39 protein-coding genes, 1 tRNA gene and 2 pseudogenes (1 of these 42 only partly in view) are annotated in these 57,671 nt (G+C 45.5%); 6 read left to right on the forward strand and 36 right to left on the reverse strand.

Annotated features, from left to right (window positions below; translation table 11 throughout):
- Positions 1-239: 239 nt before the first annotated feature.
- Both DW182_RS08420 and DW182_RS08425 read right to left on the reverse strand, forming a co-directional pair.
- Positions 240-791, reverse strand: a complete 552-nt coding sequence (locus DW182_RS08420; protein ID WP_118295274.1) for a Hint domain-containing protein — start codon at positions 789-791, stop codon at positions 240-242.
- A gap of 481 nt (positions 792-1,272) precedes the next feature.
- A complete protein-coding gene (locus tag DW182_RS08425) occupies positions 1,273-1,710 on the reverse strand; it encodes a DUF6078 family protein (RefSeq protein ID WP_118295275.1) in 438 nt (145 codons plus the stop codon).
- A gap of 418 nt (positions 1,711-2,128) precedes the next feature.
- On the opposite strand from DW182_RS08425, the gene pflB reads away from it, so the two are divergent.
- Both pflB and pflA read left to right on the forward strand, forming a co-directional pair.
- Entirely contained in the window at positions 2,129-4,357 is a 2,229-nt protein-coding gene (gene pflB, locus DW182_RS08430; protein ID WP_115503009.1) for a formate C-acetyltransferase, read from the forward strand.
- 1 nt (position 4,358) lies between these two features.
- Positions 4,359-5,084: a pyruvate formate-lyase-activating protein gene (gene pflA, locus DW182_RS08435; protein WP_044533337.1), complete on the forward strand. Its 726-nt coding sequence runs from the start codon at positions 4,359-4,361 to the stop codon at positions 5,082-5,084.
- A gap of 138 nt (positions 5,085-5,222) precedes the next feature.
- Here pflA and DW182_RS08440 read toward each other — a convergent pair whose 3' ends face one another.
- Positions 5,223-6,506 carry a porin family protein gene (locus tag DW182_RS08440; protein WP_044533336.1) on the reverse strand — a complete coding sequence of 428 codons (1,284 nt, stop codon included), beginning with the start codon at positions 6,504-6,506 and terminating at the stop codon, positions 5,223-5,225.
- A gap of 12 nt (positions 6,507-6,518) precedes the next feature.
- Positions 6,519-7,067: an RNA polymerase sigma factor gene (locus DW182_RS08445; protein ID WP_007665348.1), complete on the reverse strand. Its 549-nt coding sequence runs from the start codon at positions 7,065-7,067 to the stop codon at positions 6,519-6,521.
- 176 nt (positions 7,068-7,243) lie between these two features.
- Between DW182_RS08445 and DW182_RS08450 the strand changes: the two genes are divergently transcribed.
- Positions 7,244-7,942 carry a NigD-like protein gene (locus DW182_RS08450; RefSeq protein ID WP_115503010.1) on the forward strand — a complete coding sequence of 233 codons (699 nt, stop codon included), beginning with the start codon at positions 7,244-7,246 and terminating at the stop codon, positions 7,940-7,942.
- 118 nt (positions 7,943-8,060) lie between these two features.
- Here the strand turns inward: DW182_RS08450 and DW182_RS08455 are convergent, their stop codons facing one another.
- The 5 genes from DW182_RS08455 to DW182_RS08475 all read right to left on the reverse strand — a co-directional run bounded on the left by DW182_RS08455 (position 8,061) and on the right by DW182_RS08475 (position 13,038).
- The gene (locus DW182_RS08455) at positions 8,061-8,741 is read right to left on the reverse strand and encodes an MIP family channel protein (protein WP_115502912.1); all 681 of its coding nucleotides are present in this window, start codon (positions 8,739-8,741) and stop codon (positions 8,061-8,063) included.
- A 110-nt stretch (positions 8,742-8,851) separates the two neighbouring features.
- The gene (locus DW182_RS08460) at positions 8,852-9,868 is read right to left on the reverse strand and encodes a zinc-binding alcohol dehydrogenase family protein (protein WP_115502913.1); all 1,017 of its coding nucleotides are present in this window, start codon (positions 9,866-9,868) and stop codon (positions 8,852-8,854) included.
- Between the two features lie 23 nt (positions 9,869-9,891).
- A complete protein-coding gene (fucP, locus tag DW182_RS08465) occupies positions 9,892-11,151 on the reverse strand; it encodes an L-fucose:H+ symporter permease (RefSeq protein WP_118295276.1) in 1,260 nt (419 codons plus the stop codon).
- Between the two features lie 15 nt (positions 11,152-11,166).
- Positions 11,167-12,090, reverse strand: a complete 924-nt coding sequence (locus tag DW182_RS08470; protein WP_044533334.1) for an amidohydrolase — start codon at positions 12,088-12,090, stop codon at positions 11,167-11,169.
- Positions 12,091-12,105: 15 nt separating this feature from the next.
- A complete protein-coding gene (locus DW182_RS08475) occupies positions 12,106-13,038 on the reverse strand; it encodes an aldo/keto reductase (protein ID WP_044533333.1) in 933 nt (310 codons plus the stop codon).
- 177 nt (positions 13,039-13,215) lie between these two features.
- Between DW182_RS08475 and DW182_RS08480 the strand changes: the two genes are divergently transcribed.
- Positions 13,216-14,232 (forward strand): LacI family DNA-binding transcriptional regulator, encoded by a 1,017-nt coding sequence (locus DW182_RS08480; protein WP_118295277.1) that lies wholly within the window; start codon positions 13,216-13,218, stop codon positions 14,230-14,232.
- Between the two features lie 19 nt (positions 14,233-14,251).
- On the opposite strand, the gene DW182_RS08485 is transcribed toward DW182_RS08480, so the two are convergent.
- From DW182_RS08485 to DW182_RS08500, 4 genes are all read right to left on the reverse strand, one after another.
- Positions 14,252-14,339 (reverse strand) — tRNA-Ser (locus DW182_RS08485).
- Between the two features lie 239 nt (positions 14,340-14,578).
- Positions 14,579-16,315 (reverse strand): fimbrial protein, encoded by a 1,737-nt coding sequence (locus tag DW182_RS08490; RefSeq protein WP_118295278.1) that lies wholly within the window; start codon positions 16,313-16,315, stop codon positions 14,579-14,581.
- A gap of 43 nt (positions 16,316-16,358) precedes the next feature.
- Positions 16,359-18,833, reverse strand: coding sequence for a fimbrial protein (locus DW182_RS08495; protein WP_118295279.1), 2,475 nt, complete (start codon positions 18,831-18,833; stop codon positions 16,359-16,361).
- A gap of 30 nt (positions 18,834-18,863) precedes the next feature.
- Positions 18,864-19,145: a hypothetical protein gene (locus DW182_RS08500; protein WP_118295280.1), complete on the reverse strand. Its 282-nt coding sequence runs from the start codon at positions 19,143-19,145 to the stop codon at positions 18,864-18,866.
- A gap of 838 nt (positions 19,146-19,983) precedes the next feature.
- On the opposite strand from DW182_RS08500, the pseudogene DW182_RS08505 reads away from it, so the two are divergent.
- Positions 19,984-20,646: pseudogene (locus DW182_RS08505) on the forward strand (ATP-binding protein); the annotation flags it as partial.
- Positions 20,647-21,419: 773 nt separating this feature from the next.
- Here DW182_RS08505 and DW182_RS08510 read toward each other — a convergent pair.
- The 20 genes and pseudogenes from DW182_RS08510 to DW182_RS08600 all read right to left on the reverse strand — a co-directional run bounded on the left by DW182_RS08510 (position 21,420) and on the right by DW182_RS08600 (position 48,317).
- Entirely contained in the window at positions 21,420-21,710 is a 291-nt protein-coding gene (locus tag DW182_RS08510; protein ID WP_032845411.1) for a helix-turn-helix domain-containing protein, read from the reverse strand.
- 3 nt (positions 21,711-21,713) lie between these two features.
- A complete protein-coding gene (locus DW182_RS08515) occupies positions 21,714-21,869 on the reverse strand; it encodes a helix-turn-helix domain-containing protein (protein WP_005831584.1) in 156 nt (51 codons plus the stop codon).
- Positions 21,870-22,247: 378 nt separating this feature from the next.
- Positions 22,248-22,971 (reverse strand): annotated as a pseudogene (locus tag DW182_RS08520) (DUF6047 family protein).
- Between the two features lie 57 nt (positions 22,972-23,028).
- On the reverse strand, positions 23,029-23,358 hold the full coding sequence (locus DW182_RS08525) for a hypothetical protein (protein WP_032845409.1): 330 nt from the start codon (positions 23,356-23,358) through the stop codon (positions 23,029-23,031).
- An 11-nt stretch (positions 23,359-23,369) separates the two neighbouring features.
- On the reverse strand, positions 23,370-24,086 hold the full coding sequence (locus tag DW182_RS08530; protein WP_005831594.1) for a DUF6047 family protein: 717 nt from the start codon (positions 24,084-24,086) through the stop codon (positions 23,370-23,372).
- The gene (locus tag DW182_RS22280; RefSeq protein WP_182422601.1) at positions 24,087-24,263 is read right to left on the reverse strand and encodes a hypothetical protein; all 177 of its coding nucleotides are present in this window, start codon (positions 24,261-24,263) and stop codon (positions 24,087-24,089) included.
- Between the two features lie 5 nt (positions 24,264-24,268).
- The gene (locus tag DW182_RS08535) at positions 24,269-25,303 is read right to left on the reverse strand and encodes a DUF6047 family protein (RefSeq protein WP_032854320.1); all 1,035 of its coding nucleotides are present in this window, start codon (positions 25,301-25,303) and stop codon (positions 24,269-24,271) included.
- 111 nt (positions 25,304-25,414) lie between these two features.
- A complete protein-coding gene (locus DW182_RS08540) occupies positions 25,415-25,618 on the reverse strand; it encodes a hypothetical protein (RefSeq protein ID WP_032845407.1) in 204 nt (67 codons plus the stop codon).
- A gap of 110 nt (positions 25,619-25,728) precedes the next feature.
- Positions 25,729-26,358 carry an RteC domain-containing protein gene (locus DW182_RS08545; protein ID WP_011965502.1) on the reverse strand — a complete coding sequence of 210 codons (630 nt, stop codon included), beginning with the start codon at positions 26,356-26,358 and terminating at the stop codon, positions 25,729-25,731.
- Between the two features lie 195 nt (positions 26,359-26,553).
- A complete protein-coding gene (locus tag DW182_RS08550; protein WP_032845406.1) occupies positions 26,554-27,852 on the reverse strand; it encodes a sigma-54 dependent transcriptional regulator in 1,299 nt (432 codons plus the stop codon).
- Positions 27,824-30,190 (reverse strand): hybrid sensor histidine kinase/response regulator, encoded by a 2,367-nt coding sequence (locus DW182_RS08555; RefSeq protein WP_032845418.1) that lies wholly within the window; start codon positions 30,188-30,190, stop codon positions 27,824-27,826. Before DW182_RS08555 ends, DW182_RS08550 begins: the two co-directional genes overlap by 29 nt.
- Positions 30,191-30,359: 169 nt before the next feature.
- Positions 30,360-31,175 (reverse strand): SDR family oxidoreductase, encoded by an 816-nt coding sequence (locus DW182_RS08560; RefSeq protein ID WP_011965499.1) that lies wholly within the window; start codon positions 31,173-31,175, stop codon positions 30,360-30,362.
- A gap of 43 nt (positions 31,176-31,218) precedes the next feature.
- Complete coding sequence (uxuA, locus tag DW182_RS08565; protein ID WP_005831612.1) at positions 31,219-32,406, reverse strand: mannonate dehydratase; 1,188 nt, start codon at positions 32,404-32,406, stop codon at positions 31,219-31,221.
- Between the two features lie 15 nt (positions 32,407-32,421).
- Positions 32,422-34,764 carry a glycosyl hydrolase 115 family protein gene (locus DW182_RS08570; protein WP_005831613.1) on the reverse strand — a complete coding sequence of 781 codons (2,343 nt, stop codon included), beginning with the start codon at positions 34,762-34,764 and terminating at the stop codon, positions 32,422-32,424.
- A 5-nt stretch (positions 34,765-34,769) separates the two neighbouring features.
- A complete protein-coding gene (locus DW182_RS08575) occupies positions 34,770-37,163 on the reverse strand; it encodes a sugar-binding domain-containing protein (protein ID WP_005831615.1) in 2,394 nt (797 codons plus the stop codon).
- 5 nt (positions 37,164-37,168) lie between these two features.
- Positions 37,169-38,695, reverse strand: a complete 1,527-nt coding sequence (locus DW182_RS08580) for a beta-glycosidase (RefSeq protein ID WP_005831617.1) — start codon at positions 38,693-38,695, stop codon at positions 37,169-37,171.
- Between the two features lie 76 nt (positions 38,696-38,771).
- Entirely contained in the window at positions 38,772-41,591 is a 2,820-nt protein-coding gene (locus DW182_RS08585; protein ID WP_158580795.1) for a family 43 glycosylhydrolase, read from the reverse strand.
- A gap of 384 nt (positions 41,592-41,975) precedes the next feature.
- On the reverse strand, positions 41,976-43,937 hold the full coding sequence (locus DW182_RS08590) for a RagB/SusD family nutrient uptake outer membrane protein (RefSeq protein ID WP_118029698.1): 1,962 nt from the start codon (positions 43,935-43,937) through the stop codon (positions 41,976-41,978).
- A gap of 13 nt (positions 43,938-43,950) precedes the next feature.
- The gene (locus DW182_RS08595) at positions 43,951-47,232 is read right to left on the reverse strand and encodes a SusC/RagA family TonB-linked outer membrane protein (protein ID WP_032845404.1); all 3,282 of its coding nucleotides are present in this window, start codon (positions 47,230-47,232) and stop codon (positions 43,951-43,953) included.
- A gap of 287 nt (positions 47,233-47,519) precedes the next feature.
- On the reverse strand, positions 47,520-48,317 hold the full coding sequence (locus DW182_RS08600; protein ID WP_005831625.1) for a DNA-binding domain-containing protein: 798 nt from the start codon (positions 48,315-48,317) through the stop codon (positions 47,520-47,522).
- A gap of 406 nt (positions 48,318-48,723) precedes the next feature.
- Between DW182_RS08600 and DW182_RS08605 the strand changes: the two genes are divergently transcribed.
- Entirely contained in the window at positions 48,724-52,791 is a 4,068-nt protein-coding gene (locus tag DW182_RS08605; protein ID WP_032845402.1) for a hybrid sensor histidine kinase/response regulator transcription factor, read from the forward strand.
- Between the two features lie 163 nt (positions 52,792-52,954).
- On the opposite strand, the gene DW182_RS08610 is transcribed toward DW182_RS08605, so the two are convergent.
- The 3 genes from DW182_RS08610 to DW182_RS08620 all read right to left on the reverse strand — a co-directional run.
- A complete protein-coding gene (locus tag DW182_RS08610) occupies positions 52,955-54,169 on the reverse strand; it encodes an IS256 family transposase (protein WP_005837038.1) in 1,215 nt (404 codons plus the stop codon).
- A 192-nt stretch (positions 54,170-54,361) separates the two neighbouring features.
- Positions 54,362-55,777: a glycoside hydrolase family 28 protein gene (locus DW182_RS08615; RefSeq protein WP_005831634.1), complete on the reverse strand. Its 1,416-nt coding sequence runs from the start codon at positions 55,775-55,777 to the stop codon at positions 54,362-54,364.
- A gap of 20 nt (positions 55,778-55,797) precedes the next feature.
- A protein-coding gene (locus tag DW182_RS08620; RefSeq protein ID WP_005831635.1) for a glycoside hydrolase family 2 TIM barrel-domain containing protein crosses the window boundary here: on the reverse strand, positions 55,798-57,671 show its 3' portion. It continues 463 nt past the right edge of the window; only the last 1,874 of its 2,337 coding nucleotides appear in the window; its start codon lies off the right edge, out of view; it ends in the stop codon at positions 55,798-55,800.

Here is a 57,671-nt window from a genome sequence, read left to right on the forward strand (position 1 = left end):
CGGTTTTCAAGACCGCCGCAATCGACCACTCTGCCACCTCTCCAAAACTCCTCTTTCAAGAAGTGCTTTTCTCTTAAAGCGGTGCAAATTTACAATTCTTTTTTGATATCACAAACATTTCTGCACAAAAAAACATCCTCTATGCCTAAATTAGTATATATACAAGAAGATTGACCGATGCAATGAAGCCTACACCATTACAAGTAAACAAAATCACTGCAAACTGAATCAGAAACAATTCATATATTTCCTCTCTCTTGTAATTTTCTAAATTCCTCTTTCAAGATATCAAGCTCATGTTGCGCCTCTTCTGAAACCGGGGGAGTGGGGACAGAACGCGGAATATTTTGCTGAGAATCGAAATCTCCCACCGCAATGCCGTTACCAAAGAGGAAACTTTCTTTTTCCAAGCACAGGTTATAAACCCTGTCGTTATACATTTCCGTGTAGAGGCTGTCTATTTCCTCAAAATTCCCGTCTGCAGTTTTCACTTTGTCGGTAACGAGCAGTGCCTTGACAGGTTGTACGCCACGTTGTCTCGTTTGAACCGGATGGTCAGATGTCAAACGTATCCGCTTGCCGCTTTGGGTGACCAGCACAACTACTTTTTCTTCTATTCCAGAAATGATATTCATCACCCGGACGTCCTCTCCCGATACGGACAATACTTTATCTCCGGCACGAATCGCATTAATTCGTTTCTCCTGCCCGTCCGCCATGCGGATAAGGGTTTCCTGAGCAAAACACCTGCTGTCCTGATTATTCTGCTCCTTTCTTTTTTCCGAGTTCATTTTTCTTACTTCTTTAAGTTTAACGAAGTCTCGTTATTCAACAATTTGCATGGCACATTCTCCCAATTCGGTGGAAGCGCTTCATATATTCTATGTCATTGTTGCGCACCTTCCAATCTCCAATATCTATCTGCAAACAAGAATAAGACGTTTACAAAAGTAAGAAAAAAGCATTGCTTTGCAAATTTCAATTGCTTTTATTGTCTAAATCATCACTACGATTAAATAAGTGTTATAAGTCAAGTGCCATCTCATGAAGGGGCATTCGCGTTCCCACGAAGAGACACAATCGTTCCCATTAGGAGATACGATAGTGTCCATTAGGAGAAACTGCAGTTCCCATTAGGAGAAACTATCGTTCCCAATTAAAGGACACAACAGTTTCTAAGCATAGAAACGTCAGTTCCCTACCCATAGGACACTGCAATACACTATTTACCAATAAGATAATAATAGGATATTACATCAGAAAAGGCACTTTTCACTCCCCCCAATTATAGCCATCCACGTAATCATCGAAATAATCATCCAACTGGAGTCCGCATTCCTTGGCCAAATGAATGATAAATTGTTGGTCGGCAGGTTTTATTAGCCAAGCGCCTCTACGGGCAAGGTAGTAGTTCTTGCGTCCGAAGTGAGAAATGAGCCGCCATCTGAATGTATCGGAGACACTGACTGTCAGAGAACCCAACAGCTGCGTGAAACCTTTAGCATAACGCATCGCCTTGTTCGGACGATAATATTCGCATTTTCCCTTCATGGCTTGCAGTTTTTGAGGAGTCAGGGTGGGCAGGAACGGATATTTTACGGGAGCATGCTCCAAGGCTATGTGGCGCAGACAGGTAGAAGCCTTAGGGCAATCGGCAGATGCACATAAGCCAAAACCATAAGGCACCTGCGAGTAATCGAATGTTTCCATATCGTGTTTATTAATAATTGACGGCAAAGGTAAACAGAATAAATCGGGAAAAAGAGGAAAAGATTGAAAAGATTGGAAAGGAACAAAAGCTGGAAGTGACAGTAAGTAGTTTGCCGTCACTTTTGTCAGCACTAAGAACATAGCTAATAATCAAGCAGATACGCCACACGAGTGACGGTAAAACATTTTGTCTACACTAATAACAGTCTATCTATCAACAAGATAATATAAAAGTGACGACAACCGCCATAAAAACAAACTTTCCAGTAAGTGATGAAAGTGGCATACCTAACAATAGTTATTTTATGCTGTTCAACATAAAAAAGGCATATATATCCATACCATTACGGAAATATTTCCGTAATTTTGCAGCTCCAAAAGGATAACATTACATTTACCCACTAACAAAATGAATATTATGGAATTGAACAAAACCTTTATTGACGGGCTTTGGAGCAAAGAAATCAATGTCAGTGATTTCGTTAGTAAAAACATCGCGCCTTACACTGGAGACGCATCCTTCCTGCAAGGACCTACCGAGCGCACGAAAAAAATCTGGGAACTTTGTCTGAAAGCACTCGAAGAGGAAAGAGCCAACAACGGCGTTCGTTCTCTCGATCCTCATACCGTATCTACCATTACTTCACATCAGGCCGGTTATATAGATAAGGAGAATGAACTTATCGTTGGCTTGCAGACGGATGAGCTGTTGAAACGTGCTATCAAGCCGTTCGGTGGCATCAACGTAGTGATGAAGGCTTGCCGCGAAAACGGCGTAGAAATAGATGATAAGGTAAAAGATATCTTTACCCATTATCGCAAGACACATAATGACGGCGTATTCGATGTATATACTGAAGAGATCCGCTCATTCCGTTCATTGGGTTTCCTCACCGGACTTCCCGATAACTATGCCCGCGGACGTATCATCGGTGATTACCGTCGTCTGGCACTTTACGGCATCGACCGCCTCATCGAAGCCAAAATGGAAGATTTACATAATCTGACCGGCCCGATGACTGATGACCGCATTCGCCTGCGTGAAGAAGTGGCAGAGCAGATCAAGGCTTTGAAAGATATTAAGATAATGGGCGAATATTACGGACTCGACCTCAGTCGTCCGGCTACTTCCGCACAGGAAGCCGTACAATGGGTGTACATGGCTTATCTGGCCGCTGTAAAAGAACAAGACGGTGCAGCCATGTCTCTGGGTAACGTTTCTTCGTTCCTCGACATCTTTATTGAATATGATCTGGCACACGGTAAAATAAATGAAACATTTGCCCAGGAGCTGATCGACCAGTTCGTTATCAAACTCCGCATGGTGCGCCATCTGCGTATGCAGTCATATAACGATATCTTTGCTGGAGACCCGACTTGGGTAACAGAAGCCATTGGCGGACGTTTCAACGACGGGCGTGTGAAGGTAACGAAGACTTCCTTCCGCTTCCTGCAAACACTGTATAACCTCGGTCCTTCTCCCGAACCGAACCTGACCATACTTTGGGGACCAGAACTCCCTGAAGGCTTCAAGGAATTCTGTGCACAAGTATCCGTAGATACCAGCTCCATCCAATACGAAAACGATAATCTGATGCGCGAAGTACGTAACTGCGATGATTACGGTATCGCCTGCTGCGTATCCTATCAGGCTATCGGTAAGCAAATTCAGTTCTTCGGCGCACGTGCCAACCTGGCAAAGGCCCTGCTGCTTGCCATCAACGGTGGACGTTGCGAAAACACCGGTACCGTCATGGTAAAAGGTATTCCTGTATTGACCGGTGAAACATTGAAGTTTGAGGAAGTTATGTCGAACTATAAGAAAGTGCTGACCGAAATTGCCCGTGTCTACAATGAGGCAATGAACATCATCCACTTCATGCATGATAAATATTATTACGAAAAGGCTCAGATGGCATTTATCGATACGAATCCACGCATTAATCTGGCTTATGGTGTAGCAGGTCTTTCCATTGCCATCGACTCACTGTCGGCCATCAAGAATGCAAAGGTTACAGCCCGTCGTAACGACATCGGCTTGACGGAAGGTTTTGATATCGACGGTACATTCCCATGTTTCGGTAACAATGACGACCGTGTAGACCACCTCGGTGTAGACTTGGTATATTATTTCAGCGAAGAACTGAAAAAATTGCCCGTTTACAAGAATGCTCGTCCTACCCTTTCATTGCTGACGATTACTTCTAATGTAATGTACGGTAAAAAAACAGGTGCTACTCCTGACGGACGTGCCAAGGGTGTAGCTTTCGCCCCGGGTGCTAACCCGATGCACGGACGCGATAAGAACGGTGCCATCGCCTCGTTGAGTTCCGTAGCCAAGTTGCGTTATCGTGACTCACAGGACGGTATCAGCAATACGTTCTCTATCGTTCCGAAATCTCTCGGCCCAACACCGGAAGACCGTGTTGAAAACCTAGTAACAATGATGGACGGTTACTTTACTAAAGGTGCACACCACCTGAACGTAAATGTGCTGAATCGTGAAATGCTGGAAGATGCCATGGAGCATCCGGAGAAGTATCCGCAACTCACAATTCGTGTTTCCGGCTATGCTGTGAACTTTGTGAAGCTGAGCCGCGAGCATCAGTTAGAGGTTATCAGCCGTAGTTTCCACGAAAGAATGTAATATGATAAACGTACACTCCTACGAAAGTATGGGAACATTCGACGGGCCGGGTCTCCGGCTCGTCGTTTTCCTGCAAGGCTGTCCGTTCCGCTGTTTGTATTGTGCCAACCCGGATACGATGGAGGCAAAAGGGGGTACACCTACCCCACCGAAAGAAATTCTGCAAATGGCTATCAGCCAGAAAGCCTTTTTCGGGAAAAAGGGTGGCATCACATTCTCGGGCGGTGAACCCACATTGCAGGCCGAAGTGCTTATACCCCTGTTCAAAGATTTGAAAGCAAACGGCATTCACATCTGCCTGGATACCAATGGCGGCATCCGGAATGAAAAAGTAGAAGAACTATTGAGCCTGACGGATTTAGTGCTGCTGGACCTCAAAGAATTCAATCCCGAACGCCATAAGAAGCTGACCGGATGCAGCAATACAAAAACTTTGCATACGGCTGCTTGGCTGGAGGAACAGAACCGACCTTTCTGGCTACGCTATGTATTAGTACCGGGATATAGTGATTTCGAGGAAGACATTCGCAGTTTAGGCGAACATCTCGGCCCATATAAAAGTATACAGCGAGTAGAAATTCTTCCTTATCATCGTCTGGGCGTGCACAAGTACGAAGCTATGGGATGGGATTACCAATTGAAAGAGGTAAAAGAAAACACTCCCGAACAACTGGAACGTGCAGAAAAGCTATTCAAGGAATACTTTGAAACGGTTATAGTAAACTAAAATAAAGGAGCGATAGGGCGATAAAGTGACAGAGTGGTAAGGTGATAGAGTGGTAGGGTGATAAAGTAGCTGCGCTGTATATCACAGAGCGTTATCTCACTATCACTTTATCACCCTATCACTCTTTATTCACACTGATTAGTAAGTCAGACGGATACCTGCCTGCAACGTAAAGTTCGTCGGATTTTCCTTTCGTATAGTCTCTATCGGAGAACCATCGTCAAAGAAATAGGAAACACCTGGCTCTACATATATTCCCACTCTATTACTAATATTATATTGAGCGCCTACCGCACCCATTACCGAAAGTTGCACAGGCTTCACTGTCTCCTTTTCACTTCCTACCTTACCATAAACGCACTTCTCTATTGCACCACCGGCAGATACATACACCGTGAAACGTTTATCATTAACGAAACTCCAGTTCGCACGCACCGGAATACCGATATAGTGCAGTTTCTGATCTGTCTTTTCCGAACTGTTTTCATAAGTTATCTCAGATGACAGCATCGTATAAGTCACACCGGTTTCCACCGAGAAGTTTTTCGGCAATGCTTTCCGCACCGATACACCGAAACTGAGCGGTTGCTTATGCTTGATATCCTTAACCTGACGCAAATTTTTCCGCAAATAAGGCACACCACCTTCAAAAACAAGTTCCTGGCCATCAGGAATATTCAGAATACCGTTAGATACATCCGGCAAGTCTAACTTATCACTAAACATCGGACCGGAGCTAGGATCGGCCTGCATATCATTTCCCATTGTATTCATGGCAAGTGCTCCTGTATTTCCAACAGACATACCAATCGCCCAACCTTTATTTTTCGTAGAAGATTTCTTTTCGGTCGGCAAATGCAGTTTGTCTCTGCTGGAAGGACGGTATACCTCGCGCTCCTTTCCTTTAGAAGTTGAAGAAGAGTTTGATGGAACGACATCGTCTCCATCCGCCTTTTCTGTGAGCACTTCAATGTCCTTTTCCTGTATCTGTGCACCCATTTCCGATATATTCTTTTCTGTTTCCAAATGTTGTGCCACAAGAGCTTGACGAGAGCTTTCCTGCTCAATCACCCTTCTGATAACAAACTCCGGTTCTTCTCCCTGCACATCCGGCTCTGCAGGTGCAGGCAGCGCATCAGGTATAGCTGCTAAAGCCGGTTCGGCCGCACGACGCACATCGTCCACTACCGGACTTTGCAGCAACCAAAGACTGACGGACGACACAGCCACCAGCGCAACCGCCGCAGCCGTCATCGCCCAACGGCGGAACAGAATCTTTTTCTTTGTCCCGACAACAGACATGGGTGCAGAAGTCGGCAACGCCTTCTCCAATCGCTCCCAGCCGGCATCAGGTAGCGGCTCGGAGTAATCATCCAACCGTTCCTTTATCTTTTTCAACCACAATTCATCATCTTTCATCATACGTCCTTTCCTTTAAGCATTGTTTTTCATCCACTCCCGCACTTTAGTAGCCAAAGTAGCTTTGGCACGCGTCAGCTGCGAAGCTGATGATTTCTCATTAATTCCCAGCATCTGGGCAATTTCCCTATGAGATTTATCTTCAAATATATACAAGTTGAATACGGTGCGATAACCAACAGGCAATTCACTGATAAACTGCATCAGCACCTTCTGAGGAATAGTATCCACTGTCGAAGCATCAGGTTCTTCGTACGTTTCGGGTACGTTATCCAATCCTTCCGACTGGTTTATTACATCATTCTTGCGCAAGTATTGCAGCGCCGTATTCACCATAACACGCTCCATCCACGCCCGCAAGGAACCATCACCCCGCCAAGTGAATTTATCAAAAGAATCGAAAAGTTTCAGGAAACCGTCGTGCATCAGGTCTTCTGCCGTTTCACGGTCACCCGCATAACGGAGGCACACGCTGAGCATTCGCCCAGCATAGCGCTCGTACAGTTCTTTCCTGGCAAGGTTATCCCCTTGCCTGCATCGTCCTGCCAGTTCCTGTTCTTCCATTCTTTCCTTTGACACGCGTTTACCTTATAAATGCAGCAAAGATAGAAATACTGCACGTAGCGAACAAGAAATTAATTCTTTTGTTTCTTTAACAGTCAGACGTGCAGTATTTCCCCTCATCACGCATTTCTAAAATACATGGGAAAAATAAGATTAACTCCAAAAACATGCAATTGATGAAAAAGCTGAGATTTTATTCGGTAATACTTCTGCTTACGTTTTTAGCAGTATCGATGTTACAGTCTTGTCTGAGTGATGCTGATGACACTTCTAATGGTACTCTTTTTACAATTGGTACCATAAAGGTTATTGAAGATAAGGAATACTATTTTAATCTGGATGACGGTGAAAAGATGTATCCCAGCGATACAACATATATACATAACTATACTGTGAATGACGACCAACGCGTCTTCATTCATTTTCTTCCATTGGAAGAAAGTATTCCGGGATATAAGTATAACGTAAAACTGATCCAAATAGAAGACATTCTGACAAAGGATATCATTCCGCTGACTGAGGAGACTGCCGACAGTATTGGTAATGACCGTATTAATGTCGTCGAGTTGTGGATTACAGGAAATTATCTAAACATAGAACATCAATTCTTCCACAACAATAATAGCAGTAAAAAACACATGTTGAATCTGGTCATCAATCAAACAGAGCAAGCATCTGCCTCGGAAGATGATTATCTCACATTGGAGTTCCGCCACAATGCTTATGATGATGAACCACGCACACTGGGTTGGGGAGTTGTGTCATTCAGATTGAAAGAGATAGCTAATCAACTGGCAGGAAAGAAGGGATTAAAAATTATCGTGAATACGATTTACGACGGAAAACAAACTTATACGGTGGACTTGAAAAAATAGCAGATCAAGTTAAACGAAAAGATATCGACCTAAACTATGACCTATTGAAGACGGAGAGGGTGCATTCCTAAAATGGAAGCACCCTCTTTTACATTCATCAAAACTTTAATCTAAAAGTTTATTTATCATTGCCAATAACTTTCCATACGATAGCACTAAGTACAGCTCCTACAAACGGAGCTACAATGAACAGCCATAACTGAGAAAGAGCTGCACCACCCTCGAATAAAGCAGGACCAATACTTCTTGCAGGATTTACCGAAGTTCCTGTAATCGGAATACATACAATGTGAACCAATACCAAGGACAAACCGATAGCCAGCCCTGCAAAGTTACCCGCACCTTTCTTTGAATCAGTAGTTCCCAGCACTACCAATACAAAAATAAAAGTGAATACCATCTCTGCAATAAAAGCTTGTAACATTTCTCCATCACCGAACCCATTGGAACCGGTTGCAGTAGGTCCGTCATGCCCACCAGTAGATACCAAAGCAAAAAGAATTGCAGAACCGAGAATAGCGCCAATCACTTGGAATATCATATACAGAGCGGCATCTTTGCCACCCATCCTACCCGACATGAATACGCCTAAAGTTATAGCAGGATTAATGTGACACCCGGAAATACCGCCTATGGTATAAGCCATAGCTACAACAGACAAACCAAAAGCAAACGCTACACCAAGTGTTCCTACACCAGCGCTCACTGCTCCCGCTGCGCTTCCGGCAAATACTGCACTACCACAGCCCATCAATACCAGAACCATCGTTCCTACCATTTCAGCAATGTACTTTTTCATAAGAATTAATCATTTATAAAATTAAACAATATTAATTATCAAGAACAAAGTAACAAAAAGCAATCACAAAAAACAAGCTATTGGAGATATAAACAAATAAAAAACTGTATTTATAACCGTACCAGGATGCGGAACACTTTACCCGGATTAGCTGCCCACTCCGTCATTGCTTCCAATGCATTTTCGGGCACTGCCACTTTCGTGATTAATTCTTCTACCGGACAAGTCCCCGCCTTCATATAGTTAATTACCGCACGGAAGTCAGCCGGCAATGCATTTCTGGAGCCTCGTATATCCAATTCTTTCTGAACAAAATATTTCGTTTGGAAAGCGACTTCACTCTTCGCATAACCAATGCAGACTACACGGCCGCAGAAAGCAACTTCATCTACAGCCATTACGTAAGTCACAGGACTACCGACAGCCTCAATCACAACATCAGCCCCAAAGCCTTTCGTAATCTCCTGTATCCGTCTATGTACATCTTCTGTTTTAGAGTTAACCGTATGAGAGGCTCCCATTCTCCGAGCCAACTCCAACTTCTCATCATCCAGATCCACAGCAATAACAACGGCACCTCTGAGAGCAGCACGTACAATAGCACCTATACCAATCATACCACACCCGATAACCATCACATATTCATTGTCAATCACCTGACCGCGTGAGACAGCATGAAATCCCACACTCATCGGCTCAATCAGAGCACAATCACGGGGAGAGATATCACCTGCCGGAATTATTTTAGTCCAAGGCAATACAGCATACTCACACATCACACCATTCCGCTGCACTCCCAATGTTTCATTATGTTCACAGGCATTGACACGACCATTACGGCACGAAGCACACTTACCACAATTAGTATATGGATTCAGAGTCACATTCATCCCTTTTTCGAAACCTGCCGGAACATCCGGACCTATTTCTTCAATTACCGCGCCCACTTCATGTCCCGGCACTACAGGTAATTTCACCATCGGGTTACGTCCCAGGAAGGTGTTCAAATCGGAACCACAAAAACCTACATATTTAATTCTCACCAACACCTCACCGGCACCAACCACCGGTTTTTCAAGTTCAACCACCTTCATTTCAGAGGGATTGACTATTTGAACTGCTTTCATTTTATATATTTGAAATTAATTGTTTAATCAATAACCTTATAACCTTTCCAGCCATAGTAGGCACAGAAAATAAAGCAAATCATCGGCACACAATAAGCTGCATAATAGATATGCTCATTGGCATGCATGAAATAAGCCGTCAGTTGAGGGAGACATGCATTGCCGACAATAGCCATCACGAGAAAAGCCGAACCACTTTTTGTCTGGTCGCCCAATCCCTTCAAAGCCAGAGAGAACTGTGTGGGATACATAATAGACATGAAGAAAGAGATAGCCAGCATAGCATATAATCCTACCATACCTCCCCAAACCATTACCACTCCGCACAAAAGAATATTCATTAAAGAATAAACCAATAACATATCCTGCGGACGGAACCTCACCATCAATCCTGTACCAATCCAGCGTCCTACAAGGAAAGCAAGCATATAAAGTCCGAAAAAAGTTGTTGCGGTTTCTTCCGGAAGTCCTGCATAAGAACAGCAATAGACAAGAAACAAACTGTTGATCGCTGTCTGTCCGCCATTATAAAAGAACTGCGCAATTACCCCCCAACGCAAGTGTGAATGTTTCAGCACACCAAAATCAATCAGCTTTTCTTTCTTTGCACCTGAAGAAGGAGTTTTACTTTCATCCCCTATCTGTGGCAATTTAGAAAATACGAATACCACAGCTATGATAATCAGCAATAAAGCCAGCATCAGATAAGGAAACTTCATGGCATCCGTCTCTACCTGTATATAAGCCTGCCAGCCACCCGGATAATCAACAGGCAATGTATCACGCGTATAATGCGTGCCGCTCAGAATCAGTTTACTCAGAAACATAGCAGAAATAAAGGCTCCGAGTCCGTTGAAAGATTGCGCCAGGTTCAGCCGTCGCGGTGCTGTTTCGGGCGCACCCAAAACGGTAACATACGGATTGGCAGCAGTCTCCAGGAAACACATACCGGTAGCAATGATAAAGAATATGCAGAGGTAGGCCCAATAGGCTTTCAGCATGGCAGCCGGGAAAAAGAGCAAGCCACCCAATGCCGCCAACAATAAACCGAAAATAATGCCTGCTTTGTAGCTATAACGCTTCATTAACATAGCTATCGGGATCGGAAAAATGAAGTAAGCAAGCCAATAAGCAGTTTCTGTAAATGACGCCTCAAAGGTGTTTAATTCACAAGTTTTCATCAACTGCCGTATCATTGTAGGAAGCAGATTACTGCTAATTGCCCAAAGAAAAAAAAGGCAGAAAACCAGGGCCAAAGGTATCGTATAAGTATTTTTTTTCATGGTATTATTATCTTCTTATTCAGACATGTTTTTGATATATGGCAATATGGGAAGATCTGTAAATCCATAGAACTTCCGGGCATTCCCTCCGAGGAATAACCTTTTCTCATCTTCCTGCAAATCGGGTGATTTCACTATAAAATCATACGACATCTTGTAAGTGATTGCGGTAATGGTACGCGGGTAATCCGATCCCCACATCAGCTTTTCCATCCCGACCAGTTCGGCAGCTTCCCGTATAGCTTTTACTGCTCCCCTAAAGGGATAGAATTCATCATTGAAAAGCCAGGTGATTCCTCCGGATTCAATCATCACATTGGGATGAAGGGCTAACCGTATCTGTTCTTTCCAATCCGGACGCGTCACCATTCCGAAATGCCCGATAGCAATTCTCAGCCGGGGACATTCCTGAATGACCTCCTGCATTTCGGGAATTTGCGTTGCTCCGTCCGCCAAGTCAATAGAAAGCATCACATCCCGTTCTTCCATATAATGGAACATCTGCATCATTTCTTCACTATTCAGCATCACCCGCCCTTCTCTAAGCAACAGGCGTTGAGCCGGAATCTTAATAGCTTTAAAGCCTCTTGCTATCAGTTCTTTTGCCTGTACCAGAAACCCGGGTTTACGAAACTCACACATTCCGCAAACAAAGAAACGGCCGGGATAACGGGAAACAACCTCTGCCAGATATTCATTCTGAATACCGTCTATAAATTCTTGCGTAATGACAGCAGCAGATACTTGTGCATAATCCATGTTCGACAGGAAAACTTCTGCACTGTTCACCCCGTCCACCATAAAGGGAGGAACCATCTGACGGATTTCTCCCATAAACAACGAGCGTCCGTTATCCAACGTACGAATGGGTAGATCATCTACCACTGTATCTTGCCGTAACCATAAATGGGCATGCGCATCAATTATTGTATAGTCCATATAGACAGCTATTTTTTAAGAGTTAGCCCAACTTACACGTTGCTGTTCTCCAATAATTTCCCGTACTTCATGTACCAATTCCCAGTCAATCGGTTCTTCTATAAAGGATACGTTCTTCTTTACATTCAGCGGATTAGCTGTACTGAACAAAGTGGTCGCAATTCGTGGATTACTTACAGAAAATTGCATAGCCAGTTTTTCTATAGGATAGTTCTTTGCCTTACAGTGTTCCATTGCTTTACGGCAAGCCTCCACCAGTGATTCAGGAGCCGGATGCCATTCAGGAACGCCACGCTCGCTCAATAATCCCATTGAAAGTGGAGAAGCGTTGATCACTCCTACTCCTTTCGACTCAAAATAATCAAGAAAATCAATCAGTTTATCATCGCACAAACAATAATGGCAGAAATTAAGAACCGATTCTACCGTACCACTCGGCGAGTGATCAATCACCCACTTCAGGTTTTCAAGTTGTAAGTCGGTGATCCCCACATGCCCAACAATACCCTTCTCGCGTAATCCGACTAATGCCGGTAATGTTTCATTTACAATCTGATTCAGATCGGCAAACTCAATATCATGTACATTTATCAAATCGATAAAGTCAATGTTCAGACGCTCCATACTCTCATACACACTCTCTACTGCGCGTTTTGCAGAATAATCCCAGGTATTGACCCCATCTTTTCCATAACGTCCCACTTTAGTAGAGAGATAGTATCGGTCACGCGGAACATCTTTTAAAGCCTTTCCTAAAACAGTTTCAGCTTTATAGTGCCCATAATAGGGAGAAACATCTATAAAATTCATGCCTGTTTCGATGGCAGTAAACACAGACTCAATTCCTTCTTTCTCTTTAATATCATGGAAAACTCCTCCCAAAGAAGAAGCCCCAAAGCTGAGAGATGACACTTTCATCCCTGTCTTTCCGATTTCATGGTATTGCATATCAATTAAATTTAAAAGTTTTTAGATACGGCAAAAATAGGGCAAGAATAATTTCAAGACAGCATGCAAGGTACAAAAACAACACGTAATGGTTTACGTAAAAAAAACATCCTTTCATACCATCTTTTATCAGAGAATATGCTTTCTTTGTAAGTGAATCTAATAGCAGACTTTAAAATGGAATACCAGAAACATACCTCACTTAAAGATCTCGCCAAAGCATTGGGCGTATCCATTCCCACTGTATCCAGGGCACTAAAAGACAGTCCGGAAATCAGCAGTGAACTTCGTACTAAAGTCAAAAAACTGGCCAAAGAGATGAATTACCGTCCCAATCCTTTTGCCATGAGTCTGCGAAAAAACACTCCGCGTATCATCGGAGTCGTTGTGCCGGATATCGTTACCCATTTCTTCGCATCCATCCTGAACGGAATAGAAAACATGGCAGTAGCCAACGGATATTTTGTTATTATTACCACTTCACATGAAGCATACGAATACGAGAAAAGGAATATCGAAAATCTGGTAAATATGCGGGTTGAGGGCATTATCGCCTGCCTGTCTCAGGAAACAAGAGACTATTCACATCTTGCCGCCTTGAAAGAGATTAATATGCCACTCATCCTGTTCGACCGTGTTTGCCTTACCGATCAGTTTTCGTCGGTAGTAGCAGATGGTGTACAATCCGCACAAATGGCCACCCAACATTTATTGGATACCGGCAGCAAGCGGGTAGCTTTTATCGGAGGAGCCAATCATTTGGATATCGTAACCAAACGAAAGCATGGCTACCTGGAAGCTCTGCGCGATAATCATATTCCTATCGAAAAAGAACTGGTAATCTGCCGGAAGATAGATTATGAGGAAGGCAAAATAGCTACGGAAACTTTATTATCTCTCCCCCAACCTCCTGATGCCATCCTTGCCATGAATGATACTTTAGCTTTTGCCGCCATAGAGGTTATTAAAGAACATAGACTTCGTATCCCCGAAGATATAGCCATCATCGGATATACCGATGAACAACATGCCAACTATGTAGAACCGAAATTATCAGCTGTATCACATCAGACTTATAAAATGGGAGAAACGGCTTGTCGCCTATTAATAGATCAAATCAAAGGGGATAAAACTGTCAGACAAATAACTATTCCGACAAATTTGCAGATAAGGGAAAGTAGTAGAAAGAAATAAAAAATAATTTCCCAACCTGCGGAGAGACGGGGATTCGAACCCCGGATACCCTTTAGGGGTATACACGCTTTCCAGGCGTGCCTCTTCAACCACTCGAGCACCTCTCCTTGTTCGGGGCGCGAAGATAGAGGAAGTTTTCGGAATAACAAAATTTCAAACCAACTTTATTTAGTAACGTTTAAAAAACAACTTGGTACATCAATGATAATTTGTCTCCTATTTTATGATCAGCTATTACTAAATTATTTTTCTCCTATTGGGAAAAAACATTTCTCCTATCGGAAAAATAAAACACCCATTTATACCAAGTTGTTTTTTAAGCGTTACTAAATAAAGTTGATACAATTTAATCTTCCACGACTTCACCATCGATGTTGCCTCCGGCTACGATAGGTACACCGTCAACATCATCTATTGTAATGGTATAGCATGTATTATGCTCAATTTTGCTGAATTCCATCTCGCTCAAGGGCTTTTTATAAATGGCATCGGCCGTCTTGTCACCGCTCTTTTGCGTGCCTTCCAGCAGGAGATACATGCCCTCGGTACTGCCGGTGCTATAGAGATAAAACAGTTGCGGATATAGCTTATAGCCCGCTTCCTCATTATTGCTCGCTTCCACTGTTCCTTCCAAATTGATGGGAGTTCCGGATGCGGCAGTGGATGCTATGACATAAGAAGAACTATTGGCACCTACCAAGGTGACCTTTTCGGGAGTGAATCCGCTTTCATCGTTCACCCTCAGGTCTATGCGGGCAGCTGCACGTTCAAGCACGGCTGATACCTGGGCTACATTATCAGTCCATCCTTCAGCGGTGATTTCCACTTCTTTAAACATCAGCAACGGACATTTCAGATTACCGGTAGCGTTGACGGCAAGCAAGGCTTTGAAGTCATCCTTTGTGGTATTTTCGGAAACTTCTGTCAAAGAAGTAGCTTGTTCGGCATTGGCTATGATGTATAGAGTCTTTCCGCCTGTTGTGGGCACATTTTTCAGGATGATTTTCTTTCCTTCATCTACATTTTCGGGTGTCCATTCTTCTGTCAATAGATTGGTATAAGCTTTCTCAAGGGTTCCTTCGGCACCAAAAAGATAGACAGACAAGTCGTTTACGGCGCATTCTTCCGGAAAGGCTGTAGCATAAGCAGAAGTTCCTGCTGTAGCAGAAATTTCCACTTCGATTGAATTTGCATCGGGAGAAACAACAGCACCTCCGGTTTCTTCGCCTTCTTCCCAATCTGTGACTTCCAGAGTAGCAACAATGGCACCATCTACTTCGTTCAATGTCACATTGTATTGAACGTTGCGGCGGAGGGGGTCATGCTTGCCGATAAAATCTGCTGTTTTCAGTGTAGGCACAGCGTGCTCTATACCGTCGATGGTTCCCTTCACGTCCAATGCGAGATTGCATTTGGCATTGGGACACTCGTATACATAGAATACAGAGTTGTAAGTATCATTCTCAGGATTTTCGGCAAAAGAGTTCACTGTCATTTCTTGCGTTTCCGATGCCTTCCAATAGCCCATGCTTTCGTCGGTATAGAAATGCGATGCAGACATGGCTCCTGACAACCGGGCTTCGGTCAACTTGAAGTCTGTCACTTCATTCACAATGTTGATGCGTGCCACCAGGCGGCGCATCTGGAAGTACATGGATGGATTCTGGGTAACGTTGGTCACCTTTGCCGTCTGTACCCCGCGCATTTGAAGGCAGCCTTCCTTAGCATTGTCATAAACGGTAGTTCGGCTCTTGAAGTCTTCGTAATCTTTCAATCCTTTCAAGTTATTCTTTTCGTTGGCAATGGCTTCTACGATGTAGCTTCCTTTGCCGGGGAAAGTGATGGTACCTCCTTCAATTTGGGTTTCCTGAGTGCTTACATACGCTTCTGTATCTTCATTGAATACGTAGAGTGTCACTTGACCCAAGAAAAGGTCGTTTACGGCACGAGTGTTTGTTCCTATATCAAAAGTCACCGCAACGCGGATTTCCTCACTGTTGCCCGTCTCGATGTTCTCCTTATCGGAACAACCGGAGAAGCCGAGAGCTAAAAGGGCGGAGAGGAAGAATATTTGTTTCTTCATAATGATTGCTTGTTTTTAATGATTACTTTACTATTACCTCGTATTACTTCTGTTGTAGATCGGGGTTGTCGGTCACACAACGGATAGCACAACAGTCCTGAGCATTTATAGGAAGGATTCCCAATACGGACTGACGATTTGAGAAAGGATATTGACCATTGGGGCTATTATTCGTTGTTTTTTGAGCATTCTTCACACGCGTATTATCTTGGAAAGTGAACGCCTCTTTCGCATCCGACATCCAGTAATAACCTTCATTATTGACGCTATAGTCTTTTATATAGTCATATGTTACAGTATAATAATAATTATTACTCTTTAATACATCTTCATGAGTTTCAGTACCGGGCATAGGGCGGGCAACAGGGAAATCGTCTACCTGAGGGCCATTCTGCACCTTATTAATATGATAGAAACCATGAATGAAACCATTTGCACCGAAATAACGAGTTACGACCTCATCACTAGCCCAGTCAACCCTTGATAACTCTTCTTTTGTAAAGTTGCCGGAAACTACAATGGCATCGATACGCAAGTAAGTCTTACTTGATATTGTTTCTGCCGACCAGCGAATTGCATAGCTACAATCACCATTAGTCCGAAGTTCGACATGATTATTGAGCACTGAAGCGAGAGAACTGCTACCACTGAACGGATCGACAGGTTTGATTTCAAGAAAATCAGCTTTGGTAGGCATACGCCAGTTGTCAGGACAAACGCTATTAGCGAATCCGCATTTTTCTGCACGTCCCTGCCAGGTTGAGCCACCATCACCAAAGGAGCTTGCCCAGTAGTCAGTACCGTTAGCATCCATAAAATACTTAGAAGGATTGTTCTTTATTTGCTCTATAGATGTATACCTTTGCGATTGATGATCATCACCATTATATAAACCTGTTCCTGTTTTATATGACTTATTATAAGTACCATAGCCATAAGTAACATTAAATGAATCGTAAGTACCCAATGCATCCTTATAATCCTTCCAACCGGTATTGCGCCCCCACTGATAGAGACTACCTTGTTCTGTGTACCCCGAAGCGAAATTACTTGTTTTACTATTCTTGTTGTAAACAAGATCTGTTTTCGCCCACTTTAGCAGCGGATTCTTACTATGATCCACCACTTCTTCCTTTCCTGCTTGCGTAAACGTAATTTGCACAAATTTATCCGTATCGTCTTTTTCTAACTTATTTACGGCTTTTATTGTTACGCTTTTGGCAGCATCCGTTTCATTAGCGGGAACAGTCAGTGTCCAGTAAGACTTTTCCCATAGGTATTCCGTTCTGGTGGAAGCAGGTTCCGCAATCGTCCAGCCATTAGGCAATTCGCCCCATGAAGTCACAGCTTCGATGTTGGCACTCCCTACATAGATTTTATAAATCTTGGCATCGTCAGCTGCCAATTCCACAGTTGCAGTCTTACTATCATCCGTAGGATATACAGCAGTGACAGTCGACTCAGCTGAGAGTTGTCTGTTAATTTCTTCTGTAGCTGTCATCTTCAATTCTTCACCTGCCAACAAATTTCCCGATGCCTCACCTGTGCTCCAGTCGCTAACGGTGATGGTTGCTTCTGCAGAATAGAATCCATCAATACGGGCAATCTGCACAGTATAGCGGTGGTTGCGCTCGATGGGAATGCCATCTGCATAGGTTTCATTCGTGAAAGGCACAGCGAAAGTAACCTCTTTCGTCACTTCACCTGCCTGCACGCTACCGCTGACTTCCACTTCCGTCACCACGCCTCCGGGCGTTTCATAAGGGTAAAGGAGCGAAGTGTAGGCGGTATTCCCATCTGCATCAGTGCTACCTTCGCCTACCGTTCCGGTAAGTTCCACAACGTCTTCACCGGTATACGGTGCATCGTTAGGGAAAAGATAGGAATTGGCACGACTTTTCATCTTAATATCTTTGACGGTGAATGTCAGCCCTGCTTGTGGCGCAACCACAAGGTCAATGCGGGCAGACACACGCTTCAGTTGCACGGTTTTCTGTATTGTAACATTGTTTGCCCCCTCGATCCACTCCGCCAGTTCGGCCTCCGCCGTCATGGTCAAGGGAGTAGCGGGATTTTCCTTCATCTCATTCATCAGCAGAGCTTTGAAGTCAGTTTCAGAAATACCGGTGCCTACATTGCCAAGTGCGGTTATACTTCCACCGTTGGCCACAAAATACACCTTCTTGGGACCACGCTTCGCAATGCCGGTCAAGGCTACGGTATGAGCAGGATCGTTCTCATTCCAAGTCAGATTGTTATAAATTTTCTCCAATTGATAACCGCTCTCTTCATTATTATCGAAGAGATAAGCACTGAGGCTTTCTACGTTAGATTCTCTGTCGGAAGCTATCTGCGTGCGCGTAGTTACACCGACGTCGGTGGTTTGTAAATTGACGGACAATGTGTTTCCGTCCGTTCGGAGTCCCGTCAAGACATCCGTTTCGTTGGAGCAAGCCGTTGCCAGGCAGACGGCCAATGCTCCAATCAGCATTCTGGAAATCTGTTTTTTTCTCATCATGTCGATTAGTTGTTTAAATAGTTGAATTTGTTACTCCCAAGGGACTACCTCAAAACTGGAACTGTACCCCTCTTCTACATTCACTGTGATTACTTCCACTGCTGGCGGAACATAGCTTTCAGATTCTTCTTTTTCCATAAATAAACTGAATTTGTAAGCCTTCCCAGTTCCTTTCGGGCTTGTGATTTGTTTAAACAACGAAGCGTGGAACTGCTGTGCCGTCTTCAGACTAAGAATGAACCGGAGTTCTTTCTTCATACAGTAAACGGTCAGCAGACCCACGCTTCTCAGCATGAGAATCAGCAGTGCCATTTCTATATGTGTTCGTTTTGAAAATTTCCTAGGTTTTCTTTAAACAAGAATAGAGCACAACGCTTCGATAAATATGGTTTTTAATCTTATTTTTTCTATTTTCCTCCTTTTTTATTTCGGTCTTCTTGCAGTTCCGGGGTGAGACCAACACTTTTTTGTTGACGTATAGATACAAAGAAGCGTGGAACTGCGTGTCATTTAACTATAAAGAAGGCCCTAGGAAGCCCGAACACAGCTTAAACGAACAGCAGACCCACGCCTTATAGACGTGAGAAATCCACTGTGCCATCATTTCGCTGTATTCATTTAGAAAATTTCCTAGGTTTTCTTTATAATACCGAAGACACAACGCTTCTATCAATTATATTAGTTGCAAACGCTATCGCAGTTTATTGTGAGACAAAATTACGAAATTATTTTGAATTATATCAGAGCCTGTTTAAATTTTGCATAAAAAGTTTTTTATTCAGCTTCTTTTGAGCTTCTTTTCGAATGGGTACGGACGACAAAGACAAATCGGATTCATAAAAAGCAGAATAATGAGACCAAGACCGTAGTTGGGTAGTATCTAAACCGTACCAGCTCCGTACCAAATCCAGTTAAAAGTACCTCTATCCGAAGAAACTACGGAGCAAATAGGGATTTGGTCCCTTTTGGGTAAGGCTCTGGTAAACACCTTTCATAGCAGATTATAATAAATAAAAACATCAACCTGTTTGTTTCCTGTAATTTAGGAAACTCATGTTTGTGCAAAAGTACAAATCATTCATTTATCAAAATAGCCCTGTATTAAATTTACAAATTCACTTTTTTGCAGTAAATTTGCAAAAAAGCAGATTCGATTACCCCTACTGACTACTATCCATTCTACATCCAGACATACGTGGAACGTGATGTACGCTTGATGCGGAATATTGGAGACTTAAGTAAATTCATTCGTTTTTTGAAACTGTGTGCAGGACGTATTGGACAACTCCTCAATGTTTCGTCGTTGGCCAATGAATGTGGAGTATCCGTAACCACAGCAACCTCATGGATTTCTATTTTGGAGGCAAGTTACATCCGCTATTTATTAAAACCTGATTATAACAACTATGCCAAGCGGTTGGTAAAAGCCCCAAAGCTCTATTTCTATGATACAGGATTAGCATGTTCACTGCTTGACATAAGAAACACAGACCAAACAGCTACTCATTTCCTTTGTGGAGGTTTATTTGAGAACCTTGTTATTAATGAATTTATCAAAAAAGCGTATAACAAAGGAGAAGAGCCCAATCTTTCATTTTGGAGAGATAGTATAGGCAATGAGGTTGACTTATTACGCACAGTAGAAGGCAACCAATATGCATACAAAATTAAATCAGGAGCCACATACTCTTCTGACTTTTTCAAAGGTATCTCTAAATGGGCAAAGCTATCGGGTGCAACGCCTGAACAATGTTTTGCCATTTACAATGGTGATAAAAATATGAGAACTTCGCAAGGGGAAGTTATTGCTTGAAAAATATATAATTGCCTATGAAACTAATCCAGTAAATTATTTTAATATTTGCTATGGCATTTTTTCAAGTTCTTCCTTGCATATTAATTACTGAAGATTAGAGTGATATATACTTTTTTTTATATTTTTGCAAGAAAAGATATTGGGAAGTAAATAAGAGTGAACCTGTACCAGATTTTTTATTCTCTGCTAAAGGACAAATGTATGGCTATCTATACCAATTGCCATTTCTTTTTATCGTATTACCCATAATATGCTTTACCCAGCTTCACGTCCTGTACTTTTGTTCATATACCTTGTTTTTTTATGTCCGTAACGATGGATTTATAACTTCCCACTGCAAAGGAACGATTAACAATTAGTTTATAAACGGACATCTAAGAGACAACGAGCAACAAATCAGTAACTTAACATTAAAATCGTTACTATTTTATTTCGCTCAATTTTCAGTAACGATTTAGCAACACTACTTTGTCCAAACGGGGTATTTTCTTGTCTTTTGCTTGTCTGCCGACAAAATAAAAAAGTCCCGTAAAACCTTGATTTTACGGGACTTGTCTTAGTTTTTCCACCATTTGTCTTTAGTGTTCAGCGGAGAGACAGGGAACGATTAACTTTCATCTCCCCTACTCATTATCAGCATCTTACCAAAAGACTCTACTCCTATGACACCGAATAATTCACCGCGTATATGCTGCAACTTTCTTCCTGTTACACTCTTACTTTTGCAAAAGTAGTAAAAAAGGGGCATAAATACAAATCAAACGCTTGATTTAACGAACATAACTTCTATAATTTTCTTCCAATAACAATTGCAATTTTGAAAGAGGATAAAGAAACTTACCACCTATGGCAGTATAAGCTATCCCCTTTTCATCACGCAACTTTTGCAAGGTTCTGCTCGATATATGCAACATGGCACATACTTGTTCACCAGTCATATAGACCTCATTGGCTACAGGAACAGGCAAATCCTGAATTGCAAAAATCTCCTTGGAGCATTTTTTGAGCATCTCCATCATCCTGATATACTCTTCTGACTGTTTTGTAATTACCCCATCCATATCCTATTTGCCTTTTTGAGTTAATATCCTAGCCAGATCACTTTCCTTGTACACATATTTTCCACCTATGAAAGAACACGGAATAATGCCATACTCCCTATAACTTTGCAAACTCCGCTTGGAGATATTCAGCACCAGACAGACTTCTTGGGCATCCATTCATTTTTCCTTTTCAACAGATCCAAATTTCTTTTTAACGGCTTCAATCTGTGTGGACAAATCTTCAACCTGCTGTTTTAACCGCAAATACGCATTTTTTTCAATTACAACTAATTCCATAACAAATCTGATTTATAATTTTACTATTTGTGAAGCAAAGTAAAGCACATTTCCATATCCGGAAAAGCCTCCGGAATCAAAGTCACCCATTGACGCACATTGTCCCCCAAAACATACCCAAAAGTATTATCATCCAATTTCTTTTCTCCATATTTACTCAAACCAAAAGCTTTCAGAAGCCCAATATAGAAGTGAAAGGCGCACCACTTACATCCGCCAGCAATACGCCTTCCACCCCTGCTTGTCTTCCGTTGTCCTCTACATCTTTATACCTTTACTGTTCCGTAAAACTTCTCTTTCCTTAGTCTCCACTTTCTGTCGTGTATTGGGGAAATACTCACGCAACAGCTTTCCGGCCAGTTTTCTCGCCTTCTCCTGCATTTCGTCATAAATGTTCCATCTGTTCCGGCCCAGCAGCTTGTTTTCAATCCTTTCAAATTTCTCATGAAAACTGAAATTATCCGGATACTCGTCTATCAGCCCGTCCATTGGATAACCCTTGTCCATAATATACAGCAATGTCATCCGGTCATAATTGTCCATGCTCCGGAGCAGGCCAAGCCCCTTTCTCATTATCCGTCAGCCGGGCATAATTCTTCCATGTGGGTGAAAGATCATACTCCTCTTTGTGCGTAACACTTTTCAAAGCCGATTTATCCAGATAGGCATCCGCCGGAATCTTTTCCAATGGCAGCAGGCTGTCATAACTATCATAACAGCGGTTTATTTTTCCTGCCATCAGCGAAGGCCATCCCCGAATTTCATATACCGTCAGCGACATGCCTTTAAAATCCGGTTCAAAGAAACGTTTCTCAATATTCGCCTCCATAAAGGCCCCGTATTGGTGGTTTCCCTCATAATTCCGGCTGAAAAGCAATACTCCCTTGTCCGTCTCAACACCCGTATAGAACTTATTCCCGTGCTTCAAATCATCCAGCATATCCGCCACCGCTACGGGTGACGACTTTATTTCCGTCCATATCTTCGGCGTGAGCAGGCGGGTATAAGTCTCATCCTTCGAAAACGGGTCTATTTCATTTCACAGGCAATACACCACTTCCGACAAGCGCTGGTATCTCTGCAATATGATTCCATGCTCGTCCATTGCCTTTTCCAGCCTTTTCAAGTAATCCTCATTGTCCCCTTCCTGCAATGGCGGCACGAGGCCCATATCGGGCACATTATAATACATCAGGCCCATAGCCGGCATTTCCCCGCTTTTCAATGCTTTCTCCACATCTTCCTGCATGAACTCCTGGTAACCCTCTTCTCCCGTACCCTTCATGCTGATATGCACGGGATTGAAAAATTTGTCCACAGTTATATATACGCTGCCGCCTTTTGTCGTTCCGTTCTGTTTATTCTCCATATATCAAAGAATTAAATGTTTATACTCTGTCCTTTCTTTTTAAATGGCATACTCGTCTTCACTTCCGTCTCCGGGAACCGTACATTATCCGGCCGTGTAACCAGCAGCGAGACAATCCGCTGCTGCTCCTTTGAGAGTGGCGCACGCATCAGTTGCAGGTTTCTCAGCCGGTTAAAGTTCCTCAGTGTGGGGGCCATATCGCACCGCTTCGTACAAATCCCGTATCGGAGTATATCCGGCGAAGTAGTCTTGCAGTCTCCGATTTCCGCCCGAAATTCCGCATCCAACGGTGCCACCTCATGGAATCTCAATTCCTCCGGCTTTCGTTTCCCGTCGAAAAAGTGTCCGGTCAAACCGTTCAGAAACTCTTCCAATGCCTTGTCCCCTTTGTCCGTTTTTCCCAGCAGCAACACCTTCTGTCCGTATTCCACTGCTGTGCAAGTAGGAAAAACGGCCAGTCCGTTCCTTATCACATCCCCGTCCATTCCGAAACGGTGCCCCAACCGCTTGTAGTCATCATTTTCCAATAAGGCCGTATGTTCCGCCGATGATGACAGTTGCACGATGCCCCTTTCCTCACAGAATGCCGCATCCCTCAATCTTACCACCCCCGAAGGATGAATCCTTTCCCGTTCCAATACCGGCATGAGTCGTTCCAGATAATCCGCATTATCCGTTCCGAGTATGGGGGGAATCAGACTTTTGTCTCTGAAATCGAAACGGAACATTCAGTAGTCGGGTACAAGTTCCCTGCTTGCGGTATGAAACCGTACGTTATTGCTGATATATCGGGAGAATCCTTCTTCTCCCTGTCCCCGCATACTTAAATAAACGGGGCGGTAAAAAGCATCCAGCGTCATATACAGGCTGCCGCTTTCCCCCGCTTGCATTTTCTTTTCTTCCATAAATCCTATATGATTAGTTGTTTCTTTTCCTTTTTATCGGGAGTAATGGAAGCAACATGCTTCGCTTGCCGCTGACTGTTATTCAGTGTCAGTGTCGGAATCTCTCGTATATGGTCTGCCCCGGAAGATTTACCCCTCTTTTGTTCTTGGGAATGTTGACAAGAGGTGGGGTGTATTCTTTCCGTTTTTTCCACCCGGTTGATACTTCCGCTCAACTTGAATTCTCCATCCGTTATATGAAACTCCGATTGCAAAATATCTCTTGCCATTGCTTTCGCTTCCATCTGCAAGGCTGCATAACCGAAATCATGTGATGACATCGGTGCCGATTGCCGTGCCTTGATGCTGTCACCCAGTTTTTCTGCCAAGTCCCTGAACTCATATTCGTAACTGAACGGATGAAAATAGTCCGCCACTACATGACCGGCATACCCGTTTTCCGAAATATAAAGCAGAGAGGCAACATCATAATTGCGTGGAGAAATGCCCAGATTGAAATCTTTGGTTAACCGGTCAAAGTTGTTGTAATCCGGTCTTAAGTCGTATTTATCCGTACAGACAGCACCTTCCAGCATTTCTTTTCCTGCCTGTTTCTCAGAAGTGAAGCTGAACTCCGATTTACGCAGTTGCGTATCGGCACTGCGCAAATCGCTTTTCGCCAGTTTGTCGATGCAGTTGTCCACCAGTTCCGCCACTTGTCGGGAAGGTGTCTCCATCTCATACATTTTCAATGTTTCCGTCCCTTTGGTCATATTGAAAAATCCGTCTGCCAGATGTTGCAGATAGCTGTTACGTGCTTTCATTCCTTTTTCGTTGTCCGAGAAGAACAGTACGCCCTCATCCGTCGCCACGGCATACACCCGCCCCTTTTCACCGGCCAGTCTTTCATTGTTCCAGCCTTTAGCCTCGTTATGCCGGATAAACTCTTTATATTGCTTGTCTTTTTGCAGTGCTGTGGATGATGCCCGGCGGCTGAACAGTTTCAACCCCGTTTTTAGCGTATAGGCCGCATCCCTCAAAGGAATCTGCCTTCCCGTCACTGCCTTATGTCTATGGATAGTCGGAACCAGAGTATGAAAATACCAGTTCGCCAGTTCTCCCCGTCGGGAAGGTATCTTCCCTTTATCTGCGAAATCCGCTTTTAGAATCGTTCAGCCGGGTAGGTAGCCCCGTTTGTCGAAGTTCCTCACCGCCTTCCCGATATAATCCTCATACGCTTTCAGTGTGGCATCACCCGTGCGTACATCCACCGGAGTATTCTTTTCGTCCAGTGTGATGAACACGCTGCCCGGTTCGGCCGCCTTGCCCGTAAGACGAACCAGCCAGCGCTTTGTCCAGTCATTCAATAGTCCCATAGCTTGATTTGTTTACTGAAGTTTTTGACTGCAAAGAAAACATTCCGGTCGTCAATCCACAACAAGACATGCTTGCAAGTCGCCCGTTGGCGGCTGTTGGCGGACAATCCTTACGCCAGCCGCTCGTCCAGCATCCTGATATAGCTTTTACGCAGGGAGTCGATGAAGGGCGTGGAATCCGTACAGCGGTCAAACACCTTGCCGCGTTTGGTATACAAGGCGTTTATCTTGATATTGAAGGCGTCCTCGAATACCCTGATGACATCCACAATGGTCAGTTTCTTTCCCTCCGCACAGTCCACCGATCCGGCTGCCATCAATGCGGCCACGAGTTCTATCAGGTCGCTGTCCGTACCGTTCCAGCGCAATGCGGATTTACGCTTGCAGCCCTGCGGGCGGATCTCCATTCCCATACCGGCATCATCTGTATAGTGACGCAAACACTCTTTCAGCATTTCTATCTCCGCATCCAGCAGGGAAAGAACCTTGTCGATGAACACGTCATAGAGCACGTGTCGTTTCTCCTTCAATACATCACTAGTCTGCCTCATGAAGGAAAGTTCTATTCTTGTGTAATTCAAGCGTCTTAATTGTCCTACCGTGTCCCCGTCCTGCGGCAAATTGGTAAGCAGCCCTACAAAATCATCATAGGCGGCAGGCAAATTTCCCGGCATAAGCTCCGAACCTTCCACGTAAGAGGTGAACATTCCGAACAGCGGTGTATTTGTCAATGTTCTCATGGTATTGATATTTAAAAATTAAAACTGTTTCTGTTTTATTGTCCGTTATCATAACCATAAGGGCAAGAGATGTGCCATACCGGAATGTGTGAAGCAATCTTTTGAAAACGTGAATGTTATAATATCAGTGTATGATTGTGTGTCCATGTCCATAATCTCCCGTCGGACACGGTGTGTCCAGAAATGTGGACAGTTTCAAATCAGGCCGTACTTTTTCAATTTCAGATAAAGCGTGCTCCGGGATATGCCCAGCAGCCGTGCGGCTGCTTTCCGGTCATTACCTGTGGTTTCCAGCGCCTTCTGTATCGCCTCCTGTTCCGTCCGCTCCATATCCAGTCTGTAATTGTTCGAGGGGGGGACATTCACTGGAAGGCTAATCTCCTTGAGAGTAATCCAGCCACCCTGCGCCAATACACATGCACGTCTCACCACATTTTTCAGCTCGCGGATATTGCCGGGCCACGGATAGGACACGAAAGCTTCCCTTACATCCCGGTCAAATCCCCTTATTTTCTTTTCCAATTCCTCATTCGCAAAAGAGAGGAAGAATCCGGCCAGCGGTATGATATCCTCCCGACAATCTATTAGAGGCGGGACATGGAGTGGGAACTCGTTCAGTCGGTGGAAAAGGTCCTCCCTGAACCGTCCCTGGCTTATCGCCAGTTCCAGAGCCTCGTTGGTAGCCGCCAACAGCCGGACATCCGCATGTATCTCCTCCGTTCCACCGACAAGTTTGTAGCGCTTCTCCTGCAGGGCACGCAACAGCTGCACTTGTGTCTCCATGTTCAGGTTGCCGACTTCATCCAGAAACAGTGTCCCGTGGTCGGCGGCGGCAAACACGCCGCTCTTGTTCTCCACCGCTCCGGTAAAAGCCCCCTTCTTATGCCCGAACAGTTCCGATGCGGCCAGTTCCCGTGGAAGGGCTCCGCAGTCCACTGCCACGAAAGTGGCGGCCGAACGCTTGCTGAAAGCGTGTATCTGCCGTGCCACCCATTCCTTGCCCGTACCTGACGCCCCGCGTATCAGCACGGAAAGGCTGTCCGCAGGAGCTACCAGACGCACCATCTCCTGAAGTCTTACAGCCGACGGGCTTTTGCAGACATAAAAAGCCTGTTCCTGCCTTGTTCTTTTCTTCTTGCGTTCCAGCAATTCGCGGATGACACCGAGCACCTCTTCTGTCTGCACGGGCTTGGGCAGATAATTGTCAGCCCCCTTCTTCACGGCTTCCACGGCACCGGGTATATCCCCGTACCCGGTCATGACAAGAAAGGGCATACGGTAGCCGTGCGCCCTCATCCATTCAAGCAGCTCCACGCCGTTGCAGTCACCCAGACGGAAATCCGAAAGGACCAGATCCACCCCGTTATTGCCCAGGAACTCCTTTGCGGCGTCCGCCGAAAGCACGTAACGGGCGTCCATGCCGTTTCGAGCCAGCCAGTTAGCGGTGGCGCGTGCGTATGTACGGTCATCCTCCACTATGAGTATTGTCTCCATTCATTTTCTCCTTTAATGTTACGGCCTTCCTTACAGCATTCTCTACAGCCCTGACCAACCTTCCGATCCGCTCGTCCGACATACCGGCCCATTTTTCAGGCGGCAGAGAGCCCATATATGCCAGTTCCTGCAGGGGGATGTCTATCCGTATCGTCTCCCATACGGGGACGGCCTTGTGTATGATATTTCCGAGTTTTTTATAATCGCCCGAACTGACCGCATCGCGTATGCCGGCAAGTCCGGCCTCCGTGTCCTCGATGAAAATATCCAGCAGCTCGTCCGCGTGTTCCTCGCCCTCCATGACGGATGTAAAGTCAGGACGTTCCACACCCCGTGTGGCCGCCATCAGTTCGTCCCCGGAGAAGGGTTTGTGCAGGCATCCGGCAAAACCGGCCTCCCTGAAACGGGCGGCATCGCTGTCGACACGGGCGGTCACGGCCAGTACGGGGAGCGTTCCGGACTGGCCGATGTTACTGTTGCGGAGCAATGCCAGCACACCATAACCGTCCGTATCGGACATCCTCATGTCGGTCAGGACAAGGTCATGCCGGTTCCTTCGCAATGTCGTGACCATCCCGTCGATGTCCGTGCAGCAGTCACATTCGATGCCGTGACGGAGATACATCCTTCGGACGGCATCCAGCTGCATCCGGTCGTCATCAATGTACAATACCCTGATATTGAGCGGGAGGCCGTCACCGGAGGCCGCATCCCGCATATCCGGCATGTCGGCCTCACCGAGGGGGAGTCGGACCTCGAAAGTGCTTCCACGTCCCGGCGTACTCTCCACACGGATGTCTCCCCCGAGCAGGGAGACCAGTCTTGAGGTGACTGCCAGCCCCAGCCCGAAGCCGCTGTCCGTGGGGGAGCCGGCCTGTTCAAAGTCGGAGAATATCAGCTGCTGCCGCTCCTTGTCTATACCTGTGCCAGTGTCCCTCACGAACAGCAGGAGCCTGCCGTTTCCGTACGAGGCCCCCACATGGATGTAACCGGTACGCGTGAACTTGACCGCGTTTGACAGCAGGTTGCCGAGAATCCGGACAAGCCGTCCGGAATCGCCCCTGACAAGCACATCACACGATTTTATTTCCGTTGTCAGTCCGAGCCCCTTCTTTTCAACGGAGGGAAGATAGACACGCACGGCATTCCCGATAGTCTGCCCCAGATGGAATACGGCATTCTCCGGCTGTTCCTTACCCTCTTCCAGCCTGTAGTAGTGCAGCAGGTTGTTGGCCAGTCCGATGACATGACGGGAGGCGTGCAGGATGTTGGCGGCGAACTCCCTTACAAGCCCGGCATCCTTCTCATGCTGCATCAGTTCCGCAAACTCGCAGACCGTACCGAGAGGCGCCCGCAGGTCATGGCTCACCGACAGCATCAGGTTACGGCGGGACACCAGCAGCTCTTCATTCCGGGAGCAGGCGGCCTCAAGTGTCATCCGGTACTTCTGCCTCTTTCTGATGTCGGCATGGATAAGAAGATAGAGCAGGATTATCAGAAGAACGGAAATGACGGCTATAGAAAGGATGATACGGAACGACTGCCTTCTCAATGCCGCCGTTTCTTCCATATCCTCCGTATATTGCATATCGGCTGCCCGTTCGAAATCATGTATCAGGCCGCTGATACGTGCGTCCAGTTCCCGGTTGCGGCACCGCAGGCTGTCCGAGCAGGCCTCCAGTCTTTTCCGGTAGTCAGCATACTGGCTGTACATGTCCTTTTGCAGCCGGATGAACTCTCCGTTTACGGAGGACTGTCTTTTTCGGTTCCGCATCTCCTTCTCCTTCCGATTGGCATAAGCGGACTTCTTGTTCCTGCCTCCTATAAGAACATTGAGAAGGCCCCGGCCTTTCTTTGCCGACGGTGTATCCGGCTGTCCGGCATCCCGCACCTGCCGCACGATTCCGGGAGCCTTTCTCAGAAGAAGGCTGTCCGCACGGGGAAAACCGGAAAGGGTGTTCGTCAACTCATACAGCAGCCGCTCCTTTTCCAGCAGGAGCATGGATACGGTGTCTATGGCCGGATGCTGTTCTGCCGCATAATAAGGTTTCAGTCCGTTCAAGGCGTCCAGAGCCGCCGCACAACTGTTCCCGCATTCACGGATATCCGCACTGTCCTGCATCAGCTGGAAATGGTCATGGAAGGAGAATTCCAGCAGTTTTTCAAAGGTCCGGTTGACGGCCTTCCTTCTCATATTGGCCGAATACTCCCTGGAATCCAGTTCCTCCATCTTCCCATGCTCCAGCCGGACAAGAAAAACCACAGCACAGAGCAATGCCAGCAGCAGAATGTATCCGCCGGCTATCTTCAACTGGAGTATGGAAAGAAAAGATCTCATCTTGGAATAGGCTAGTATCAATTAAAACAAATAACAATTGCGTGACACAATATTTGAAAATTAGTAGATAATATATGTACAGCTAAAAGTACGACCAACAAGCCGACATACACAACCGGGCAACAAATGAGTCACCCCATTATCACCCGGTCAGCCTCCATATCCCCCTTCACACTCCACTGTAAGCACTGAATCCGCCGTCAACAGGCAGTAATGCACCGGTTATAAAACTTGCCGCATCACTGCATAGGAACTGAACCGCACCGTTGAGTTCGGTAATGTCCCCAAAGCGTCCCATCGGGGTTTTGGCCAGTACCTTGCGGCTTCGTTCCGTCAAAGATCCGTCAGGATTAATTAATACCCTCCGGTTCTGGTCGCCGATAAAGAAACCGGGAGCGATGGCATTGACACGAATGCTGTCACCATATTTCAAAGCCATTTCAGAGGCAAGCCATTGGGTAAAATTAGCAACTGCAGATTTTGCAGCCGAATAGCCGGGTACACGGGTAATGGCACTATAAGCGGCCATCGAAGATACATTGACAATACAACCTTTCTTTTGTTCCGCCATCACTTTGCCGAAGACCATTGACGGATACACAGTACCGTTCATATTCAGGCCGGTCACCTTCTCCCAGCAGGCTATATCCATATCATAAAAGTGTTGCTCCGGTTCAAGTGTGGCTCCCGGCATATTACCCCCTGCAATATTCAGAAGTATATCAATCTTCCCCCATTGAGAAAGTACTTGTCCGGCCAGTTTTCCCAGGCTTGCCACATCAAGTACGTCGCCAACAACGCCAATCACCTCATTTCCATATTGTTTCAGTTCGGAAACCCGCTTGTCCAGTTGTTCCTGACGGATATCAACTGCAACGACTTTTGCACCCTGCCGCATAAAATGTTTTGCGATATTACCGCCTAAAACTCCACCGGCTCCAGTGATAACGGCTACTTTTCCTGCAATTCCAAATAATTCATTCATTTCAATCGGCATATAATTTAATCGGTATAATCCATATTACTATTTAAAATCTCATTCGCTGTTCCTGCAATTCATCCTGCACAACGGACATCATCCCTTCCACTTGCGCCAATGCCAGCATACGTCCATGAAACGAATATCCCGGATTGTATCCAAGTTTCTCATCCCCAAGCATCATGCGGCCATGATCCACCCGCATGGGCAAGCCGGGATTTGAGGATTCGAAGACACGAATCAGTTCTATCAGATGTCCCCGGCCGGACAGGTGCGAACTCTCTATGAAATCCCCACCGGACAAAGTCTCTGTGCTGCGAAGATGGACAAAGCGGGTACGACCGGCAAACCTGCGTGCCAGCCCACGGGTGTCATTGTGTACACCGGCACTGAGTGAACCGGCACAGAATGTCAGCCCATTGTGTGGATTGTCCACGGCATCCAGAATCCAGGCAATATCCTCCTCACAGGTCACGATACGGGGAAGTCCAAGCATCTGAAAGGGTGGGTCATCGGGATGCACGCACATGTCAATGCCATATTTCTCACACACCGGCATGACGGCTGCAAGAAAATAACGCATATTCTCGCGCAACATGCCCTTGTCCACACCTTCATAAAGGGATAGAAGCCTCCTGAAAACCGAAACGGGCTCAGTCTCCCCTTCCCGTATATTTCCATTCACAAAACCTTGTGTCTTCACAATGACCGTATCTATCAGCTCCAGTTCTTCCTCCCCAGTGATGCGGCTGCCTAATTTTTCCACCTCCATCAGTTCCTTTTCGGAATAATCCTTTTCCGCATGTTTCCTTTTCAGGATTTTCAAGTCGAAATAGGCAAAACGTGTTTTATTGAAATAAAGTGATGTGGTGCCGTCCGGCCAGGGATGGTTCAAGTCCGTACGAATCCAGTCAATGACCGGCATAAAGTTGTAGCACACAGTTTTGATGCCCGCCTTGCCGAGGTTGGTAAGGCTTTGTATATAGTTTGTTATCAACCGGTCTCTGTCAGGGCCTGCATACTTGATTGCCTCACATACAGGCAAACTTTCCACCACCGACCAGCGAAGTCCGGCAGATTCTATATACTCTTTCATTTCCTTGACAGTTTCCAAGGGCCAGACTTCACCGTTAGGTACATCGTGCAAAGCAGTAACAATCCCTTCTACTCCTATCTGACGCAACATGGTAAGTGTAATCTCATCTTTCTTGCCAAACCATCTCCATGTTTTTTCCATCCGTTCTATGCAATATTAAAGTGGATAAACCGATACTTGATCCAGTATGACACCTTCATCAAGAGCCTTTATCACAAGTTTGTTTAGTTTCTTTTTCCGGGCAGGCAAAGCCACTCTTCTTATCGCCTGATTCCTGAGTACATTCTCTTTCCATTCCTCACTGCGTCCTTTAGTCTCGTAATGGATAGGCAGAGTTTCCTCCTTATCCAATGCAATAGTGAAACGCAACTGTGTCCCCTCCACGGGATGGGAAGGCAACAAACGGACTTCTACCTCTACAGAATCAGACGGACAGTCTGGCAATTCAAATGTGACCTCTTTCTCCTTAGGAATGACAGCCGCCTTCCCTTCATATCCCAAACCTTCACAAGGGACGAAATCCCCCTTTGCACATTCTACCGCATTCCAACGACGGATTGCCGCACGCTCTTCTTTCATGGGTTTCATCGTGACAGAACGGTCTACCGGTTCGAATACAGGTAACCGACGCGGCTGGTGATCCATCATACGATGCCATTTCCCATTATTCCTTATACCTGTATTATATATGCGAGTCAATGAAACGATGCTGTCGTAGGCCGCATCACTCCGCCCCCAGTCGGCTTCGCCATGACGGGCAAGTTGGGCGTAGAGCATCTTCTTGTTCATCTCAGCAGCAGCCTGTACGGGATATTTCACCAGTTGGAAATAAACATCTTCACGTCCATCACATATTTGCGCAGACAGCCGTTCAGCCTCATCCGAAACAGTCTGATAATCCGACAACCGTTGCAGGATATACTCTTTACTCCACGGCATATCCTTCACAATGCGGTAATCATTCGTATGATATTCCTCCTCCCGTGTATTCCCCATGAATTCCGGTTTGCGGATATGGGCAAGACAATAATGTTCCTGCATGACAGGGAGCAGTTCTCGACCAACCTTTTCACCAAATTCCCGACAAAGAAAATTGCTCAAATGAGCAGAAACTCCTTCTTTATTCACTTCTTCTATATTCCATGCCATATCCAAAAACAACTCCGTCTGATATTCTATCGGCTTTATGTCACCCACATTCAAAATCCATATCTTACGCACATCATGGTCATACGCCTGCTTCATCTGTTGATAGAGCAGATACGGGCTGAATGTACCTAACCAAAGATAATCGTGCGGACGTCCCCAGTACGAGACATGATAATAGATGCCGTTACCGCCTTTACGGGCACGTTCTGCTTCCGTCGGAAAATGCTTGATATAGCCGTAATTGTCATCACACCACATCAACGCAATATCTTCGGGCACCTCCAATCCGGCATTGTACACATCAAGTACTTCCTTATAAGGAATAAACACCTGTGGCACCTTTGTCACATCTTTGTTGACATATTGCTGCAATAAACTCCGTTGGTCGGCAAACACACGTTCGAGTACACGCTTCTGTTCTTCCACCGTTCTGGCACCATTCATCGCACCATCATGCACACCTCGCATACCTACCGTATATAAAATCTCCTGCCCGTCAACCTCTTTCACACGTTCTTCCCAGAAGTTACGGACTGAAGTACTGTTGTTCACATAATCATACTCCCCTTTTCCTCGGCGGCTCCATTCACCGGCGGTGCTCGAAGCCATCGGTTCACAGTGTGACCCTCCGATGTAAATGCCGAATTTCTTTGCTACCTCACGATTGCCTTTTGTCAGGAAGAAAGGTTGCGTGCATTCGTGCATTGCCGGCCAATAAGTGTTGGCACGCAAGCGGAGCAGCAATTCAAAAATACGTTCGTTGGTTTTAGGACCGATGCGTCCCGGCTTGTACCAAGGCTCGTAATGCAAACTGCTCCACGGCATCAGCCCCCAGTCCTCATCGTTGATAAAGATACCCCTATACTCCACGGACGGAGCCTGTACATTCCGATAACCGGAAGGCAACTCAAAAGATTTTCGTTTCATAGGAGTGGCATCCGCCCACCACTTCCAAGGAGACACGCCTATCAATCGCGAAAGTTCCATGATGCCGTATGCAGTACCATGACTGTCACTTCCGGCAATCAATAACCGCCCGTCAGGTAACACAGTCAGCAAAAAGGCTTCTCTCATACCTTTCAATCCAGAAAGATCGGCTTTAGATTGCTCAACCGCATTGTTTACTTCCAAAGTTCCAACAAGGATATTACCACGCGTTTCTTCGCAATGTAAAGAATCGGAGAAAACAGCCCGATAATCCCGTTGAAGCAATTCCAAGGCTGTATGCACCACCGGAGCTTCCGATTTGTCACAGTTCACTGTAACCGTCATACCTGAATGCACACGGAACTGTCCCCATGCCGTCTGTACGACAAGGAAGAGTAAAATTGTTAGGAATCCTATTTTCATATTATTTATCTTTTAGTTTTAATTATTACTGAAGCCGGAGAAAGTCCTTTTGACGCCACCTTCAGTTTGACTTTACCGTTTTGTTTCGTACTTCTGATTACAGCGATGGCACGACCTTTCCAGACCTTACGTATGGGAGCCGTATATGATTTTTCGTCTTTCAAATCCGCACTGCCCGTAGCCTCCAGCATACCGGTTCCACGAACGGAAAATTCCACTTCATTAGCAGCATCAGGTACTACGTTTCCATTTTTGTCCACGACCTCAATGATAACAAAAGCCAAATCTTGTCCGTCAGCCTTTATGGTTTGATCTTGAGTGGTAAGGCGTAGAGAAACAGGAGTTCCGGAAGTCTTTAACACTACGGTTTCCTGCTCTATACCGTTCTCATCCACACCTACCGCGCGCAGTGTACCTGCCTGATAGGGCAATGTAAAGACAGCCTTGAACTGTTGTACATAGCCTGCCGGGCGTTCGTCCACAAGTGAATCGTTCAAGAAAAGCCGCACACGGGGATAGCGGGAGCAGACCTCTACTTCTATCGGTTTTCCTTCATGCCCGCTCCAAGTCCAGCTTTCGCTGGTAGGCCATACACCCCAATCAGTTACTTTTATTTCTCCCCGGTAACCATTGGGTTCACGTACGGCCATATAGAGTTTCTTATCGGGGTTGTAGAGCATGTCACGATAATGGGATATGGGTTTTCGCAGCCCGGTCAGGTCGATGTCACCACAATAGGCACCATGCCAAGGATAGAGCTGCCCGGTATGGAAACCGTCTTTCTCCCTACCTTTGTAATAGGCACGCCCGATGCTCGATTCTCCCAGATAATCCAATGCCGTCCATACAAAGTCGCCGATGATATAGGGATGCTTGTTTACCAAATCCCAATTGCGGAAAGCATCGCGTGGATAGGATTCCGTCTGCATGATGATGCGGGAGGGGACACGTTCGTGGTCAGATTCTGCACGATGCAACTGGTAATTATAGCCTACAATGTCATGTACGGCTGCCAACGGGTCGAATATCTCCCAGTCTTTGTCCCAAGTAGTTAGTGCAGAAGTGACCGGACGTGAAGGATCCAACCGATGTACGTGTTCGGCAAGTCTCTTTGCCGTAGTGATTACTTCCAGTTTCTTGCGCTCTATCACCTCATTGCCGATGCTCCAGCAGAATACGGAGGGGTGGTTGCGGTCGCGAAGCACCATCGCTTCAATATCACGTTTCCACCACTTGTCAAAAAGCACGGAATAGTCATGTTTATTCTTGGCATCACGCCATCCGTCAAAAGCCTCGTCGATAACGAGCAATCCTTGACGATCGCATTCATGCAGAAAGGCTTCCGAAGGCACATTGTGCGAGGTACGCACGGCATTGAAGCCAGCTTCTTTCAACAATCGCACCTTGCGTGCTTCGGCTGCATCGAAAGAACACGCACCTAATATGCCGTTGTCGTGATGCACGCATCCGCCATTCAGAAGTATAGGTTTACCATTCACAAACAAGCCTTTTTGACTGTCGAAAGTTATGTTTCGGAATCCGGTCATATTCGTTACCTCATCTACCACTTTGCCTCCAACAATCAGTTGCGTACATACCTTATAAAGATTTGGGGTATCCGGCGACCATAGTTTCGGATGACTTACAGAGAGCGATTGCTTCGTGTGTCCGCTTGCGGATGTTACTAGCACTCTGCCAGCCTCATCATAAATCGTATGCTTGATTTCCGGTTTTGTCCCGGTCCGGGCATTGTCTATATAGCGCATGGCAATGTCCAGATTCCAATCATCGCTGCCTTCTTTTTGAGTCGGGCGAATATAAACGCTCCAGTCATCAATGTATATCGCCTCTGTAGTCAGCAGCCACACGTGGCGATAGATGCCTGAACCACTATACCAACGACAGTTCTTCTGTTGGGAGTTATCCACACGTACGGCTACAATGTTCTCCTGCCCGAAATGCAGGTAAGGAGTAATGTCACAGAAATAGGATGAATAACCGTATGGATGCCCTCCAGCACGCTCTCCATTGACAAATACTTCCGAATTCATATAAACACCCTCAAAATAGAGGCGCAGTTCCTTACCCTCCATCACCTTATCTACGTGGAACTTCTTTCGGTACCATCCAATACCCGTAGGCAGATAGCCACCATCGTTTCCGGCAGGAACCTCCGCATCAAAATCGGCTTCAACACTCCAGTCATGAGGCAGATCCAAGCTTCGCCAACCGACATCGTTATATGCAAGTGAAGGGGCATCGGGTGTATCGCCGAGTTTAAAACGCCAATTGTCATCAAACAACTGTTTCCGCTCTGGCATAGCAGCCTCTACAAACAGAGGATAGCTGAACATTACAAACAGCCAGGTGAAGAAAGATATAGATATAAACTTTTTCATGAGAATTACTTATGATTTATACAATAGGTATTGAATGAATGGGGCTTTACCACTGTATTGAGGAACTTTTTTCCAAAGCCTATGGAGATGGATTGTTCCGCGTCACCAAAGTTACCGATGACCGTCACATAATCCTCTGCCGGAGTTTGCCATACCACAGTGTACAGCTTTTTCTCTTTCTGCGGATAGTAGTTTATCATCCGACTGCCCGGTATTACATAATGCGTAAAGTGCTTTACCGCATAATACTCCGCCGTATAGCGGAACTTGCGTGTTTTAGAGTCCACCTGAATCAAAGCATTTTGTTTCCATCCCCAGGGGCTGGTTCCATTGTCGGGCAGAAGGAAGTTCCAGTTGAACCATTCGTCGCATCCGTTGCCGGCATTGTCGCTGATCAGGAAAAAGGTGTGCTCGCCCGCTTTCCAGTCCATGCTGCCGTTGCCGCATTCGCTCTCCGAGCAGATGTAATGGTAATCGGGATATTGACGGCGTATTTCCGGCAATATCTCACGGCCTTCCCATTGGAAAGCGATGCCGTCTATGCTCTTACGCAACTCCCCGTCGGATAGTATCTTCTCCACATGGTCCCGACGATTGGTATTGAACGTACCCAAATAGAGTTTCACTTCAGGGTGACGTGAACGGAGTGTCGGAGCCAAATAATCCCGGTTGAAACATACGGTTCCCTCTGCCGTCCAGGCACAGCCCGGATAGGGCGTATAGCTATAAGCCTCGTTCTGGTAGATAATCATATCAATATTTACGCCCTGCTCTTTGTAAGCATCGATAAACTTGCAGAAATAGTTGGCGTATGCCTGTAAGTAACGCGGGTCTTGAATGAAATAGTCCTGCGTGGCAAGCCGACGCGGAAACTTACCTTTGCGTTCTCCCAAGAATTGCATTTCGTTTTCATCAATACCTTCCACGCTACCGTAAAGCAGATAGTCTATGTTCGGATTGGCATGATTATGACGGCTGCTCACCACCGGATAGTCATTGTTTATTTTCATCCAGCTTGGCGGACTCCAGGGAGAAGCCCAAAAGGTGAGAGCCGAATTGTACTTCTGTGCAGCACGAATCAAAGGGATGATACTACGCTTGTCGCGTTCAATGTTAAAATAGCGTAGTTCCAAGTCACCTTGCACTTCATCACAGCTATACCATGAACGGCCATAATCATTACAGTTCATAGAAATACGTCCACGTGTGAACTTCAAATCACCTTGTGGAGCGAAAAGATTGTACATAATTTCTTCCTGCTCGTCACGTGTCAGCATCAGCAACGCATCCCAATCCAGTTCATTAAAAGTCGTTCCCCATGCTTTCCATTCGGTACCTTTTTCATTTCCCGTTATAGAGAATATTGGCGATACTTCCGCCGTGCTTTTCAACCTATCCTTAGACTGCTGCCAGACAGCCTTCTCGGTACTGCTGGTTCTTATTACAGACTGTCCCCAAAGCTGAAAACTTCCTACCCAAGCCACAGTTGCGACCACAACAAGCTTTCTTACATTAAAATAATCCAAAATCATAAATCTGCTTTAATTAAAAGATTTCATTCATACGATAAATTCATGACAAAAGTAATCATATTCACGATAAGATGCATCATTCCAGCTCTTTATATTGAAAATCAGTGAACTGTGCTTTCCCCTTGCCATATACGAACAGGCCGGGCAACACACTCTGAAAATCATCCAGCGTATTATGGTTGTAACCGGAAATTTCCATGCCGAATGTCTCTTTCATCCACTTTTTGCCATCGTAGCTGTAATAGCCGGTCACCACATGGTCTTCGTTGCGCAGTTTCAGCCAAAGAGCAGTGTAATCACCTTGTCCCGATCGGCCACGATACTTACCCCGTCGCCACTTGTGTCGGTTGTGCCGATCACACCCCGTGCCTACATAGAAGCGGTCATTATAGTAGAGGATAAGTCCGGCAACGGCAGCACTGTCGCACTCGATACGAGCACTGATTTCATACTTATGTGCTCCCGTAACGAACATCATGGGCGATGATTCCGCCGGATTACCACCTTGTGCTTGCAACACAAGCGTGTCGCCTTCCACACGTACACGTCTGGGTTGGTAACGCTTGTAGAATTTCCAGTCGAAGCCAATGCGAAACTCATCCAATCGTGCATGACGGTCTGCCGCACCGTTCAGTGACAAGGGGGAAGGTATTTCCTCTTCTACTTTCTTCTCCAAAGGAGCTTTCAGCCAACCGTCTTCCGTAATCTCTATCGGTTCCAACAAAGTTTGCCGCCCCAGCGTAAGATAATCCTTTTCGTAGGCATGATACACAGCCCACCATCTGCCATCGGGTGTGTCAACGAGCGAGGCATGCCCTTTCGACCACCATTGTTCCTCACCGCTGTAAGTGTGAATCAACGGATTGCAAGGGCTGTTTTCCCATGGTCCGTCTACCGATTTGGAGCGAGCTACCACCGCCATGTGGCTGGTGGGTGCCCCTGCAGTACCGCCCTGTGCATTCAGAAAATAGTAATATTCGCCAATCTTCTTCATCTTCGGACCTTCAAGTGCCATGCCTTCCACCGTCCAATGCTGTGGGATAGGCCAGCCATCATACACTTTCTCCAACTTTCCAGCTACAGACAGCCCGTCATCCGTCAATTTCACCCGATGCCCACCGCTAAGAAACAACCACCGCTGGCCAGTACTCTCATCCACTACATGACAAGGGTCTATCCAGTACCCAATCTTCAAGTCCACCGGTTCACTCCAAGGCCCCTCAGGTGAATCGGCATAAACCACATGATTGCTGAAGCGATCATTACCCTGTGACACAGTGAAATAAATGTAATACTTTCCCTGATACTTACAGATGTCCGGCGCCCATACAGAACCCAAATAACGGGTCAACGCTACACTAACAGGTTGCCAGTTTACAAGGTCGCGTGAGTGGAATATAGTCAGTCCGGGGAGATAGTTAAAGGCGGAGTGTGTCATATAGTAATCTTCTCCACTTCTGATGATAGTAGGATCCGGATAATCACCGCCAAGAATGGGATTCCTGAAAGTATATTTCACATCCGCCATCTCCTTGCTGTCCACCCAGAGATTCTCTACATCTTTGCCCACACGGAACAAAGGACGTTCCTCGGCCTTCTTCGGCGTAATGTGGATGTTTTTGAAATAGATATTCTGTGCATGGCGCACATAAAAACCGAATGCTGGCAAACCGTTCCGACGGAAATCCTGTGCATCGGGATAACCACCTTCCAATTCCGGCACTTCCAATGTTGCCATCTTTTGAGTGCCGCCACCCACAGTTTCAATATCCATGTTGCGAATGACAACGTTTTCTACCGGATATTCCTTGATACCCGAAATCAGCGAGCCTTGCAGACGGTTGTCCGTACCTTTGATGTTCTTGATTACCACGTTCTTCAAATATCCGGGATGCTCCATCTTCTCGTTGAGCCGGCGTCCGCGATTACCGATACGGAGAAAGATGGGGCAACGGCTACGGTTTATCTCTATATCTTGTATCAAGATGTTCTCGATGTTTCCTCCGTCCACGGTAGCCAATGTGATACCGGTACTGCAGTCATCGCGGTTACGAAAAGACTGGGAAGCATCCGGAAGGCCACCCAGCACCAACTTGCGAGCGATGATGTTACGGTAATCGCCTTGAGTATCTGTACCCAGTTTAAAAGCATTGCAGGTGGAGTAGAAGGTAGAGTTTTCTATCAGTATGTTTTCGCAAGGTTTGGCACTGGCACTTTTCAGACACATGGCATCATCGTGCGAACTGAAAAAACAGTTTCTTACAATGACATTCTTACACCCGTCCGGGTCAAGTGCGTCATTGTTGTGATTGGCATGGTTAAACACGGTAATGCCATCGAATATTAAGTCGCGACAATAAATATAACTTTGCATCCATGCGGCAGAGTTGCGCAGGGTGATTCCTTTCAGGACCACGTTGTTGCACTCTATCATGCGGATGCCGAAAGGACGTCCTTCCAATGCTCCGATGGTCTCTGGTCCCGGAAAATTCTTTGCTTCGCCGCGAAAGTATATCTCACCCTCCCCGCAAATGCCCACACGTTCCGCCCGTTCGGCATAAATCAGCGAAATGCGGTATTTGTGTATCACGTTCATCACACTTTGAAAGCGTTCCACCTTGTCTGGATAATCTTTCAAATTCGTGCTACCCAGTAAGCGAGCACCTTTGGCTACCTCCAGCATCACACCGGATTTCAATTCTATAGTGCCCGTCACGTATTCTCCTCCTGCTATCCGTACGGTTCCTCCACCTGCGACAAAGCAAGCGTCGATTGCCTTCTGTATAGCAGTGGTGTTCAGCGTACTCCCATCACCTATTGCTCCATACTTCCGTACATCGAATATAGAAACGGGGACTATCCAAGGTTTCAGATGCTTGGTTAGTGAATCTGCCACTAAGGTCAGTTTATGTACTAATTTAGTTTCTAAAGAAACACCATTTTGTCCTTGCAGATTATAAGGACAGAAAATTATAGAACATATTGCAATAAAAAAATTTCTTATCATCAATCTCATAATAACACATTTGTTGTACCCTTACTGATTATCTTTCCCGACAAAACTTTCAGTTTCTCCCCATTTATCACTAGGAATAGAAAATATAGCTTCCGGTATCAGCCTCAGTCACAGCCGGAATCTAATATTCCCGACTCGCTGCCCGGTGATTATTCGGTTCCAACAAAACTCATGAACCAAAGTCGGCGAAATACAATCCCCCCAAAACAAACCGTATTTCGCCGACAAATAATACTACATATACTTTATAACCTATTGAGTATCTTATTCTGTCTTGTCTTCATCAGCCACGGCATCCTCCCAATTCTCCCACATCGTGATGTTTGGATCGTAACCATCGTAGCCGAAATTCTGACGCATTTGCCTGCCTGTGTTTTTCTTGATGTCCTCGTTGGGAACCGGCCAGTACAGGTTGTGCTTACCTATTTCGTAGTTGAATACACGTCCATTGGCATTGATTGGTTTGCCCGTGTTGTACAAGCCACTGTAATGCACTATCCGCTGATACCAATAGCTACCCCCGTTGGCATCAGTACCTTCTTGCCGATCGTAAGTATTCACATCATAAACATTCCCCCATTCATCAGGCTTTCCACTCAGTGCAAGGCAGTAGGAGACACGGCTTAGTTCCACCTGACGCAACTCTTCGAGATAGAGTTCACGGGCACGTTCGTTCATGATGTCTCCGATGGTAACAGTGGTGTAGTGTTGTTCGCAATGTGCCCGCTTCCGCACTTCATTTACATCGTCTGCCGCACCGGTTGCATCGCCCATGTAGAATTTAGCTTCGGCGCGGAGCAGGTACGTCTCAGCCAAACGATAGATATACCAGTCGGCGATAGACCCTTTGGTTGCGCCTTTGAAGTTGTTTTCTTGCGGCTTGCCTTCAGCTACTACATCCTTTAAATAGATTTTATACAGAGGAAAATCGAACCAGGAACGGATGGTGTCTTGCGAACAATCCGGACGTACCTCTGCGTACGTCTTGCCATAATAAGCCGATGCCGGGTCATTGTATTTCAGCGAATCCATGGGGAACCAGTTACCCACCTTAGCACTATGGCGCAAGTCACCTTTATCGTCCATACCATTCACCTGCCACAAAGTGTGGGTGGCGAAGTAAGTGGGACGGATATTGGCTATACCACGACCTATGACCCGCACAAAGTCATACTTTTTGTTATACTTGGCGTTGTTACGGGCAAAATTCGTAGCACCAGGTTTCCCATCCGGTCCCTTGATTTTAGCATCTATCCAAAACGGTCCGAAGGCACGCATAGTATGAAATTCATTTAAGGATTCTCCCGATCCACGGCTGACAATGCCATAGATTACCTCCTTATTGGCACTCGTCAGCTTGTTCTCTGCACGATGCAAATCCCAGATAACATTACGGGTTATCTTCCAAGTTTCAGGCTCCCCACTCTCTACAAAAGTACCGAAAGGTTCTTTCATCAGTTCATAACCGGATTTATCTATAAGGATATCAGCCTGTTCTTTTGCCTTTTCCCATTGCCCGGTGGCCAAATAGCACTTTATCAGGAGTTGGCGGCATGCGCCCTTGTTCACTTGGCCGACCATATCCATGTCCTTTTGCTCGGGCACCCATTCCACGGCAAACTCCATATCTTTGGTTATCATATCCAAAATGGCCTTGCGGTCAGTAGTAGCGTAATTCTGTTTAGGTACTGAAATGACTTTGGTCAGCAGAGGAATGTCCTTGAACTGGAACACCAGATTCAGGTAACGGATTGCACGATGAAAATATGCACGGCCTATATAGGCATTCTTGGTGGCTTCTTCAAGCCCTTCCACCCCGTTGATGTAGGTCAAAATCGTATTGGGAAACTTGATGCCGGAGTAATAAACATCATTCCAGAACCATCCGGTCTGGTCGCGCATGTTGGTAGGTGTCAGCGTACCGTTGATGTCACAAAAAGGATTGCTTTCATCCGTTTTCCCGTTAGCCGCCAATTCCGAAAGGCGATATTCCAAGGCAAGAGCATTGCTTTCACCGTTTATCCAAATGTCACGTAGTTGCTTGTCGGCAGCTGCCATGGTGGCTTGCAGACCGGCTTCTGTGGTAAATGTGGTTGTCGGGTCATAGAAGGAAAGCGGTTTAGGCTCCAAAAAATCCGAGCATCCGCAGAGAAGAAGCAGGCCGCATGCAGCCGCTGTTAAACCAGACAGTCCTTTTTTCTTATTGTTTAATCTATTGTTGTTCATAATGAGTGCTGTTTTATAAAGTTACATTTATACCTAAAGAATAAGTGCGAGGTGCAAGACCACCGGTCTCTATGTCGTTCAGTTTCCAATGAGACATGGTCCAAAGGGCAGCATTACGGATGGTGCCATAAACCTTCAAATTAGAAAGTCCCCATCTGGAAACAATGGATTTCGGGAAGGTATACCCAATCGAAATGTTTTCGAGACGGATGAACGAGCGGTCAATATACCTTGCCGGTGAATTTACTCCCGTAGGTCCTTTAGAATTGAGCCGTGCATACGTGTTGGACTGATGCTCCGGAGTCCAGTATTCTTTTATACTCTGATTCAAGCCATAATCTATTTCTGAAGCGTTCACTTGGTTCAGGTAGGAGGTGTCTTTCATCTTGGAACCGATACAGGAATAGAGATTGAAGGAGAAGTCGATATTTTTCAGGATAGTGAAGTTGTTCCGCATGGAAAGAATGTAAGGAGAAGTAGTTTGTCCCAAGAACTCCTTATCCTTGTCGTTATAAACAGGGGTACGACTGCCATCGGAATTGATGATGTCGTCTTCCGTGTAGTTGTTGGCCACTTTGGGGTCACCCGGTAGCTGGCCTACTTTCTTAGCTTCTTCAATCTCGTCGGGTTGCCAGATACCGGTGACACGGTAATCCCATATCGCAGCGATGGGGCGTCCTATCCACCATTTGCCATATTCGTCTTTTTCCTTGCTACCCACAATGTTTCCGTTGGCATCGAGCACATCTTCATATTCGCCATAAAGGTGCTTCACTTTATTATCCATGTAAGCAAAGCTGAAACTGGTGTTCCACTCAAAGTTCTTTGTTGCCATATTCTGTGAGTTGATGATTAGTTCCACACCTTTGTTCTGTACCTCTCCCAAGTTGGTGGCAATGTCATTGAAACCGGTGAAAGGAGGAAGCGTACGCCCCATAATCATATCCTTGGTTTTTATCACATAGCCTTCCAAAGAACCGGTGATGCGGTTGTTCTGGAAACCGAAGTCCAAGCCCACGTTGTAGGCCTCGCTCTTTTCCCACTTCAGGTTGGGATTTGCCATACGACCGATTTTCAGGTATTCCATCTCTTTCAGATTACCCGAAGCATCCAAGTAACCAAACATTTTGGCGCCGATATCGAGTGTGGCAAGTGCCAGATAGGGGTCGTTAATGGCACGGTTTCCGTTCAATCCCCACGAGAGTCTCAGCTTACCCATGCTCATGGGTTCCCATTTAAAGAACTTTTCGTTGGTAAAAGTCCATGCCAGGGCTACAGAGGGGAATGTGGCCCAAGGTTCTTTCTCTCCGAAGGCCGAATAGGCATCTCGGCGGATGGATGCAGTAATCATGTAGCGGTCGTCGTAAGAATAGAACAGGCGCCCCAACAGCCCTACAGCTGTGCGATAGCTGTCAGACGAGGAAAAGCTGCTCTCCAATTTTCCTGCCGTATTCACATAGTGGAATCCCAATACATCAGTGGGCTGGAAATTACGGGCGGCAATACCTTCCGACCATGACTGGTGTTTTTCAGCTTCCTGTACCAAAGTCAGCATGACATGGTGTTTTTTAACGAAAGTATGGTCCCATGACAAGGTGTTATTGATAGACCAGTCGAATTTTGAAGCTGTATTGCGGTTGGCACCGTGGCTTACCGCATCCCAATCGGGATGTTCGGATGACTGGAACCAGCGGTCGTAGAACCACTGGAGGCGCGGAGAAGCATTGAATGAATAGTTAATGTTAAACGGCAGTTTCAGTTTGGCTGTGAAAATGGAGTTCAGCACGTAATATCCCTTTTCAAGTTGCTCATATTGATGGTTGAAGTCGTAGTTATAACCCATGTTGTAGGTGTTCTTCTCACCCATGGGATGTACGGCAAGGTTTCCATCTGCATCGCAGTAGTTGGCAAAGGGACTGTTGGCGAGTGTGGAGCCTTCATTCAATGCCAGGTCGCCATCACTACGGCTTTGGAAGTTGACATTACCGCTGACTTCCAGCCAGTCAGTAATGTTGGTAGTCAATTTCATATTGGCACGGATGGCTTGGTATTCAGTACCCCGAATGACCCCTTCATTACGAAGATAGCCTACGGACATATAGTAGTTCATTTTCTCGCCCGCTCCAGAGACACTGGCATTATAATCCTGGTTGATACCGGTTTGATAAGCGCTGTTGTACCAGTCGTATGTTCTTCCGGCAAGGAAGTTGTCACGTATCAACTGGTCTGTCTGGGTCAACACACGGTCAGCATAAATACCGAGGTCTGACTGCCCTTCGGCATTGACCGAATAGTTGCGCCAGTCTTCGATGGAAACATCGGCAGGCAAGCGGTCGGGACGGTCATAATAACCGGGCTTGATAGTTCCCGTCTGGTAGGCCTCGTAACGCCCGGTTTCGGGATTCATTCCGTAAGTAGCGGTCTTGTACCAGTCTTCACGGTACTTCATATAACCGTCACCATCATATACTTCTTTATAATTGGCTTTAGTTACGAAGCCCACCTTTGCACTGAAGTTAATGACAGGTTTGCCCATCTTTCCTTTCTTGGTAGTGATGATGACCACGCCATTTGCCGCACGGGCACCATAAACGGCTGCTGCCGAAGCATCCTTCAACACGTCTATCTGCCCGATGTCTTCAGGATTGATTTCAGACAACTCACCATAAAATGGCATATTATCAAGGATAATCATCGGAGAGCCGTCCGTCAGGCTGGACAGCGAGCGGTCGCCACGGATTTCGAGTGAGCCGCCGCCTTTGGCCGACGTGTCGAGCCCCACCTTCAGACCCGGTGCGCCGCGAAGCACGTCTTGCACGGTCTTGGGGGCTTCGTTCTGCATGGCTGTGGGGCGTATCTGTACGACGGAGCCGGTGACATCTTTCCGACGCATTGTGCCGTACCCCACAACAACCACCTCGTCTAGCATCTCGCTGTCTTCCGTCAAGGTCACATTCAACGGTTTTCCCGGTACAGCCTTTACCTCTACGGTTTTATAGCCGATGTAGTGGATTTCCAAAGTGGCACCCGGTTTCACTTTGAGCGAGAAGTTTCCATCAATATCAGTAATAGTTCCATTTCCTCTGTTTCCTTTTTCAATAACATTGGCACCGATGACGGGCCCCATGGCATCACTGACCGTACCTTTCACTATGACTTGCTGTTGCTGCACAGCCTGCACAGTAGTCACGCCGTCCTCTGCCCACAGGGCAAGCGGGTGGCTCGCTACGAGACCGGTACAAAGCAGTAAGACGGCTGTCGCTTTACTCGGAAGTCTGAATGAGTTTGATTTCATCATTTCTTAAATTTAATTAGGTTAAACATTTGGGTTAATTCCTTTTAATTTCCTCTTCTTAAATAAGAAGTTCTTCGGACTTCAGACAAAAAAAACGCTTAATATCAGTGAAGCAACTGACTAGCTTAGTCAAAGATCTCGACTACCTATGGTCGAAGTTTTCGCTTACCTTAGTCGAGAGCTTCGTCCGAAGTATGCCCGAAGAAATATGTTATCCTGAATACTTTCTTATACCTTAATTATACCTATACCTTACTTGTCTATATTGCTTACACAATAAATGATTTTTATCCTAACGGATTCTCTTCCAAATTCCCGTCACTGCCATCCGGTTTCTCCGTAGAACCACCAGCTTCGGGTGCCTCGCCTATATAAATGGTATGAGAGGTACTACGGGGTGTTTTCAACAGAGCACCGCCACCGCCTCTGTACTGTGTGGTCACTGTAAGCATATACTCGCCGTCTTCCAACGATGCAGGCAGCAAGATAATGAGTCGCGAAGGCTCGTTCAGCACAATCATGGCGTTGTCTATCTTTGTCACAGTTCCTGTGATAGCGGAAGTCAGCATAACGCCCACCGAAGGGTCAGTACCTGCCACCGTGAGGTTCTTGCCGAAAAGGGTGAAATTGCGACCTGCCGTGGCGCTGAAGTCCGTTGCGCGAGTAGCGGCATCCCGTCCGCTGCCGATGTAGAATTTTGTGGGACGTTCTCCCAACACGTCCACACGTGTATCCTTAATAGCCTCGCGAAGCGTCTTGCCCTGAGTGAACGAGACATAAATGCTGTTGGTTACTGCATTCCAGGCGTTCTGCTTCGCTACGCCGCGAAACTGTGCCACACCACGAAACAGCCCAGTGTTCACACTCTCACCATTCATCAACGCTTCGGCTATCACCTCTTCCATCAGTTCGATGCCTAATGCCATCGTCTCGCGCCGCACACCAGGATTCTTTGCCACCATGCGGTCCAAGATAATATTCTTGTCGATGCTACGGGTGGTCTCCAGTTGGAAAATCTTGTCCGTCTTGTCATCGGTAGTCACCGTGTTGTCTACCAACCATGCCCTTAATACATTTTTTGCCATACTTTCATAGTCTTTTTGTTAACATTGGTAATATAATATTGCATTATTGATATGATAAAATTATCTATTATATCAAAATAGAATAAACTAATATGTCATATCAACGCTGCAAATATATAGAAAATGAGAGGTACGAATGAGAGGTAAATCTTCCTTATGCCGCTACTATTCTTTCTAAATATTTATCGAAGCATGACGACAGATGGAAAAACAATAACGGTAACGATGGAAATCTTTCACAAAGCGATGGAAATCTTTTTTTCTTCGACACAAGTATGGCAGACAATACTCTTCATTTCCATTTTTTTGTTCCTTTCACCATGAAACATTATCTTTGCCATTGTCAAAGCAATATTTGTCTACATAAAAAGAAAAGATAATAAAAAATAGCCTAATCGAATATGTTATGGCAAAAGTACTAATACTATTATTTCTTACAATTTCATGTATACCCATCATCGCACAGTCTGACTACTTGTTTAAGAACATCAGTAGTCGCGATGGGTTATCGAATGATTTTGTACGGGATATGGACGTGGACGGAAAAGGGTTTATTTGGATTGCCACTGAAGAGGGACTGAACCGATGGACTGGCAACGGAAATACCATATACCGGGAAAACAACTCCGGATTGGCAAGCAATGAATTGACAACCGTGTACTATGATGCGAAGAGCAATAGCGTATGGGCAGGCTCCAGACAAAAAGGCATAAGCATATTCGACTGCCATACATCGCAATTCAGCCACCTGAGTACCAAAGAAGGACTTGCCAGTGATGCTATCACAGATATCATGCCTGCTGGTGATGAAGGTTTATGGATTACTCATGTGGATAACGGAATAAGTTATTACAACCGAAATACGCACAAGATATATGTCTATAATTCTTCTACACTATCAGGATTGAAAGACTGCAATCGTTGTTGCAGAGATGACAACAACGGTTATTTGTATGTAGGACATATTACTGAAGGGATGAGCATAATCAACCTGAAAAATAAAACGGTGAAAAAATTCTATCATGATGCCCAAAATCCCCAAAGTTTGCCAGGAAACAATGTACGAAGCATTTACATAGACCATAAAAAAAATATATGGGTAGGGACAAATGGTGGGCTTGCATTATTTAATCCGATGACAGAAGAGTTTACCTCCTTTCGCCATGAAGACGACAATCCCCAATCTTTGGTTGGAGACAATGTACATCATATCACGGAAACAACAAACAATGTATTGTGGATAGCCTCGGATTTAGGAGGAATCAGCACACTCGACTTAAACAATTTTGAGCTAAAGAGACAGGAAGACCAATTACACCTTGAGAACATCACTCACATCAATAGCGGACTTTCATCCCCCAACACGCGTGTCATAATGCAGGATAAATTCGGCCATATCTGGATAGGTAACCATAGTACTGGCGTTGACTTCATAGAGAACAACCGCCCCCTTTTCCATACCCTGCCCTTCTATAGTGAAAAGGATGGAGTGCAAACACCCAGCCGAGTGTATAGCATAGAAGCGAATAGCGGAGGGGAAATATGGCTGGGAGGAGAAAATACGTTAACCTGCTGGCAGGGCAACAAAGTAAAAAAGCAATGGAATGTTTCTTCACACTTGTCACATGCTTATTCCGTTATTTATAGTATGAAACAAGACAGCCAAGGTAGACTTTGGATGGGTATTGATGACGAAGGAGTACTACGCTATGATCCCAAGAATGATACTTTCAAGCGTATTGATTTGGGTATGGAGAATATAGATGTACGCACTTTTTACGAAGATGAACAAGGACAAATGTGGATAGGAAGTGAGGAAGGAGTCTATATCAGCCACCATGATAGCATCCAAAGATGGAATGTACCGGAGTGGAAACGGTGGAATCCGATTGCATTCGCTCTTATGCAAGATAAACAACGAAAAATATGGATAGGGACATTGGGAGTAGGAATCTACGTTGTTGATGCAAACCATAAACAATTGACAAGACTGTATGACGGCAATCGCCTGCGTACCAATAACATCAATCAAATTTACCGAGACCGGGATGACGGACTGTGGATAGCTACATATAATGGACTGGTCTATGTGAAAGATACCGACCAACCGGAACAGACTATATTATACGATGAGGCGTATGGACTTGCCGACAACCATATCCGAGCCATCCAGCAAGACAAACTGGGTAATATTTGGGTAAGTACCTATACGGGGATTGCCTGTTTTAATGTTTACCGCCAGAAATTCTACAATTATGATTATCACAACGGGATACCTGCAGGAGGCTTTATCGAAGGCTCGGCAACTATCTTGCCGGACGGAACTATCTGCTTCGGTTCTTTACATGGTGTCTGTTCTTTCAATCCACAACTTATCAATAATACGGATATTGTCTCCCCTATCCAACTCATCGCTTGCGAAAGTTTTGACCGTAAGGTAATAAACAGAAAAGCAGAAACAACAGTTCCCAATGACAAAGGGGTAATCAGCCTGCCTTATTACCGCAATACATTCCGCTTTTTATTCACCGTACCAGATTACGCACAAGAAGGTCTAGTTGAGTATGCCTACCAAATGGAGGGACTGGACAGAACGTGGTATGATACCGAAGGAGAACAACAAATAACCTTCCGAAACATAGATCCGGGTAAATATATCTTCCGAGTTAAAGCACGGCTGAAAAATGGTGAATGGGATGAAAAAAATACTGCATCCATACACATTGTCATTAATCCGCCGATTTGGGCAACATGGTATGCCAAATCATTATATACCTTATTAATATTGTGCATTATTTATCTCATCTTCCGTTCATACAAAAAAAGACTGCTGCTGAAGAGTTCTTTAAAGGTGGAGAAAAACTCGCTGGAGATGGAAAAGAGAAATCGGCAGAAAGAACAAGAACTGCACAATGAACGGCTTCGCTTCTATACAAATATCGCACATGAATTACGTACTCCGCTTACGCTGATTATCGGTCCGTTGGAGGATTTAAAGGATAACAAAGGCATACCCGCCGCTTTCCGTACAAAAATACAGACCATATACCGCAGTGCCGTGCAACTGCTCAATCTTATCAACCAACTGATGGAATTCCGCAAGACCGAAACTCAAAACAGACAACTGACTGTGGGTAAAGGCAACCTGAGCAATCTGATTACAGAAATAGGATTGAGATATAAGGAGCTGAATCAAAATGAGCATGTAAGAATCAATGTCAAAGTGGAACCTGTACAGGAAAATATCTATTTCGATGCGGATATCATCACGATCATACTTAACAATCTGTTGTCCAATGCCATCAAATACACTCGGGCAGGACATATCACACTCTCCATGCACCGAATAAAGGCAAATGGCATAAGCTATGTAGAAATGATAGTGGCAGATACTGGCTATGGAATTGACGCAGAGTCCTTGCCGCACATTTACGACCGATACTATCAAGCGAAGGGCAAGCACCAGGCTTCGGGTACCGGTATCGGGCTGGCATTGGTGAAGTCGCTCGTTGATTTGCACCACGGTTCACTGGAGGTGGAAAGTGCCGTGGAGAAAGGAACGACTTTCCGCTTCCGCATACAAACCGATTACAATTACCCCGAGGCATTGCACAAGGAAGAAAAAGTGGTTACTGTTGTAAAGGAAATGGCAGAAGATGCCGAACCGGAAAGTGCATTCCCTATTCTGTTGGTGGTGGAAGACAATGCTGACATCCGGGAATATATAGCCAATGAATTACAAGATACATATAAAATATTGCAAGCCAATAACGGAAAGGAGGGTCTGATTTTGGCGTTAAGATACACTCCAAATATTATAGTGAGTGACATCATGATGCCGGAAATGGATGGCATAGCCATGTGCAAGGGCATCAAGGAGAACATGAATACCAGCCACATCCCTGTCATCCTCCTTACAGCCAAGGACTCCATACAAGATAAAGAAGAGGGGTACGACAGTGGAGCCGACTCTTACTTGACCAAACCTTTCAGTGCGAAACTATTGAGGAGTCGCATCAAGAACTTGTTGGAGATGCGGAAACGCCTTGCCCGGCAAATTGTGGAAAATGTTCCGTCTACGGTGGTCAAGAACACCGAAAAGCGACAATCTACTTCATCCCCTCATCCGCAATTGAACAGATTGGACGAAGCCTTTCTCTCTAAATTGACTTCATTGATAGAAGATAATCTGGATGTAGAGAAAATAGACACCGCTTTTATGATTGATTGTATGAACATGAGTTATTCTGCCTTCTATCGTAAAGTAAAAGCTTTGACAGAACTTAGTCCCAATGAATTTGTTCGAAAGATTAAGCTAAGAAATAGTGCACATCTATTACTTACAGGAGAACATAATGTGTCAGAAGCCGCCTCAATGACCGGCTTTAACAATATGGCACACTTCCGCGATTGTTTCAAAAAAGAATATGGCATTCCTCCATCCGAATATCAGAAACGATATAGACAGGGGTAAACTTGATACCGGAGGAGGGGCAGAAAGAAGTTAGGAAGTTAAGCCGATACATTGCGGTAGTGTAAAATAAACTGTGTCACGCATTATTTATCTCTAGAAAACTCATCGGTCGGGGAACGGCCCGCGCCAAGGGGCGGGACCACCCGTCCCGACGAGCGTAAAATTACAATAATTTAAACCGGTTTCCAAACTTTATAGCCAGTTGTTGCGAGATGGTAGCCCAATTGGCCAGTGGCATGGTCCATTTCTTACGTATATTGCGGTATGCAAGATAAACAAGTTTCTCAAGGGCTGTATCCGATGGGAACACGCCCTTGTTTTTTGTTACCTTGCGGATCTGACGGTGATACCCCTCAACGGTATTTGTGGTATAGATAAGCTTACGGATGACCGGAGTATACTGGAAGTATTCGGACAGCTTATCCCAGTTGTCCTGCCAGGATCTGATAACGACAGGATACTGTTCACCCCATTTTTCATCCAGCTTGAGGAGCTCATTTTCTGCGGATTCCTTATTGACTGCCTGATAGACACATTTCAAATCCCTTAAGAACTCCTTCTGATTCTTGGATCCTACATACTTGATGGAGTTACGTATCTGATGTACTACACAAAGCTGTACGGCTGTATTAGGATAAACGCTTTGAATGGCTTCAGGAAACCCCTTCAGACCGTCTATACAGGCAATGAGAATATCCTCAACTCCACGGTTCTGAAGGTCTGTCAACACGCTGAGCCAGAAGTTTGCTCCCTCATTCCTTGATATATACATTCCAAGTAACTCCTTGTGTCCCTCCCTGTCAATGCTCAGTACATTATAGATTGCACGGGTTACCGCGCAGCCACGTTCATCCGTTACTTTGTAATGAATGGCATCCATCCAGACTATAGGATAAACAGAATCAAGCATCCGTGATTTCCATGCTTTTATCTCCGGAAGTACACGGTCTGTGATGGAACTGATTGTGTCGGCCGAAACACGATTCCCAAGATTTTCTTCCATCCAGTCACTGATTTCCCTTGTGCTGTTTCCCATTGCATACAAGCCAATTATACGGTCAGCAACACCTTCTGCCAGAATAGTCTCACGCTTCTTGATAAACTGGGGATCAAAACTCGAATTACGGTCACGGGGAGTGGAAACGGTTACTTCGCCCAAGGGAGTCTGAACCTGCTTTTGCATCTTTCCGTTACGACGGTTACCCATCTGGCGTTCTTCTTCTGTCAAATGTGCATCCATCTCTCCTTCCAGGGCTGCATTCAATATACTTTCCAATAGTGGGGCAAAGGCGCCGTCCTTACCCAACAAAGGCTTGCCGGCTTTCAGCTGTTCAATGGCCTTGTTCTTGATACTCTCGAAATCAAATTCTTCTTTCATAAAAAAAACTGTGTTAGCAAAGTTAATACTTTATTCCTTGCTGACACAGTTTAATTTACATCCTCTACATTGCTGCCAATATATTGTCTATTGACTTTAACTTCTAAGCTCGCCCGGAGCGGGCGACAACTTCTTCTAACTTCTTAGCCCTTGTGAATATTATTCATTCTTGACAACACAATAGCACAGCCTTCAGCGCCATCTTTTCCGTGGTTTTGTCACCATATCCGGCCGAATATGAGAATAACAAATACTATCCAATGTAAGTCCTGTAATATGATGGCTCTGATTGGGGACTCCCTTGGAATTATCCACTACAATGTTTCGAATAGTAATGTCCTTGGGTGGCAACCTTTCGTCACCGCACAACTCATAGACAAAATCCGCGGAACCACACCGAATGTCCTTCACATGAATTCCCTCGATACGGGTAAGACGTTCCTCATAAGTAGGAACCAACTCCCGCCATTGATAGAGAATATCCATGTCCAACCCAACCAAATATTCAGTATCCTTGCACGTAACATCTTCCAAGTAGATGTTTTCCACAATTCCACCCCGCCTTCGGTTGGTTTTGATAAAGAATAAGCAATGCACAGATGCGGGTACATCACAATGATGCATATAAACGTTTCGCACACCTCCAGACAGTTCACTGCCAATGCCCAATAGAGTATGTCCTTCCATTACCTGACAATTACGTACAACGATATTCTCACAAGGGGTGCCCAATCTCCACGCATCTCGGTTTCGCCCCGATTTAATAACTACAGCATCATCTCCCTGGTCAAACTTGCAATTCTCTATCAGGAAATTACGGCTCATTTCCAAATCTATGCCATCGTTGTTGTGGCCGTTCGCCTTGACATCAAGACCACGGACAATGCCACCCTTGCACATATAAAGGTGTATAGTCCAAAAGGGACTTTCCCTGATCTTAAAGCCGTCAAGCAACACATTCCTGCAACGGTTCAGATGAATCAGATGAGGACGGAGGTTATTCTCACCAACAGCCATTTGCCTTTCTTCCACAGGAACATCAGTGGAAGCCATTGTATATAACTTCCTCAAAGCCTCCATGTGAGCTTGCGGACGGGCAAACCATATTCTCCATGTATCCATCTTGGGAGCCAATACTCCTTTTCCTGTAATGGCGATGTTTTCGCAATCAGATGCATAAATTAGCGGAGAGTAGTTATAACACTCCATGCCTTCCCATGAGGTCATTACCGCCGGAAGATAATCCGAAGGAGTGTCTGTAAAACGCAATACCGCTCCTTCCTCCATGTAGAGGTTTATATTGCTTTTCAAGTGGATAGGACCAGTCAGCCATTCTCCTTTGGGAATGACTACACGACCGCCACCTACCAAATGACAGGCAGTGATTGCCTTGGCTATTGCCTTTGTATTCAGTTTTTTTCCTCCTGCCTTAGCTCCATATTTGGTTATCAAGAAATCCCTCTGTGGGAATATACACAAAAATACAGAGTCCATAGGGAAAGGAGCCTCTACCTCCACCGGCTGAAGCTTCACCCCTTCAGCCCATGAGCAAATGGGAAAGAAGATAACAAGAAGCAAACCAGCAAATAAATCTTTTAATGTTGTCATTCTTACTGCTATTATAAAAATTAGTGTACTTTTATCGTTATTGTTTGTTCAGGAAGGCCTTCTACGCAAACCTTTACGCTCATCATCCCCTTACTTCGTCCAGCCTGTATCACCAGCATGCACCTGCCCTGATAAGTAGGAAGCTCATGGCTGTTGAAACGATATGCTCGACGCATTTCTCCACTATCTATCCCCAGCAATTTTCCAGTGCCTTCCACTGTTGCATTTACCACACGGTCGTTTATCCTTACAGGCACCCCATTTTCATCAAATAATTGTAAAGCAATGAAAGCAAGGTCTTGTCCGTCTGCTTGCAATACGGTTTTGTCAGGTGTAAGTGTGAAACATGCTGCTTTAATTTTACTTGTCTGAATGCTGTCGCGGCACACCTCTTTACCATCCTTGTATCCGATAGCAACCACCTTCCCAGGTCGATAAGGCTGATTCCAAATAATGGTATTATTCAGATAGTCTTTCGGTTTGCGCGGTCCATATTTCTTTCCACGTGGATCTATCAGTACCACTTCGTCACAATTAGATGGGGTATGAATTGGCAACACACGTGAATCGGTATATGGAAAAGTCCAGTCATGCACCATAGGCGGTGTCTGCCAGTGGTCCTTACCCGGATCTTCATCTATGCTATAGTCCACGACAGCCATTTTCAAGACAGGCTTGTCTGTCCACATCGCACGTAAATAGGCGGCACGAGGCTTCTCGTCCATGCACATATCGAAAAGCGTAGCAGCCCATCCCTTACTCGGCCAACCCATGCTTTCTCCGATATAATCGACTCCGGCCCAAACAAACGATCCACAAAAGTAATCATTTTCCATCACATAATTCCACGGATTCTTGGGAGAGTAATCCCTTGCCTCATAAGGTCTCAATCCGCTATAATAGGGATAACTTTCACTTATCAGGCCGATTCGTTCAGGATGCTTTTTCTTGTCCTCTATATAAGATAGTTCGCTATAATTATACCCTACCACATCAGTTACTGAAGCAAACTTATCTTGGTATGCCGGTGCCAGTGCCAACATGGTTGGACGTGTCGGTTCTAATTTATGTACGAAGTCACGCAACAAGGTGGCACGTTCCACACCCACGTTGTCCTTACGGGTGGCTTCTGCCAATTCATTGCCGATACTCCAAAGGACGATGGAAGGATGGTTACGGTCGCGCACAATCATGTCACGAATATCTTGTTGCCAACATTCATCAAAGAACTGCTCATAATATCCCGACTTCCACTTGTCGAAAGCCTCGTCAACGACTAAGAAACCAATGGAATCACAATAATTCAAGAACTCCGGTGAAGGCGGATTGTGTGAACAGCGGATGGCATTTGCTCCAAACTCCTTTAAGATAGTCAGACGGCGTTCGTATGAACGGTTTGGAACGGCAACCCCCAAGCATCCAGCATCCTGATGCAGGCACGCACCTTTCATTTTGATATTCTTCCCGTTCAAGAAGAAGCCTTTGTCCTTATCGAAACCGATGGTCCGCACCCCGAAACGGGTCGTGTAACGGTCTATCACCTTTCCCTTTTGTTTCAATATTGTTTCCAAACGATAAAGATAAGGTTTTTCCAAATTCCACAATTGTGGGTTGGACAGCGTGAAAGACTGTGCAATATCTTTTGTCCCGTTTTCCGGCATCACAACCTCTGTTCGGGCTGCATACTGCTTGCCGTTTATCTTCAACAGATTGCCTTGTGCATCCACTATTCGTTGCATAATTTCTATTTCACCGGTCAATGCCGAAGTATTGGCTACAGTTGTTACACAAGATACGATGGCCGATTCTGCCGACACTCGGGGAGTGGTAATATATGTACCCCACATCTTGACATGTATCGGATTGGTTACTTGCATCCATACGTGGCGATAAA

It is taken from the genome of Bacteroides sp. AM16-24 (assembly GCF_003471885.1).
Lineage (GTDB): Bacteria > Bacteroidota > Bacteroidia > Bacteroidales > Bacteroidaceae > Bacteroides.

Coding starts and splice junctions, on each gene's coding strand:
- DW182_RS08420 (WP_118295274.1), bottom strand. CDS start 791: ATGAACTCGGAAAAAAGAAAGGAGCAGAATAATCAGGACAGCAGGTGT.
- DW182_RS08425 (WP_118295275.1), bottom strand. CDS start 1,710: ATGGAAACATTCGATTACTCGCAGGTGCCTTATGGTTTTGGCTTATGT.
- pflB (WP_115503009.1), top strand. CDS start 2,129: ATGGAATTGAACAAAACCTTTATTGACGGGCTTTGGAGCAAAGAAATC.
- pflA (WP_044533337.1), top strand. CDS start 4,359: ATGATAAACGTACACTCCTACGAAAGTATGGGAACATTCGACGGGCCG.
- DW182_RS08440 (WP_044533336.1), bottom strand. CDS start 6,506: ATGATGAAAGATGATGAATTGTGGTTGAAAAAGATAAAGGAACGGTTG.
- DW182_RS08445 (WP_007665348.1), bottom strand. CDS start 7,067: ATGGAAGAACAGGAACTGGCAGGACGATGCAGGCAAGGGGATAACCTT.
- DW182_RS08450 (WP_115503010.1), top strand. CDS start 7,244: ATGAAAAAGCTGAGATTTTATTCGGTAATACTTCTGCTTACGTTTTTA.
- DW182_RS08455 (WP_115502912.1), bottom strand. CDS start 8,741: ATGAAAAAGTACATTGCTGAAATGGTAGGAACGATGGTTCTGGTATTG.
- DW182_RS08460 (WP_115502913.1), bottom strand. CDS start 9,868: ATGAAAGCAGTTCAAATAGTCAATCCCTCTGAAATGAAGGTGGTTGAA.
- fucP (WP_118295276.1), bottom strand. CDS start 11,151: ATGAAAAAAAATACTTATACGATACCTTTGGCCCTGGTTTTCTGCCTT.
- DW182_RS08470 (WP_044533334.1), bottom strand. CDS start 12,090: ATGGACTATACAATAATTGATGCGCATGCCCATTTATGGTTACGGCAA.
- DW182_RS08475 (WP_044533333.1), bottom strand. CDS start 13,038: ATGCAATACCATGAAATCGGAAAGACAGGGATGAAAGTGTCATCTCTC.
- DW182_RS08480 (WP_118295277.1), top strand. CDS start 13,216: ATGGAATACCAGAAACATACCTCACTTAAAGATCTCGCCAAAGCATTG.
- DW182_RS08490 (WP_118295278.1), bottom strand. CDS start 16,315: ATGAAGAAACAAATATTCTTCCTCTCCGCCCTTTTAGCTCTCGGCTTC.
- DW182_RS08495 (WP_118295279.1), bottom strand. CDS start 18,833: ATGATGAGAAAAAAACAGATTTCCAGAATGCTGATTGGAGCATTGGCC.
- DW182_RS08500 (WP_118295280.1), bottom strand. CDS start 19,145: ATGGCACTGCTGATTCTCATGCTGAGAAGCGTGGGTCTGCTGACCGTT.
- DW182_RS08510 (WP_032845411.1), bottom strand. CDS start 21,710: ATGGATGGGGTAATTACAAAACAGTCAGAAGAGTATATCAGGATGATG.
- DW182_RS08515 (WP_005831584.1), bottom strand. CDS start 21,869: ATGGATGCCCAAGAAGTCTGTCTGGTGCTGAATATCTCCAAGCGGAGT.
- DW182_RS08525 (WP_032845409.1), bottom strand. CDS start 23,358: ATGGAGAATAAACAGAACGGAACGACAAAAGGCGGCAGCGTATATATA.
- DW182_RS08530 (WP_005831594.1), bottom strand. CDS start 24,086: ATGTTCCGTTTCGATTTCAGAGACAAAAGTCTGATTCCCCCCATACTC.
- DW182_RS22280 (WP_182422601.1), bottom strand. CDS start 24,263: ATGGAAGAAAAGAAAATGCAAGCGGGGGAAAGCGGCAGCCTGTATATG.
- DW182_RS08540 (WP_032845407.1), bottom strand. CDS start 25,618: ATGGGACTATTGAATGACTGGACAAAGCGCTGGCTGGTTCGTCTTACG.
- DW182_RS08545 (WP_011965502.1), bottom strand. CDS start 26,358: ATGAGAACATTGACAAATACACCGCTGTTCGGAATGTTCACCTCTTAC.
- DW182_RS08550 (WP_032845406.1), bottom strand. CDS start 27,852: ATGGAGACAATACTCATAGTGGAGGATGACCGTACATACGCACGCGCC.
- DW182_RS08555 (WP_032845418.1), bottom strand. CDS start 30,190: ATGAGATCTTTTCTTTCCATACTCCAGTTGAAGATAGCCGGCGGATAC.
- DW182_RS08560 (WP_011965499.1), bottom strand. CDS start 31,175: ATGAATGAATTATTTGGAATTGCAGGAAAAGTAGCCGTTATCACTGGA.
- uxuA (WP_005831612.1), bottom strand. CDS start 32,406: ATGGAAAAAACATGGAGATGGTTTGGCAAGAAAGATGAGATTACACTT.
- DW182_RS08570 (WP_005831613.1), bottom strand. CDS start 34,764: ATGAAAATAGGATTCCTAACAATTTTACTCTTCCTTGTCGTACAGACG.
- DW182_RS08575 (WP_005831615.1), bottom strand. CDS start 37,163: ATGAAAAAGTTTATATCTATATCTTTCTTCACCTGGCTGTTTGTAATG.
- DW182_RS08580 (WP_005831617.1), bottom strand. CDS start 38,695: ATGATTTTGGATTATTTTAATGTAAGAAAGCTTGTTGTGGTCGCAACT.
- DW182_RS08590 (WP_118029698.1), bottom strand. CDS start 43,937: ATGAACAACAATAGATTAAACAATAAGAAAAAAGGACTGTCTGGTTTA.
- DW182_RS08595 (WP_032845404.1), bottom strand. CDS start 47,232: ATGAAATCAAACTCATTCAGACTTCCGAGTAAAGCGACAGCCGTCTTA.
- DW182_RS08600 (WP_005831625.1), bottom strand. CDS start 48,317: ATGGCAAAAAATGTATTAAGGGCATGGTTGGTAGACAACACGGTGACT.
- DW182_RS08605 (WP_032845402.1), top strand. CDS start 48,724: ATGGCAAAAGTACTAATACTATTATTTCTTACAATTTCATGTATACCC.
- DW182_RS08610 (WP_005837038.1), bottom strand. CDS start 54,169: ATGAAAGAAGAATTTGATTTCGAGAGTATCAAGAACAAGGCCATTGAA.
- DW182_RS08615 (WP_005831634.1), bottom strand. CDS start 55,777: ATGACAACATTAAAAGATTTATTTGCTGGTTTGCTTCTTGTTATCTTC.